Below are 57671 nucleotides of genomic sequence, written 5' to 3'. Positions count from 1 at the left end.
GGCCTCGACGCATTGCTGGTATTGACGGGTGTCAGCACTCTCGAGGAGCTGCGCACCGCTCCTGATGAGCAGCTCCCCACCTATGTTTCTCGCTCGCTGCAGGCGCTCAATCACGCGCCCGTCGCTGCCGAGCCGGACGTCGACCTCGGTGAGATGCTCCGGCGTAACCCTGGGCGAGCGGTACGGGTACGCGCGTCCAGTTCGGCGATCCGATAGCGTTGATATCACGATGACTACTCCTATGTCCCGTCCGAACGGCCCCGGAACGTCTACCGGTACACGCGAGTCCCACTCGGGGATCCCGCTGCCCGGTCAGCATCTGTCGGGGGTACAAGGGCATCCGGAGCCGGCTGATCCGGATCGCATCCGTAGCGAGGTGGCGGCCCTGCTTGCCGAAATGGATAGCCTCCAGAGCGGGGCGGTCTCCGCGGAGTCCGGTGTCGATATCACTCGGCGCGCGCGCGTCCTGGAGCAGGCGCATGAGGTGCTCGTGCAGGCACTGGCCACGGTGGACAAGATCTGACGTGGCCAGACGTGCGCGGGTGGACGCAGAATTGGTTCGCCGCGGATTGGCGAGATCGCGTGAGCACGCGGTCGAGCTGATCGGTGCGGGCCGCGTCCTGATAGCTGGATCGGTCGCGGTGAAGGCGGCGACTGCCGTCGAGGCGGGTACACCGTTGGTGGTGCGCGCGGAACCGGATGAGGTCTCTTGGGCCTCGCGCGGGGCGCATAAACTCTTGGGCGCGCTGGAGCGTTTCGAGGCCGAGGGGTTGTCCGTCGCGGATAAACGTTGTCTGGACGCTGGCGCCTCGACCGGAGGGTTCACCGATGTGCTGCTGGTACGCGGAGCGCGGGAAGTAGTAGCCGTCGATGTCGGTTATGGTCAGCTGGTCTGGCGGCTGCGCAACGACGAACGAGTGCGGGTCTTCGATCGCACCAATGTGCGCGCCCTGACGCCGGAAACGATCGGTGGTGCGGTCGACCTGGTGGTAGGGGACCTGTCCTTCATCTCACTCGGGTTGGTGCTGCCAGCACTGGCGGCATGCGCCGCACCGGGTGCGGACTTGCTGCCGATGGTGAAACCGCAGTTCGAGGTCGGCAAACAGCGGGTAGGCTCTGGAGGAGTGGTACGCGATCCCGCGTTGCGAGCCGAAGCGGTGTGCGCGGTCGCTGCGGCGGCCGCGGATGTGGGTATGCGTACTGTGGGGGTAGTGGCGAGCCCGTTACCCGGCCCGTCCGGCAATGTCGAGTATTTCTTGTGGCTGCGCAATACCGGGCGGTTCGAATACGACGGTGAGCGGGTCGCGGTGCTTGTCGATCGGGCGGTTGAGGAGGGTCCACAGTGAACGCGCCCGCACAGTCCTGTGGCCGGGAGATCCTGCTGGTATCTCATCCGGGGCGGGCGGAGATCATCGAGACCGCGCACCGGGTGGCGAAGATTTTCGCGGATGCGGGTATCGGCCTGCGCGTGCTCGCCGACGAGGCGGGTAGTACTCGATTCGAGGCCGAGCCGGGCGGCTATCCCGTGCGGGTGGTCGAGTACGGTCCGGAGGCCGCGGTCGGCTGCGAGATGGTGCTTGTGCTCGGTGGGGACGGTACCTTCCTGCGCGCCGCCGAATTGGCGCGGCCCGCGGCGGTACCGGTGCTCGGGATCAACCTCGGCCGCATCGGGTTCCTCACCGAAGCCGAGGCCGAAAACCTGGACGAGGCGCTTGCGCAAGTAGTGCGGCACGACTACACGATCGAGCATCGGATGACGATCGACTTCACGGTCAGAACCGAAGACGAGGTGATCGCGCACGAGTGGGCGTTGAACGAGGCGAGCATCGAAAACGCTTCGCGTACGGGAGTGCTGGAAGTAGTGCTCGAGGTCGATGGCAGGCCGGTATCGGCATTCGGATGCGACGGTATTCTGATCTCGACGCCAACCGGATCGACTGCCTATGCCTTTTCCGCGGGTGGCCCGGTAGTATGGCCGGAACTCGAAGCGCTGCTGGTGATTCCGAGCAATGCCCACGCTCTCTTCGCCAGGCCACTTGTGACCAGCCCGAATTCGCGGGTCGCGGTGGAAGCTGTGGCGACCGGACATGATGCGATAGTTTTCCTGGATGGCAGGCGTTCACTCGTGCTGCCCAAAGGTGGCCGGGTGGAGGCGGTCCGGGGCGCTGAACCGGTGCGTTGGGTGCGGTTGGACTCCGCACCGTTCGCCGATCGGATGGTGCGCAAGTTCCAATTGCCCGTGACCGGCTGGCGTGGCCGACGGCGAATGGAGAGCACACGTGCTGACAGAGATCAGGATTGACGGCCTCGGCGTCATCTCTACAGCGACTGCGCAGTTCCACACGGGGCTGACCTGTTTGACCGGTGAAACCGGTGCGGGCAAGACCATGGTGGTCACCAGCCTGCATTTGCTCAGCGGTGCGCGCGCGGACGCGGGCCGGGTTCGGCTCGGTGCCTCTCGCGCTGTGGTGGAGGGCCGGTTCACGGTCGAGGATGCCAATGACATCGCTCGTGCTGAAGTCGACCAGGTGCTGGAAGCCGCCGCGGCCGAACGAGACGATGACGGCAGCATCATCGCGATCCGCACGGTCGGCGGTGACGGACGCTCCCGTGCGCACCTCGGCGGTCGCGGGGTACCGGCTTCGGTGCTCGCCGATTTCACCGCACCATTGTTGACCGTGCACGGGCAGAACGATCAGTTGCGCCTGCAGCGTCCGGAACAGCAGTTGTCCGCATTGGACCGGTTCGCCGCCGATACTGTGCACCCGCTGCTGCGGAGATACCGACAGCAGCGTCGAGCGTGGCTCGACGCCAGGGCGAAACTGCTCGAACGCGCATCGCGCGGCAGGGAACTGGCGTTGGAGGCCGACCGGCTCAAACACTCGCTGAACGAAATCGACGCCATCGCACCGGAACCTGGTGAAGATATCCGCATCGTCGAGGAGGTGCGCAGGCTCAGCGATCTGGATTCGCTACGTGCCGCGGCGGCCACCGCGCACGATGCGCTGGCCGGACCGGCCGATGCCCCGGAAGACAGTTCCGGGGCACTGGAATCGCTCGGTGTCGCGCGCGCCCGTATCGAAGCGGCCGACGACCCTGCCCTGGCCGCCCTCACACCGCGTTTGGCCGACGCCATCGCCGTCGTGGTCGATGTGACCGCGGACTTGAGTAGCTATCTGTCGGACCTGCCTTCGGATCCGGGGGCGTTGGACACATTGCTCACCCGGCAAGCCGAACTGAAGACACTGACCCGTAAGTACGCACCCGATATCGATGGTGTGCTGGCCTGGGCACAGGAAGCGCGTTCCCGGCTCGGTTCGCTCGATGTTTCCGAGGAGGCGCTGGCCGAGCTGGCCGCTGAGGTGGATGCAGCCGCCGAGCGGGTGCGGGGATCGGCGCAGAAGCTGAGTGCCGCGCGGATGAAGGCGGCGGGCAGGTTGGCGGCCGCGGTGAGCGCCGAGCTGAGTGGTCTGGCGATGGGCAAGGCTCGGCTCCAGGTCGAGGTGCGGCAGTTGCGGGCGGGCCCGCAGGATTCGGCGCCGCTCGTTGTCGACGGACAAGAGCTGCACGCGGGTCCCTCGGGGATCGATGAGGTCGAGTTCCGCCTGTCAGCGCATTCGGGCGCGCAGTCGTTGCCTTTGGGCAAGAGTGCTTCCGGTGGTGAGCTGTCACGGGTGATGTTGGCGCTCGAGGTGGTGCTCGCCGGTTCCGATCATGGAGCGACCATGGTGTTCGATGAGGTCGATGCCGGTGTCGGGGGCAGGGCCGCGGTCGAGATCGGCCGCAGGTTGGCCCGGTTGGCCCGCACCCATCAGGTCATCGTGGTGACGCATCTGCCGCAAGTCGCCGCGTTCGCCGATACCCACCTCGTGGTCGACAAGTCCGATGACGGGAAGGGCGCGGTCGACAGTCGTGTCCGGACGCTCACCAACGATGAGCGGGTCGTCGAGCTGGCCCGCATGCTGGCCGGCCTCGATGACACCGAGACCGGCCGGGCGCACGCGGAGGAACTGTTGGCCACAGCGCGGGCGGAGAAAGCGGGCGCCGAGGTGACGGCGCGCTGAGCGTGCCGCTCAGCGCACCGCTTTCCGCACACCTTTGAGGAATTGGCCGATCAGATTCTTCAGGCCGAGCTCGAGCACTTTAGCGGGCACGGGAAGTTTGGGGTCGGATTCCATGGTGTAGGAGACCTGGGTGCCGTTGTCGGCATCGGCGAAGGTGACGATGCCGACATGCCGCTTCACCGGTGCGCCCTTGACGATCTTGTATTCCATCCGTTCGCCCGGTACCAGCTTGGTGATCTCCTCGGTGACGCCGACCGGGCCGATACCGATCAGGTGCTGTGCGCCGACGCCCTCCCGTTCGGTCGTACCGGGCTTGGTCAGCTTGACCTGGAACGACACATAGGGGCTTATGCTCTCGCGGTCGGCGAAAAGCCGGTACACGACCTCGCGAGGGGCCGGGATGACGGTGTCGACGGTGGTGCTGGCCATGAGATCTCCTCTTCGAATTACTGTGACGGGCAGCATATAGGTACCCGTCCCTTTCGATGATCATGTAGTACTCATCACGGTCGCATCGGTTCTGCTGTGCCGGCTCTGCGTGTCGCGTCGGCTCGGCATGTTGTGCCGGCTCCGTGGTGTTCAGGCGAGCTCCTCGGCCAGGGTGGCGACAGCTGTCGATAGCTGCTCGGTTGCTTTATCCGCTACCGACTGCAATGCCAGGTGATCGGCGCCCTGGGTCAGTAGTTGTGGATTCATCGCCTCGATATGGATCGTGGTGGGGTTGTCGGGGTCTGCGCGGACGACCACATTGCAGGGGAGCAGTACGCCGATCTGCTTATCCGCGCCGAGCGCCGCATGGGCCAGCGCGGGATTGCAGGCACCGAGGATGAGATAGTGCTCCATGGTCGCGCCGAGCTTCTGGCGCAGGGTTTCTTGTACGTCTATTTCGGTCAGCACGCCGAAGCCGTGTTCCCGCAGTACTTCCCGGGTGCGCCCGGCGACCGTATCGAAATCGGCGTGTGTCGCGGTGGTGGCGATGGCGATGGGCATATCGGGTCCTCTCGGGGGCGGGGTCGCCTCGGTTCTGGTAACCGTGGCTGTGGGGGTGAGCTGCTCACGAAAGATAGCCGATTATTTGCTATATGGTGAATGGGAACTCGGAATGTCATGGGTGAGGAATGATGAGCGGCTTCCGCTGGGTGCTGCGCCGTTCCCACGCTCCGCTGATTGCGGTTGTGTCGCAGGCCGGACGGTATCCATGCCGGTGCATCGCAATGCTGGTGCCGGGATAACGGCGCGCCTCCACCGATGGTTGAGAGTTTGCGGTCATCATCGGCGCCATGAAGATGTCGGCGCTGTTGTCGAGGAACACCGAAACGCTGCCCGGTTTGGCCGGCACAGCCAGGGTGGATCGCAACACCCGGCGGCTGCTCGGGCGGATCGGCCCTGGCGACATCGTGGTCCTCGACGAGATGGACCTCGACCGGATGACCGCTGATCGTCTGGTAGAAGCCGGGGTGGGTGCGGTGATCAACACCTCACCGTCCATTTCCGGCCGCTATCCGAATCTGGGACCGGAAGCGCTTGTGGCCAATGGAATCCTCTTATTGGACACAGTGAGCTCGGACGCGTTCAGCAAGATCAAGGACGGCGTCAAGGTCCGGATCGACGACGGTGTGGTCTACACCGACAAGCGGATCAAGAAGGGGTCGGAGGTACTGGTCGAAGGCATTGTGCTCACCCGCTCGGCCATCGCGGAGCGGATGCTGGAGGCGCGTAATGGTTTGGCCGATCATCTCGAAGCGTTCGCCGGTAACACCATCGAGTACATCCGCATGGAGAACGCTCTGCTCATCGATGGTTTCGGGGTGCCGGAGCTGGAATTGGCCATGCAGCAAAGGCATGTCGTCGTTGTCGCCGACGGCCCGGATCATGTCGAGGATCTGCAGCGGATCAAGCCGTTCATCAAGGAGTACGCTCCGATCCTCATCGGCGTCGGTCGTGGCGCGGACACCTTGCGGAGGCGGGGTTATCGGCCCGACCTCATCGTCGGTGATCCGGAGGAGATCACCGCGGCGACCATGAAGTGCGGCGCTGAGGTCATCTTGCCCGCCGATACCGATGGTTATGCCAAGGGACTGGAGCGCATCCAAGATCTCGGTATCGGCGCGACGACCTTCCCCTCGTCGGGTTCGGCCGCCGATCTGGCACTACTGCTCGCCGACCATCACGGCGCGGCGCTTATCGTCACCGTCGGCGCGCCTGCCTCGCTCGACGATTTCTTCGACCGTGGCCGTCGCGATAGTAATCCGGCCACTTTTCTCACCCGGCTCAAGGTCGGTACCAAACTGGTGGATGCGAAAGCCGTGGCCACGCTGTATCGCAGCCGGGTATCCGGGATCATCATCGCGCTGGTGGTACTCGCCGCGCTGGCCGCGCTGATCGTCGTGCTGTTGGTATCCAACCGAGGCGGGGATGCCATGGACTGGGCCACGGGCCTCTGGGATCGTTTCGCGCTCTGGGCGCAGCAGCGAACCGCCTCGTGAGCAAGAACGCAGCGAGAACGATGATCCAGGGAGAGCGATGATATCGATGCGTCAGCACGCCATCTCGATCGCCGCGATCTTCCTCGCGCTCGCGCTCGGTGTGGTGCTCGGCTCACAGACACTGGGGGCCGAGCTGACGTCAGGGCTGCGGGCGGACAAGACCGGTCTGCGTCAGCAGGTCGATACGCTCACCGAACGCAACCGGCAGCTCGGAGGTCAGCTCATGGCCGCCGACCAGTTCATCGCTGGGGCGGCGGGTCGCATTCTCGCCGGTGCTCTCACCGAGCGCAGCGTCATCGTGTTCACGACTCCCGACGCCGACCCCGCCGACGCCGAAGCGGTGATCAAGTCGCTCGGGACCGCCGGCGCGGTCGTTACCGGCAGGATCGCGCTCACCGATGCGTTCGCTGATGCCACCGAGGGCGATCGGCTGCGCACCACAGTCACGAATGTGATCCCGGCGGGGGCGCAACTGCGTACCGGTGCGGTCGACCAGGGCAGCATGGCAGGTGATCTGCTCGGTCTGGTCCTGCTGCTCGACCCGGCCGATGGGCAAACTCGGGGCACACCGCAGGAACTCGGGCTGGTGCTGGAGACCCTGCGTGGTGGCGGATTCCTTGCCTACGGTGACACCATGGTGTCACCGGCGCAGCTGGCCGTGGTGGTCACCGGAAATTCCGCTGAAGCGGGTGATCGCGGTGTCGGTGCGAATATCGCCCGTTTCGCCGGGGCCCTGCGTTGGCATGGGGCCGGTGTGGTCCTCGCGGGTCGGACCGGCGCTGCGGAGGAGGGCGGGCCGATCGCCGTCATCCGCACCGACGCCGCCCTTGCCGCCCAGGTCAGCACCGTCGACAATGTAGAACGCGATATCGGTCGTGTCACCGCTGTCCTTGCCCTCGCCGAACAACTCGCCGGCGGCGCGGGCCGTTATGGCACCGGCGCCAAAGCCACCGCGCTCACCTTGGCCGCGTTGCCGGGCTGACCGTGGATCGGTTTTCGGTCACCCGGTCCATATCCGTTCGATCCGTGTTCGCTTCGATCCACGTCCACCCGATCCGTACCTGTCCGATTCGTGTCCGCCCGATCCGTGTATGTCCTGATTCATGTCCGCGTGATCGGCGGGCAAACATCCCGGCATTCGAACGGACGGGCGGATTCGTGTTACCGTGAAGACCCGTGGGTCAAACACGGATTCAGGCGCGAACGGACACGAAGCATATCTTCGTCAGCGGCGGGGTCGCCTCCTCATTGGGTAAAGGTCTCACCGCATCCAGCCTCGGTCAGCTACTGACAGCGCGTGGGCTGCGCGTCACGATGCAGAAACTCGACCCCTACTTGAATGTCGATCCCGGCACCATGAACCCCTTCCAGCACGGTGAGGTATTCGTGACCGAGGATGGCGCGGAGACCGATCTCGACGTCGGCCATTACGAGCGTTTTCTCGACCGGGAGCTGTCTCGGGACGCGAATGTGACTACCGGGCAGGTCTATTCGTCGGTGATCGCCAAGGAGCGCCGCGGCGAGTATCTCGGCGATACGGTGCAGGTGATCCCGCATATCACCGACGAGATCAAGAACCGGATCCTCGCGATGCGTGGTCCGGATCTGCAGGGACAGACACCTGATGTGGTGATCACCGAGATCGGTGGCACCGTCGGTGACATCGAGTCGCAGCCGTTCCTGGAGGCGGCTCGGCAGATCCGTCACGATGTCGGCCGGGACAACGTGTTCTTCCTGCACGTATCGCTGGTGCCCTATCTGGCCCCTTCCGGCGAATTGAAGACCAAGCCGACCCAGCATTCGGTGGCCGCGCTGCGTAACATCGGTATCCAGCCCGACGCGCTGATCCTGCGTTGCGACCGGGAGGTCCCGCAGACGCTGAAGAGCAAGATCGCCCTGATGTGCGATGTCGAGGTCGATGCCTGTATCTCCACTCCGGACGCCCCGTCGATCTACGACATCCCCAAGGTGCTGCACCGGGAGGGCCTTGACGCCTATGTGGTTCGTCGGCTCGGCCTGCCGTTCCGTGATGTGGACTGGACCGTATGGGGCGACCTGCTCGATCGGGTGCACTCACCGCGCGAGACGGTCGAGGTCGCGCTGGTCGGCAAGTATGTCGACCTGCCCGACGCATACCTCTCGGTTACCGAGGCGCTGCGGGCGGGCGGGTTCGCCGCGCGCGCCAAAGTACATATCCGCTGGGTTCCCTCCGACGAGTGCGAGACCCCTTCCGGTGCCCAGCACGCATTGCGTGATGTGGATGCCGTGCTGATTCCCGGTGGATTCGGTATCCGCGGCATCGAGGGCAAAGTCGGCGCGATCCATTACGCCCGTACCCGTGGTATCCCGCTGCTCGGCTTGTGCCTCGGTTTGCAGTGTGTGGTGATCGAGGCCGCGCGCTCGGTGGGCCTGGTAGCGGCCAACTCGGCCGAATTCGAACCCGATACCCCGCATCCGGTCATCTCCACCATGGCCGACCAGGAGCAGGCGGTGGCCGGTGAAGCCGATCTCGGCGGCACGATGCGGCTCGGAGCTTATCCCGCGACGCTGGCGAAGGGTTCGGTCGTGGCCAGGGCATACGGCAGTGAGCATGTCTCCGAGCGGCACCGGCACCGGTACGAGGTGAACAACGCCTATCGCGACAAGATCGCCAAGAGCGGTTTGCGGTTCAGTGGCACCTCGCCCGACGGTCATCTGGTGGAGTTCGTCGAACTGCCTGCCGAGACGCATCCGTTCTTCGTCGCCACCCAGGCCCACCCCGAGTTGAAGAGCCGCCCGACCCGCCCACATCCGCTGTTCGCGGCGCTGATCTCCGCGGCACTGAAATACAAGGCAGCCGAACAACTTCCGGTTGATATCTCCGGTGGTGAACTCGCGGGCACCGCGGAACAGGTATAACTGCGTGAGCGGGTCGGGCCCGGAGGCGGCGGCGTAGCGTGACCACGGAGGGGTCCCGCTCATGCCAGGAATGTCACGGCGTGAGCGGTCGGGCCCGGAGGCGGCAACGCAGTGCGGCTATGGCGGGCCCCGCTCATGCCAGAGAGGTGAGAGCATGACCGACAGGGGCGCTGCCGAGCCGGGCAGCCACGAATTCGGGGTCGTATCCAGCGAAACCGTTTACAGCGGCGCCATTGTGGCGTTGCGGCTGGATCAGGTATCGATGCCGGGCGGGCGAATCGCCGAGCGTGAGGTGATCGAGCATCACGGCGCCGTCGCCGTTGCCGCGGTCGATGCCGACGACAATCTGGTACTGATCAATCAGTACCGCCACCCGATCGGTAGGCGTCTGCTCGAGCTGCCCGCGGGTCTGCTGGATCTACCCGGCGAGGACCCGCTCCTGGCGGCGCAGCGCGAATTGGCCGAAGAAACCGGGTTGGCCGCACGGGAATGGTCGGTGCTGGTGGATGTGGTGCTGTCGCCCGGTTTCACGGACGAGGCACTGCGAGTCTATCTGGCTCGGGAGCTGTCCGAGACCGACCGGCCCGAGCCGGAATTGGAGGAGGCCGATCTCGAAGTGGTCCGGATGCCGGTCGCCGCGGCTGTCCGGGCAGCGCTGTCCGGGGAACTGGTCAATGCCACTGCGGTCGCGGGTGTGCTCGCGGTGGCAGCCGCGCGGGCCGGTGATATCGCGCTGCGGCCACCGCATGCGCCCTGGTCCGGACAGCCAACCGCTTTCCTGAGCCGTAAGGCAGCACGGCAGCCCGAAGGCTGATCGCCGTTGCTCGCCCGTGAGCTCGATGCCTACCTCGACCATCTCGCGGTCGAGCGCGCCGTCGCGGCCAACACCCTCGGTGCCTATCGGCGTGATCTCGGTCGCTACTTCGATTTCCTGACCGGGCGTGGGATCGGTTCGCTCGAACAGGTCGGCGAATCCGATGTGGCGGAGTTCACCGCGGCGCTGCGCACCGGGAGCGACCGGCATCCACCGTTGGCGGCGAGTTCGGCGGCCCGCGCCTTGATCGCGGTGCGCGGATGGCATCGCTTCGCCGCGGCGGAGGGATGGGCGGGCACCGATGTGGCGCACGCTGTCAAGCCGCCTGCGCCTGGGCGCAGGCTGCCCAAGGCGCTGCCCTATGACCAAGTGTTGAAGTTGCTGGCGGCGGCGGGTGGTGAGCCTGTGGATGACCAGGATTGCGTGGCAGCCGGAGACGGGCGACCGCGGGTGCTGCGGGACCGGGCGCTGCTGGAGATGTTGTATTCCACCGGTGCCAGGATCTCGGAAATGGTTGGGGCGGATCTGGACGATATCGATACCGGGGAACGAACCGTCATCCTGCGCGGTAAAGGTGGCGCACAGCGGTTGGTGCCGATCGGACGTCCCGCGCTCGCCGCTGTCGATGCTTATCTGGTGCGGGGTCGTCCCGCGCTCGCGGTACGGGGAAAGGGCAATGCCGGGGCACTGTTCCTCAACGCCCGCGGTACCCGCCTGTCCAGGCAGAGCGGATGGCAGGTGCTGCAGAATGCGGCTGCCCGCGCAGGCATCCCCGCAGTGTCGCCGCATACACTGCGCCATTCTTTCGCCACCCATCTGCTCGATGGTGGTGCCGATATCCGTGTGGTGCAGGAGTTACTCGGCCATGCGTCGGTGACCACTACGCAGGTCTATACCCTCGTCACGGTCAACACACTGCGCGAGGTCTGGGCCACTGCCCACCCGCGAGCCAGGTGAACCGGTCGATATACCATGCTGCGGGAACTCGGCGGGCTCGGTGCCGGATGCCAGGCTCTGAGAGCCGCGGCGCCGCACGTATAGCGCCGTCGACACGGTCGCACTGGCCGATTGTGCTGGCCCGGTCACGGTCCCGCCGGTATCGTGCTTGTTTCGGGGGCGGCGCGCAGCGTGCTCGGCTGAACAGGTACCGGGTATCGTCCGCCCTGGGTATTTCCGGTTCGGTGGATTTCCGGTCACTCGGTCGGATGATGGGAGGAGGACGGGGAGGCAGGGACGATATGTACCGACGGCTCGACCAGCATTTCGACGCGGGCCCGTGGTGGCGGCTGAACGGCGAGCTATGAACACGCCGAGCTATAGCGCGGTATCCGAGTGCCGTCAAGCGGTAGCGTCTATCGGGAGCCGAACCGTACGGAAGTGAGGTCGAGGCTTACCTCGGCTCAGCTACGCTCGGCGAGGCAGCGGGCAGAAACGTATAAGGAGCAGCGGATCGTGACGACAGCCGGTGCGGCAGAGCCACCATCGGGCGCTGGCGCGAAGCCGCCTACGGGTCGGTACTCGGAGGCCGCGGCGGAAGCGCTGTGGGGCGACGTGGAGCCGGTTCCGGAGGACGCGACGCTCGGCCCGACCGGACGACCGTTGCGGTTGGTGCCCGACCCACCGCCGCTCGATCGGCACGGCGATGCCTTGATCATCGCCATGTGCAATCAGAAGGGCGGGGTAGGCAAGACCACCTCCACCATCAACCTCGGTGCCGCACTGGCCGAATACGGTCGCCGGGTACTGCTCGTCGATCTGGATCCGCAGGGGGCGCTGTCGGCGGGCCTCGGCGTAGCCCATCACAGCCTCGAGTTGACGGTGCACAACCTGCTCATCGGCTCCAAGGTCTCCATCGACGATGTGCTGATGCCGACCCGGATCGAGAACTTGGATCTGCTGCCGAGCAATATCGATCTCTCCGCCGCCGAGATCCAGCTCGTCAACGAGGTAGGCCGGGAACAGACGCTCGGCCGGGCGCTGGCGCCGGTGCGCAACCGCTACGACTACATCCTCATCGACTGTCAGCCTTCGCTCGGTTTGCTCACGGTCAATGCCCTGGCCTGCTCGGACGGGGTGATCATCCCGATGGAGTGCGAGTACTTCTCCTTGCGTGGGCTCGCGCTGCTCAATGACACCGTGGAGAAGGTAAGGGACCGGCTCAACCCGCAATTGAGCCTGTACGGAATAGTGGTCACCATGTTCGACGCGCGGTTGCTGCATTCTCGTCAGGTCATGGCGCGAGTCGTCGAGGTATTCGGTGACCTGGTCTACGACACCGCGATCGCGCGGACCGTCCGTTTCCCCGATGCCAGCGTCGCGGGGGAGCCCATTACCACGTGGGCACCGAAATCCGGCGGTGCCGAAGCATATCGGTCGATGGCGCGGGAAGTCATCTACCGGTCGGGCCGGTGATCGGCCGAGACCACTCCGAGGCTGAGCCATCCGGTACCGAGTCATCCGGTACCGAGTCGTCAGGAACCCTGTCCGGCCAAGAGGATTCTCGGTCCGATGCGGCGCTACCGGACGCTCGTCCGCGCGCTGCCGGGGTGCCGGACGACTCGACGCGACCGCAATCCGAAAGTGTCGCGCCCTCGGCCGCTCCTGCCCTCGGCGATATGGCTGCCGCCTATATCGCCGCTGGTAGAGATGCGGTGTCACGGCGTACCTCGATGGTCGCCGCCGAGGGTTTCCCGACCGGCGCCGACCCGAAGACCGGCATCGCCGCCGTGCCGAACCGGGCACCCGCAGTCGACGAAGCAGCCACCCCGCAGCCTGTGGTGCCAGGAGCCCGCACCATCGCGGATCCGGACAATGTCCCTGAGCCCGCACCGGATCCCGCGGAATCCACACCATCGCGGGCGCGGGAACCCGAGCAGGAGACCGAGTCGCAGCAGTCCGGTTTCCGGTTGCGCCTGAGTAACTTCGAGGGCCCTTTCGATCTGCTGCTCACGTTGATCAGCTCACGCAAACTGGATGTCACCGAGGTGGCCCTGCACAAGGTCACCGACGAATTCATTGCCTATACCAGGGCACTGACCGCGAGTATGTCGCGGCAGAACACGATGCGGGCGGACAAGATTCTGGACCAGACCACCGAATTCCTGGTCGTGGCCGCTACCCTGCTGGATCTGAAGGCCGCGCGGCTGTTGCCGTCGGGGGAGATGACCGATGCCGAGGACCTCGAGTTACTCGAGGCGCGTGACCTGCTGTTCGCCCGGTTACTGCAGTACCGAGCATTCAAGCAGGTGGCCGAGTTGCTCGGCGAGCTGGAAGCTGCCGCGCTGCGACGCTATCCTCGCGCAGTCGGCCTGGAGGAGCGTTACGCCGAGCTGCTGCCCGAGGTTACCCTTGGGGTGGGGGCAGCCGAGTTCGCCGAGATAGCCGCTGCCGCCTTCCGGCCGCGCCCGGTGCCGAAGGTCGGGCTCGACCACTTGCACGCGCATCCGATTTCGGTGGCCGAGCAGGCGGCATTGGTACTGGAGTTGCTGGAGCAGCGTGGTGTCGGCGTATGGACCTCCTTCGGTGAGCTGGTCGCCGATTGTGAGGTTGCCATCCAGATCGTCGCCCGCTTCCTGGCTCTGCTCGAGCTGTACCGAGGTAAGACGATCGAGTTCGATCAGCCCGACCCGCTCGGTCCCTTGTCGGTCCGCCTGGTCGGCGCCGAGGCCGCCGGCCAGGCGGACACTCTTGCTATCGAGGAGGACTACGGGTGAGTGAGCCACGGCGAGGGACAGCGGTGAGAGAACTCCCCCCGCAACCACTACAGGACGCCGAATTACGTTCGGCGCTGGAGGCCATGCTGCTGGTCGTCGACACTCCGGCCCCGGCCGATCAGCTCGCGGCCGCACTCGACGACACCGTGGCGCGAGTGGAGAGCACACTGCGTGCGATGTCCGCCGAGTTGTCGGCCAGCTCCAGCGGTATAGACCTGCGTTTCGCAGGTGACGGCTGGCGCTTCTATACTCGCAGCGAGTATGCGCCGTATGTGGAACGGATGCTGCTCGACGGCTCCCGATCGAAACTGACCCGGGCGGCTTTGGAAACATTGGCGGTGGTGGCATACCGTCAGCCGGTGACAAGGACCAGGGTCGCAGCGGTGCGTGGCGTGAATGTCGACGGAGTGATGCGCACGCTGCTGGCCAGGGGACTGATCGCCGAGGCAGGCACCGACCCGGAGACGAACGGGACGCTCTACCGCACGACCGACTTGTTCCTGGAAAGGATCGGGCTCGCGTCGCTGAGCGATCTGCCGCCGCTGGCGCCTTTGCTTCCCGGCGTCGACCTGATCGACGAGATCAATGAGAGCCTGGAGACGGATCCCCGTTACACCAGGTTGAGGAAACCCGCCGAGGCCGATATAGACCTCGGTGCCGAAGAATGACAGGAAATGATGAATACGCCCGCTCGCCGAGATGGCACACCGGATCGTAGGAAACGCGCAGCTCAACCCAGTCGGGCCGGCGCAGGACGCACCGCGAGCACTCGTGACGCGCGCTCGGCGGGCCGGGGGACCGCCGCTCGTGGCACCACGCAGGATGATGCGAGCCGAGGCGCGCCGCAGCGCGGATCGGCCCGAGCTGCGAGTCCGCAGCGGTATGCGGCCCAGGCAGGCAAGAAGAAGGCCAAGCCGCAGCGATCGAGTGCGCAGCCTCCGCTGCTGAGCAATGCCAAACCCGCGCGTCATCAGAACGTGGCATCCGCCGAATCCGGCGGACACACCAAACTCCCCTGGGGGGAGGGGGAGCGGTTGCAGAAGGTTCTCGCCAAAGCGGGTGTCGCTTCGCGCCGCGTCGCCGAGGAATTGATCGCCCGAGGCCGTGTCGAGGTCGACGGCATGATCGTGCGCGAACAAGGGCTGCGTATCGACCCGCAACAGGCGGTGGTGCGGGTCGACGGCACCAGGGTGGTGGTCCGTGAGGAGTTGGTGCACGTCGCGCTCAACAAGCCCAAGGGCTGGCAGTCCACCATGTCCGACGATCTGGGCCGCCCTTGCGTCGGTGACATCGTGGCCGAGCGGGTCGCCGCGGGCCAACGGCTTTTCCACGTCGGAAGGCTCGATGCGGACACCGAGGGCCTGCTACTGCTGACCAACGACGGTGATCTCGCTCACCGGCTCATGCACCCGTCTTTCGAGGTGACCAAGACCTACCTGGCCACAGTGCACGGAGAAGTCCACCGCGGGGTCGGCAAACAGCTGAAGGCGGGCATCGAACTGGAGGACGGGCCTGCGAAGGTCGACAGTTTCCAGGTGCTGGAGCTGGGGGAAGGACGTTCTCTGGTCAAGGTGGTGTTGCACGAAGGGCGCAAACATATCGTGCGCCGCCTGCTGAGCGCGGTGGGGCATCCGGTCATCCGGCTGGTGCGGACGAATATCGGACCGGTCGCCCTCGGCGACCAGCGGCCGGGCACGTTGCGCGTGCTCGGTCGGAATGAAATCGGCAAACTCTACGAGGCGGTGTCGTTGTGAGCGGTGTGGGGATTTCGGTACAGACACCGGAGCGGTTGTCCGGTACCAGTCCGCTGGTAGTCGCGATGGACGGCCCTTCTGGTACCGGGAAGTCGAGCGTTTCCCGGCGCCTGGCCACTCGGCTCGGCGCGCAGTACCTCGATACCGGCGCCATGTACCGGGCGGCGACGCTACGTGTGTTGCGCGCGGACATCGAGCTCACCGATACCGCGGCGATCGCCGCCGCGATCAAGGAGCTGCCGCTGACCGTCGGTACCGATCCCAGTCATGAGGTGATCGAGCTCGACGGTGAGGATGTCGCCGCGGAGATTCGTGGTGATGCCGTCACCAAGGCGGTCTCGGCGGTCTCGGCGGTACCCGAGGTCCGTGAGCTGCTTGTCGCGATGCAGCGCGATATCACGGTAGGCGCACGACGGATCGTGGTGGAAGGCCGTGATATCGGCACCGTGGTGCTGCCCGCGGCGGATGCCAAGATCTACCTGACCGCCTCCGCAGAGGCGCGCGCGCACCGGCGTAACCAGCAGAACATCGCCGAGGGGCGGGGCGACGATTACGCAGGCGTGCTCGCCGATGTGCAGCGTCGCGACAACCTCGACTCCACTCGCACGGTGTCTCCGCTGCGTCCCGCTGTGGACGCGGTGCGGGTCGATACCAGTGACCTGGGTATGGACGAGGTTATCGATGAGCTGTATCACGTTGTCGCACAGCAGGTTTCGGTATTCCACGGGGGAGTCGGCCGGTGAGCGGGGATGTGCTGGCCGGTGATGGCGTCTGGAGTGACGAGACCGACTGGGAGCTCGCCGAGCTAGAGGGCGCTTTCGAAGACGAGGCACACGTCGCCATGCCGACGGTCGCGGTTGTCGGTCGCCCGAACGTCGGTAAGTCGACGTTGGTGAACAGAATCCTCGGTCGTCGGGAGGCGGTGGTGGAGGACATCCCTGGGGTGACCCGTGACCGGGTGTCCTATGAGGCGAACTGGGCAGGGCGTCGTTTCCTGGTCCAAGACACCGGCGGGTGGGAGCCGGACGCGAAAGGGCTGCAGCAAGCGGTGGCCAAGCAGGCCGAACTGGCTATGCGCACCGCCGATGCGATCCTGCTCGTTGTCGACGCCGTCGTCGGCGCCACCGCTACCGACGAAGCGGCGGTGCGGAAGCTGCGGCGCGCCACGGTCCCGGTGATCTTGGTCGCCAACAAGGTCGATGACCAGCGGGTCGAAGCCGAGGCAGCGGCATTGTGGTCACTCGGCCTCGGTGAGCCGCGGATGGTCAGCGCCTCGCACGGTCGCGGTACCGGTGATCTGCTCGATGACATCCTCGAGGTGCTCCCGCAGACCCCGAGGGAGGGAACCGGTGGCAGCGGTCCCCGCCGCGTTGCGCTGGTCGGCAAACCCAACGTCGGTAAGTCGAGTCTGCTGAACAAGCTGTCCGGGGACGAACGATCGGTAGTGCACGATATCGCCGGCACCACGGTCGACCCCGTCGACTCTCTGGTCGACTTGGGTGGCAGAGTCTGGAAATTCGTGGATACCGCCGGATTGCGCCGCAAGGTCGCCAATGCCAGCGGCACCGAGTTCTACGCTTCGCTGCGTACGAAGTCCGCGCTGGAGGCCTCGGAGGTGGCGATCATGCTGATCGATGCCGCCGAGCCGATCACCGAGCAGGACCTACGGGTGATCAGTATGGTCGCTGATTCGGGGCGCGCGTTGGTGCTGGCGTTCAACAAGTGGGATCTGGTGGACGAGGACCGCCGTCTGCAACTGGAGCGTGAGATCGACCGCGATCTGATCCGGGTGCCGTGGGCGCAGCGCGTGAACATCTCCGCGCATACCGGGCGTGCGGTACAGAAGCTGGTCCCTGCCATGGAGACCGCGCTCGAGTCCTGGGACAAGCGTATTTCGACAGGCAGACTGAACACCTGGCTGAAGGAAGTGATCGCCGCGACCCCACCGCCGATGCGGGGCGGCAGACTGCCGCGTGTGCTGTTCGCTACTCAGGCAGCCACCCGACCGCCGACCTTCGTGCTGTTCACCACCGGTTTCTTGGAGGCGGGCTATCGTCGCTTCCTGGAGCGCAGGTTGCGCGAGGAATTCGGCTTCGCGGGCTCACCGGTCCGCATCTCGGTGCGGGTGCGCGAGAAGCGGGATCGTTCGAGGAAGTAGCCCTGCTCGGCTTCGCCTCGGCGGTGAGCGACCGAAATGTAAGCTATGCCCTGGTATGGGTTGCATTTCGGCGTCCACCCGCGCGCGGTCAGCGAATTCCTGGCATTATCTGGTAAATGGTGATTCCCAGCATATTGCCGGAAAGTCCAGTCACCGTGACGCCATTCCAGGCGGAATGGCAAGTACGCCTCGCCGACACTGAGGGGGGGCAACGCCTGCGACTCGACGCTGTCGCCCGTTACCTGCAAGATATCGGCTACGACCATCTCGATATCCTCGAAGACGGCGACGCCCACCGCGGATGGGTGGTGCGCAGGACGGTGATCGACGTCCTCAAACCTATCGGCTTCGGCGAGCGGGTCACCCTGAGCCGCTGGCCTTCGGCGATGTCCACCCGCTGGTGCACCATGCGTGTCCAGGTCTGCGGTAGCGAAGGCGGGCTGGTCGAGACCGAGGGGTTTCTGATCCATTTCGATACCGAAACCGGCGTCCCGGCCCGGATGAGTGACCGCTTCATGGCACCGATGCTGGCCTGTACGACCGAACACCGGGTCCGTTGGAGACCAGCGCTCACCGACCCGATACCACTCGTGGGCGAACCCGGCGTGCGGACCAGGCCGTTCCCACTGCGGTTCACGGACATCGATCTGCTCGATCACGTGAACAACGCGATCTATCTCACCGCACTCGAAGAGGTTCTTGCCGAGTACGCCGAACTGAAGTCGAGCTCGCACCGTGCGGTGATCGAGTACGGTAAGCCGGTGCGGTCCGGCGAAGAGATCCGGCTCATCACTCGCTGTACCGATTCGGGTCTCGACATCTGGTTCGCTGTCGAAGCGGACATTCGCGCGATCGCCCGCGTCACCCCACGCTGATATCGGACCCGTATCGTTCCTGGCTACTGCGGAATCCGGTCGATTTCCTGTTCCCCTTTCGGCCTGGAGGCCGGTGGGTATCCGACCGCCATCGAATTCAGTTGGGAACGAGGAACGTTTGATGACACGTGAGTTCACGACAGTACTCGTGGTGGTTCGTTCCTCGGGTTCGCGATTCCCACGATCATGGGTGAGGTGCGCAGGCATTTCGGGACAACAAAGGAGAACCGGCATCCTCGGACCGGGTATGTCAGTACACCGTGTCCTCCAGTTCGGTCAACGCGGTCTCGAAATGGTCGAGCAGCGTCGACACATCAGGTACGGCGCGGCGGCATGCCACGATGCCGAGGTCGAGATTGTCGGCATTGCTGGTGAGGGTGATGTTCACCGCTTGGCCATCGAGCGGGATCGATAGCGGGTAGGTGGCGTCGAGGCGGGCCCCGTTCCAGTACCGGGGTTCGCGTGGCCCTGGGATATTGGAGATGACGATATTGAATGGTGGGCTTGTCAGCGCGGCGGTGGCGGGTAGCAGCAACGATAGTGCGAGCGGGCTCAGTGCCAGCGCGGAAAGGGCGACCGCCTGCGCCGGAGCGAGCGCACGGTAGATCTCTTTGCTCCGTCGCATCGCGGAACTGATCGCTGTGAGCCGCTCGCCGGGGTCGGCCGAGTCGGTGGCGAGGGGGCACAGTAGTGCCGCTATGGAGTTACCGCCGGAATCGCTGTCCTCGGATTCGGGACGCAGTGAGACCGGCACCATCGCGATCAGTGGCTTGTCCGGCAGTGCGTGATGTCCGACCAGATAGGTGCGCAGTGCGCCCGCTGATATGGCGAGTACGACATCATTGAGCGTGGTGTCGGTCATTTTCTCGATCTGCCGGATGCGGTCGAGCGGCCAGGAGCGGGTGGCGCAGCAGCGGGCCCCGCCGATCGGGACATTGAACACGGTACGTGGTGCGGCGAACGGCAAGGTGAGTTGTTGCTCGACCAGGGCGGTACGAGCCAGACGCAAGGCTGTGGTCGCCGAACCGGCCGCGGTGGCCAGTGCCTGCGCTGTGGCGCCGAATGCGCGCAGGCGCCGCGGGGTACGGTTGGGCCGGGCCGAGGCGGGCAGATGCCAGGGTGCGGGCGTTTGCCTGGAATCGGGGTCGTTGGTGAGCATGCGCTGCAGCAGGTGTTGGGCGGCGACTCCATCGGTGAGAGCGTGGTGCATCTTCGTGTACAAGCCGATCCGGTCGCCCGCGATTCCTTCGATCAGGTGCGCTTCCCACAGCGGCCGATGGCGGTCGAGCAGGGTGCTGTGCAGTCCGGAGGTCATGTGCACCAGGGCGTCCGGATCACCGGATTCCGGTAGCGCCCAGCGTCGCACGTGGTAGTCGAGCTCCACCGTAGGGTCGATCGTCCAGGCCAGCTGCGGGGTACCGAGCAACCGCGCCGGACGTTTACGAAAGAAGGCGCGGACGTTCCGGTTCGCGGTCAGTGTGGCGTATGCCTGGCGGGCGAACTCCGGTCCGGTGCGGTCCATCGGGTCGAAGATCTGCAGCGCGCCCACATGCATCGGATGTTCGCGTGTTTCCGCGATAAGGAACAGGGCATCCACCGGCGAGATGAACTCCACGGGCAGCTCCTTCCTGGCGACATCGCGCCTGGCCACGGTCTGATTCGGATAGTGGAGTGTCGGTACAGGATGTGCTCATGGCGCCGGACGAGGAACTGCGTCGCTCGCACGAAGAATCCACCAACCGATGATTCGATACCGAATACGGCCCGGCTGGGCGGTGCGTTGTACAGATATGCGCGGGAGCGTCAGGAAAGGCGACTCACCGGCCAGTCGTGCGGTAGCCCGAGACATTCGCTGATCATGGTGATCGCGGTATGCAGTGCCTGGATTTCGTCGACGCCACTGGCTATCGCGGCACCACGTTCGCTGATGTGGAACCGGCACAGGTGGCTACGCCGGTCCGCCGACAGGTAGGGCCTGCCGATGATGATCGACAGCGAGCCCTCGTCGTCGTGTAGCGTGCGCGCCGCGATGAGGGCTTGTGGCTCGTGTCCGGCCGCCTTGACCGGGGGCGATGGTCGGAGGGGTGTGGCGGGGAACTGCGGATCGGATGGCTCGACCACCTCGAACCGCGCGCCCTGGTTATTGGCCTCGCGCAACGCCGCGGCGATCGCCTGGAAGGCCCGGTACAGCGCGGCGATGGAATCGACACCGTGCGTCCATCGTTCGCCGATACCTTGGATCCGGAAGCCACACACTACCCCGGTATCACCAGGAGCCATCTGTGGTTTGCCCACCTCGATCGAGACTTCCCGTGCCGCGTCGGTAACGGTGCGGGTGGCGATGACCTCTCTGATGCGTCGCCATTTCGTGCTCGCGATGGTACCGCCGGGTTCGGACGCACGCACTGCGGGCGTGGCCGTGTCACCAGTGACCCGTGCCGATATCGCTCCCATGAAAAGAGGAGTACCCAACTTACCCACGTGTCTACCCTGCGGATACGGTGACCTGGACCGCAGAGCCTGCGGAAGGGCAGCCGACCAGCAGTACCGACAATTCGGTTATTCCAGCTATCCAGTGGTCGACGCGCGTCGAGTTTGGCAGGCTGTCGCCCAGATGTGCTGGTGTGCTTGCGACGAGGAGGGGCGAACGAAGTGATAACGATTGCACAGCTGCAAGCGGTTCTGTCGATTCTGCGTATCGACCCGGACGTGGTCGGTGTGCGGTCGGGTGATCCGGCCCCGCGTGATCCGAATACGGAGCGTATGTTGCTGGCCGGTTTGCTACATCGGGTGGCGGGCAGTGCGCTGCGGCAGATCGTCACTTCGGCGACGGACGACGAAGCTGTCGTTCGCGCCGTCACGATGAGTACGGTGCCTCTGCGCGGCGAAAATCCTACGGAGCAGGTACTTTTCGATGCGCATTGGCTACACGACCGGATCGGTACCTTGGCCGAGTGCGCCACGGTGGACCCGGTACCGGTGCTGCTGGATGCCGCCGCCCGCGCTGTGGCCGCGGCCGAGGCGCTGCTTCTGCTCAGCCGGAATCCGCGTGGTGACGATGCGGATACCCGATGGGAATGGGCGCTCGACGACTTGGGGCACGCTTATCACTTGATCAACGATGAGCGTGTCGGGCGCTCCAACACGGTGACCGCCCCGCTGTAGCGGGGCGGTCCGGGTGAGTGACATCTGCTCGGCCGCACTGTCGGTCCGGTCCGAGCGGATGTCACTCGGATGTTGCCGGTGTTGACTGTGCTGCCTGTGCGGGCTTATCGGCGAAACGTGTGGTGTTCTCGGTCGCCTGCAGCGTGGTGAGCAGGTCGATACCGCCCACGATCAAGGTAGGGCCGCCTGCCGCGATGGTCCCGAGGATGCCGCCGACACTCGCTCCGGTCAGCAGACCGGCCACGCAACCGGCGGCGATGGTGGTGAGACAGCCGATCGTGGCGCCGAGCGCGGTGCCGACGAAACTGCCGATCGCGGTGGCGAGTCCGAACTGTCCGGCGAATTCGTTACGGGCGCGCTGGTTCTCGGTCAACGAAGCGATCGGTGTGGCGACCAGTGGTTCCGTAATCGTGAGGTGCTCGGGTTCAGCAGGTTTCAGCTCCAGGACCGTGCGGTCCTGCTTCAGTTCCGGCTGCACCGGGATCGCGGTGCCCCCCACTCTGAAGTCCAGTGGCAAGGTCATGACGAGGTGGCCGTCGTGGTCACGGACGTCGAGTACATCGACTACCGCGGCGGTATCGACCGGGGTGCCGTCGCGATCGACGAGCACTCCGTCCCGCAGCGCTGGGCGTGCGTCGATATCGTCCATCGGCTGATCCCGCAGCCCTTTGGACAATTCGAAGGTTCCGCCTTCGAGTGAGGTCACCACCGTGTGATCGACGAGTTCGGCCGAATAGGTAATGGTGGGCGCGGGCTCGGCATAGGCAAGGCCTGCACCGATGATCAGCGAGCCGATGGCCGGAATCGTTGTCGCGGTCATGCCGCGCAGTCGCATGATGTATCCAATCCTTCATCAGGTCTGTCACTGCGTTCGGCGCAATCGAATCCGCGTCCCGGCGTCGCGTATGCGGTCGAACACATTCAGGGCAGCCTATCAGTGTGGGTGAAACGGGATGCATGTACAGCTGGATCTCTTTCGGCTCGTACCTGTCGAGCCGGGCCGGTGTCTTTCCCTATGCGGGTTCGGGGCGGGAACTGTCTTGCGGGGATTGTCTCCGAAAAATTGCGGTGGTACTGTCCAGACATATGTCCAGGTATGTGTCTCAAGCAGTGTCCGGCTGATATCGTCCGCCGAGGTCGTGGTACTGCATCCGGATAGCTGGTGCTATCCGGTGCGATGCCCGCCGGTGCTGTGCCGATGGCCTGTGGCTATGACACCGTCACCTCGAAAGGTATGACCGATGCCAGGCTTTGCTCGCGCCGAACTCGATGAGATGGTCCAGCGCTGGATTACCGAGAACCAGCGCTGTGAGGAGAAGGGCGACTGGAAGCCGCTCGCGCAGATGTACACCGAGGAGGCCACGTACGGCTGGAACTACGGCTCTACCCAAGAGTTCATGGCGATCGGCCGGGACGAGATCCGTGAACTGGCCCTCGGTCAGGAAATGACCGGGTTACAGGGCTGGACTTATCCCTACCAAGAGTTCGTCGTCGACGAACGCACCGGCGCTGTTGTCGGGTTCTGGAAACAGATCAGCGAGGCAAGGCGTCCGGATGGGAGCAACTACTCGCCCGCGGGCATCGGCGGCAGCTGGTTCCGGTACGGCGGCAGTTTTCAATGGTCGTGGCAGCGTGATTTCTTCGACTTCGGCAATGTCTCGGCGTTGTTTCTGGAGATGATCACGAACAACGCGCTCTCGCCCGGCATGCAGCAGCGTATCGAACGCTCGGCCTCCGGAACGCCGCTGCCGGGGTGGTATCGCATCGGCGAGTCACCCGCCTCGCTGTGGTAACCGTTATGTCCGCACCGTCCAGCCGGTTCGCCGCTCTCGACCGGGCCACCTTGGCCACCATGATTCCCGAATTGCTCCTGTGCGGGCACCTCATCGACCGTTCCGGTATGCCACAGTGTCTCGCCGCGTTCGGGCGCCAGGGGATGACCGCGGTCGCCATCGAACAGTGGCAGCTGGCCAGCCCGGTCTACACCCGCCGGATGCAGCGGGCGTTCGGTTTCGCCGGTGACGGTGTGGTGACCGTCTTCAAAGGTCTGCAACTGGATATCGGCGCGCCCCCGCAGTTCATGGATTTCCGGTTCCGCGTCGACGATCGCTGTCACGGTGAGTTCTGGCTCGACCATTGCGGCGCGCTGGCCGATGTGGAGCCGATGGGGGAGGAGTTCGTGGTGGCGATGTGCCACGATATCGAGGATCCGACCTTCGACGCATCCGCCGCGGCCACCGATCCACACGCCCGGGTCCGGCCGCTGCATCGGCCGCCGCGCGTACCGGCCGACCGGAAACCGGTGTGCGCCTGGACGGTGACCATCGACCCGGCCACCCCGCCACTTCCGGTACCGCCTGCCGCCGAACTCGTCGCGGGGTCGATGGCGGCCGGATTACGGTTGGCGGCGATCGACCCCGACGACGAGGGACGACCGGATTATTCCGGTCCGTTGCTCAGCGACCTGCGGTTCGCCGACTTCTCTCGCTCGGCGCTGATCCGCCTGGCCGAGGAGGTCTGCCTACAACACCATTTGCTCACTCTCGGTTTCATGATCGCTGTGCGTCTGCGCCTGGAGGCCGAGGCTGCTGCGGATATCGGCCGCAAACAGTTCACCGGGATCGCCGGACTCACCAGTGCGCGCCTACGCACCTGCCTCGGTCTCGGCGATGATGTGGCCGCTCTCGCGATGGTGCTTCGCCTGCATCCAGCTCTGAACCCCTTGCCCTACACCGGGATAACGGTCGCCGAAACCTCCGACAGGGTCCGGCTGACCATACCGGCCCGCAGCGGTGCGCACACCGACCGAACCTGGCCGTCGATGCTCGATCCCGCCCATCTCGGCCCGTTGAACGCACTGGCGCGTGGGGTGAATCCCCGCTTTTCCGCCGCAGTCGTCCGCGCCGATGACCAGGAATGGTGCGTCGACTTCACGCTCGGTGCGCAACCGTTCGAGGAGGCGCCGGAGGTCGCGCTTACCCGTTTCAGCACCGGCGCCACCTTCGGTTTCACCGACCGAGGCATCCCGCTTCCGCTCACCGTGGTGTGATCGACCGGCGTTCGGCCACGCGCTAGGAGTTTTTCGGGTATCGGTCAGTCCGTGTGATCCGGCGCCTGCCTCGCCCCGGCCCGCCGCCGATAGCGGACGGTGCACGGCTGAACGAGTTGTACGACCATTTTGGAGTGGTCGTTGCGGTAGCTGTCCGACGGCTGGGTCATCTCGAATTCCCAATCCCGCAGCAGCAGAGAGAAGATCGCCTTCAGTTGCATCAGTGCGAACGCCGCGCCGACGCAGCGGTGGCGGCCCGCGCCGAAGGGGATCCAGGTCCAGCGGTTGACGATATCCGCTTGATTGGGATCGATATAGCGGCCGGGATCGAAGGTATCCGGATCGGGAAAGTCCTCCGGAATTCGATTCGAGATCGCCGGGGTGGCGGCGACATGGTCTCCGGGAGCGATGCGATGACCGCGCACCTCGAATTCGCCACGAGCCACCCGCAGCAGGATGATCAATGGCGGGTGCAGGCGTAGCGTTTCCTTGAGTACGGCTTCCAGCCAGGGGATTCTGCGTAATGCGCTGAAACTGATATCGGAGCCGTCGGCGTAGAGCTCATCGAGTTCGGCGACGACCTGCCCGAGTACCTCGGGGTGGCGTAGTAGTTCGATGATCGTCCAGGCCGCGGTTCCCGAGGTGGTGTGGTGGCCTGCGAACATCATGGAGATGAAGATGCCGGTGATCTCGTCGGCACTGAACCGAGGTGTGCCGTCCGCGCCGGGGATCGAGATGAGGACGTCGAGCATATCCCGGTCGTCCTTGTGCGCGGGTGGGTCGGCGATCCGGCGGTCCATAATCGCTTGGACCAGGTCGACCAGCTCGGCGCGTGCCTGGTCGCGGCGGCGGAAACTGTCGATCGGGGCGTACGGATCGACGTAGGCCAGTGCGTCGGTGCCGCGTTCGAGGTCGTGGTACAAGTGCGCGAATCGGCTGTCGAGTTCATTGCGGAATTTCTCGCCGATCAAGCAGGCCGAGGAGGTATAGATGGTCAGCTCGGCGAAGAAATCGAGCAAATCTATTTCCCCTTCGTCACCCCAGCGTGCCAGCATCCGCTCCACCTCAGCGGCGATGGTCGCGGCGTGCCCGCGCATCTGCTCAGCGCGTAATGCTTGGTTGTGCAGCATCTCCTTGCGCCGTTCCGGATCGGCGTCGAAGACTACTCCTGCGCCGAAGATGGGTTTCATGAATGGATAGGCGGCGGCCTGATCGAGGTCGGTATCGCTGGAGCGGAAGAAGAATTCGTTGGCCTCCGCGCCGGACAACAGGATGACATTGCGGCCGGCCAGATCGAATGCTCCGATGTCACCGCATTCGTCACGGACCCGGCGCATCAGCCCGATCGGATCGATACGGAACTCCTCCAGGTGACCGTGTGTGTGGTCGCCTCCGGATACTCGTCGTGGCTTCGCCAGAGTCATGGCAGTCCTATCCCATATAAGTGTCCGGGCTTATAGATAGACACCTGTCTGGACGATACTATGGTAAATGAGCGCCGAGCAAGGGGCGTGCCGCCTGCGTGAAGATCTCGATCACGCCGCGCGTGTCTACTTCGATGAAATGTCTGAAATGTCGTGCTATTCCGATTGGGGGGCGGTCTGCTCGCACTCCGGGATTTTTTTGGACGCTCGAGCTGTTCTTTCTCGATGGGTTGCAGAAAGTTCGCTGATCGGAATCACGGATTCGGTGGTATTCGGCCACGCTCGGTGGTGCAGAAGAATGGGCGGGTAACGAAGGAGTGCTCCGTGAGCTGTATCACCTTCGTGTCGGTGACGGCGTCACCAGTGGCATCGTGGCTGAATAGCTGACCGTGCGATTTCGATCGACGGTCTGTGCGGGCAGAGCTATTCATGCTGGTTGTTCGTGCGGCCTTCTCGATAGGCAGCTTCAGTGGCGTGGTAGCCGTTGCTCCGGGTGTGCGCGCCGCAGACCACCTTCGGCGCGCCTTTCAGGCGATCGCCACCGGTGGATCGGTCGATGCGCACAGGCGCTGCGCTCCGCCGTATCGGACCGGAGAACGCAGCCGTACAGCTGATGTGATATAGGCCATAGAGGTGAGTACTCTTGACTTCAGGGACGAGAATCGCCGCGGCGAATGTCCATCGGTCCGACCGCAGGTCGGAGCATGTGGCAGGCGAGAAGAACGTGGAGGAATGGACTACGAGGAGTGGGGTGGCATCTGTGCCTGACTCCGAATCCGGTCTCTCGGTAGCACGGCCGGAGATCGAGCTGTCGTGGAAGCGATCGAAACTCTGTGGTGTCGTGCCCGAGTTCAATGGCTTGGTCGAGCTTCCGGTGGCCGAATTCGATCCGAGCAGCCAGCTGCTCGCCGCCGCGGCACCGGTGCTGGACCAGATGGCCGACCAGCTCGCGGGCACCGCGTTCAGTCTGCTGCTCGTCGACCGTGACTGTCGTCTGGTGTATCGGTGGTTCGACGATCCACGGTTCGAATCCGTGCTCGACGGGCTCGGTATCCGGGACGGAGCGCGCCTGGCCGAGCAGACGATCGGAACCAACGCACTCGGCACGGCGATGGAGACCCGCGCTGGGATCATCGTGAACGGCACTGAGCACTACATCGAACCGTTCAAGATGTTCACCTGCTACGGGCACCCCATCCGGCATCCGGTGACCCGGCGTCTGGAAGGCGTACTCGATATCACCGGAGCATCCGCAGGCGTGAATCCGCTGTTGGCGCCGTTCCTCATGCGGGCAGCGGAAGATATCGAACAGCGGCTGCTCGATCAGGCGAAGGCATCGGAGCGGGCCCTGCTGGCCGCTTTCCAGTCGGTTTCACGGCAGCGCCGCGCGGTCGCCGCCGTCGGTGACGACATCATGCTGACCAATAAATCGGCCCTTGACCTTCTCGGCCCGGCCGATTACGCCGTGATGCGCATGCTGACCGATGAACTGGACCGCAGTGCCCACTCCGTCGAACTCACCCTCGCCTCCGGCTTGGCGGTACACGCGCGTCTGGCGCGTATCGCCGGGGCAGGTAGCGGCACCCTGTTCCATTTCGAACCGATCGAAACGCGCACCGCACGCCCGGTGCGGCACCTAGGGCTCAGCGAGGGTGAGAGCGCGCACACCGGACCGTTCCTGGTGACAGGTGCGCGCGGTACCGGGCGTAGTACCGAGGCGCGCAAGCTCGCAGGCGGGGCGGACGTGGATTTCTTCCACAGCGCCGACGTCGCGGTCGAGGGCGAACAAGAGTGGGCGAAGCGATTGCGGGAGCGGCTCGGCCGAGCTGACGGCGCCGTATGCGTGGAGCATATAGATCTGCTGCCGCATTCGCTGATCGACGTGCTCACCGCCGCGATCTCCGCTGATCGCGGCCCCAAGCTGATCTTCACTGCCCTGCCGCTATCGGAACTGGGCGGTGCGCAGGCCGCACTGGCCGCGGTCTGCCTGCACCGGGTGGAATTGCCACCGTTGCGGGACCGTGGGACCGAGCTCGCCGAGATCGCGAAACGCATCGTCCGGGAACTGGATCCCACCGCTGATATCCGACTGCTGCCGAGTGTGATCGAAGTTCTGGCCGCCCAGCCGTGGCCGGGCAATCTGCACGAACTCAAGGCCGTTTTGGCGCATGTGGTGCGGCATCGGCATAAGGGCGATGTGACCGTCGGCGATCTTCCCGCTCCCTATCGGCTGGCATCACGGGTACGGCGGCTGTCGGGCCGAGAGCGTGCCGAACGCGATGCCATCATCGAGGCCCTGCGCCGCCACGACGGAAACAAACTCAAGGCCGCGCGCGACCTCGGAATCAGTCGCACCACCTTGTACGCGCGACTCAAGGCGCTGCGCATCACCGACGGCGGGCTGTTCATTTCCTGAACACTTCACTGCCGTCCCGCGTGGCTAACTTGGTGTAGTCCCCGGCACCACGCTGGAGCAGCATGGTTACGGAGGCAGTCCAGGAGATATCGGGATGATCGCGGCGATGAGAACCGATCGCGATCCACGGTGCGGGAGCTTCTCTCCGGCACTACGACACTGTGGCAAGGGCGCCCTTCGGCCGATATCGATCTTCCTGTTGAACCCGGAGGCAGGACACACACCCGGCACAAGGGTGCTGCTTCCACCGTTTGATGGCAGAACATCTCACCCAGGAGAGCGAATGACGAAGATCTTTGGTTCCCGGTGCACTCCAGGTGATAGCGCAATCGGAGATTCTCGGCGTGCCCACCTTCCTGCTCGTCCCCAGGGACTGTGCCCTTCTTTTCCCAGGAACTCCCCGATGACCAGCGTGCAGCCGACACGGCGGGTCCGGCGCATCCACATCGAGTCCGGCGCCCTGAAGCTGGATTACCAGGCATCGGCAGAGCAAGCCGAGCATGTGGCCGAGGCGTTGGCCAACGGCCACCGCAAACTGGGCCTGGTGGTCACCATCGACGACGAGGTGAACGAGAATATGCCACCGCTGCCCTGCGGGATGCTGTGGGATTAGTCTCGACTGGAGGCAGTGTCGGCCGGGAGTAGCGATGGACGCGAAGTGCTGGCGGAGCCGGTTCATGGGGGTATCTCATGTTCAGCTGTCCACTCCGCGGCGCCACGCTACTGCCCGGCCTAGGCATACGGTGGCCCAGTGGGCGCCGCCGTCAGTCGGTCGGGCCGCCCGCCACGTAGATCACCTGTCCGGATACGAAGCCTGCGCCCTCACTCACCAGGAACGAAGCGGTATGCGCGATGTCTTCGGGAGCACCCACGCGCTGCACCGGTATCTGTGCGGCGGCGGCCTTCTGGAAATCCTCGAATGGGACACCGACGCGCGCGGCGGTGGCCGCGGTCATATCGGTCACGATGAATCCTGGGGCGATGGCATTGGCTGTGACGCCGAATTTCCCCAGCTCGAATGCCAAGGTCTTGGTGAACCCTTGCATTCCCGCTTTGGCCGCCGAGTAGTTGGCCTGACCGCGATTGCCGAGCGCCGAGGTGCTCGACATATTGACGACACGACCCCATTTCTGCTCGACCATGTGCTTCTGCACCGCGCGCGTGAGCAGGAAGGCGCCGCGCAAGTGCACGTTCAGCACCGCGTCCCAGTCGTCGACGCTCATCTTGAACAGCAGATTGTCGCGCAGAATGCCTGCGTTGTTCACCACGACGGTCGGCGCGCCCAGATCACTTTCCAGCTGCGCGATCGCGGCGGCGACCGACTCCTCGTTCGAGACATCGGCACCGAGCGCGACTGCCTGCCCACCCGCGCCGGTAATCGCCTCGACGGTGTCGGCGCAGGCCGCCGCGTCGAGATCCAGCACTCCGACACGCAGCCCGTCCGCGGCCAATCGCTTGGCGATCGCCGCGCCGATTCCTCGTGCGGCGCCGGACACTACTGCAACTCGCTCGCCCATGAGCGCATCCTTTCGTCGGTCGGAAGGTGATTCAGTCATACCGCACTCGGTCGAGCACTGCGGCACTGCGGCATCGCGGCATGGTGTGTGGTGATAACCCGCCCCTGCTCACAAGCTTTCGTCCATGGGGTATCTGCCGTCGAAGTTCGACCGGTCTCCGAGACCGTAGTTCAGCACCAGATCATCGGCGATCCGGATCAGGACATCGCGTCCTTCCACCGCGCCTGCCCACTCCATCGGCAGTCCGGAGACGCCATGGACAGCGCCGATCAGATTGCCTGTCACCGCGCCGGTGGAATCGGAGTCGCCGGAGTGGTTCACCGAAAGCAGCAGTGCGGAGCGGATGTCTCCGGTTCGGCCTGCGTGCAGCGCGCAGTACACCGCGATAGCCAGGCACTCCTCGGCGATCCATCCCTCGCCGACCTGTTCGACCTGTTCGGCGGTGGCCCCCTGCTCGGATGCTTCGAACAACTCGACAGCCCGGGTCAGCGCCGCCGCTGTCTCCGCCCCGGCGGGCGCGGACAGCAGTTGCGTTATGGTCTGGTGCACCGCGCTCAACAGCTCGATACCACTGACCACCCGGTCGACCAGCGCCGCGAACGCCCCCGCGGCGAGATATCCGGTGGGATGCCCATGGGTCAGCTGCGCCGCTCGCGCCGCGATGATGAATGCCTGTTCGGGGCCGACGCCTGCCAGCCCGAACGGTGCGGACCGTATCACCGTGCCGCACCCTTTCGAATCGGGATTCACCGGTCCGGGTTCGCCGAGGGCGGACGGTGCGAGATAGCCCCGCGCCTGCTGCTGCAACCCGGACATACACGCATTTCCCGGCGCGCGCACCGCGTACAGGAACGGCAGGCTCGCCAGCCAGCCATCGCTCGCCGCCGCTGGTCCTTCCTGTGTCTGCGTCTGTAACCAGCGCAGATACGCCCGTCGCAGTGTCGGTACCGGATCGGTGCCCGGAGTGGATCGCAACAGTCCTTCCGCGGTGAACAGGGTCATCTGGGTGTCATCGGTAATGTGCTGCGGCTCGTTTTCGGCATGCTGCGGGAGAAAACCCGCCACACCTTTCTCGCCGTAGTTCCGGCGGATCTGCGGTAACTGCAGGAATTCGATGGGCCACCCGAGTGCGTCACCGACCGCCCCTCCCAGTAGAGAACCCCTGACTCGATCGAAGACCGCCATGTAATCCATCACAAAACGTCATCATGTCGTATTCGGTCCGGCGGTGTTTCATTCCTGGAGCTCGGCGCCATGACGCGATCCGGCCCTCCTGCGGCCGCTATGGACGGCATTCGGGCTGGATTCGGACGTAGTACGCAGCGGAGCGTCGGGCCGGAAGTTCGCCGTGGAATCTCGGGAAGTTATGCGGGGTATATGCAAAGAGAGGTGAATATCACAAGATGGTAACGAATAGTGCCTGGTTGCGGACAAGCGAGTGACGACTTGCGCGGTACGGCGGATCGGAAGTGTAGCGGGATGAGGGGATCCGTATGCCGCGCGGTCGGTAATTCTCAACGAAAGGTGTCACTGATGCGGTCTTCCCGCACCCGATCCCGAATATCTCTGAGCAGAGTCCACCGCGCGTTGCTCGCCCCGATCCTCGCGATCGTGGTGATCTTCGGGACCGCGGTCGTCGGCCTCGCGCCGACGGCGTCGGCGGCATTCAACCCGGCCGGGATCGATTTCTGGGTCGATTCGAGCATGGGGCCGATCAAGTCGCGCGTATTCCGGGCGGCCGACGGCAATACCGACCGCGTCGTATACGCACTGGACGGTATGCGCGCCAGGGAGGATCTGAACGGATGGGAGATCGAGACCGAGGTCGTCAGGGAACTGACCAAGTGGAACATCAATGTGGTGATGCCGGTCGGCGGTCAGTCGAGTTTCTACGCTGACTGGAACGCGCCGTCGAGCTTCCTCGGCATCAAGTCCGGCTCCGGCTCCAAGTCCGGCTCCGATTCCGGTTCGGCCTCTGGCTCCGCGTCCGGCTCCTCGTCGGGTTCCGGCGGTCTGCAGGTTTTGTCCGGAGGGCCAGGGAAGTCCTACACCTATAAGTGGGAGACGTTCCTGACCAGAGATCTTCGTTACGCCCTGCGGGACCGCCTCGGCTTCAACCCGAACCGGAACGGAATCTTCGGTTTGTCCATGGGCGGTAGCGCCGCGCTCACTCTGGCCGCCTACTATCCCGAGCAGTTCAGCTTCGCGGGCTCGTTCTCCGGATATCTGAACATCTCCGCTCCGGGTATGCGTGAGGCGATCCGCGCCGCCATGATCGACGCTGGCGGCTACAACGTCGACTGCATGGCCGCACCGTGGGATGCCAAATGGCTGCGCATGGACCCGTTCGTCTTCGCGCCGAGGCTGATCGAGAACAACACCCGGCTCTGGGTATCCGCGGGCAGCGGCAGGCCGACGGCTGCCGATCGGCCGAGCTTCAACACCCTGACCGGTATGGGACTAGAGGCACTTGCCCAGGTGAACACGCGCGCCTTCCAAGTTCGTATGGCGACACTCGGCGCGGACAACATCACCTATGACTTCCCGGCCTTCGGTATCCACGCCTGGAACACCTGGCAAGACGAAGTCATCCGAATGATCCCCGATCTGTCGGCATCCATCGGCTGAGCCCGGCGGCGCCGCGCCGCTCGGTCTGCCGTATCCGCCCCGCTGTATCCCGCGTGCCCGCGCGGGATACAGCGGGGCGGTTGCAGTTGATGCCCCGCGCAGTATCGGCTGCTCCCCGGAACTTTTTCGGTTGGATGCGAGGTTGTACTCGGAGCCGATACGCGAAGTTCGTACGGTGGAGGCATGCGGCCGACCGCCCCTGGCGAGCCGGGTGTGCTCGGGCGCATACTCGGCTCTCGTCGTGAAGGAGGAAACGTGACCGATACACGGAAGGCGATTCTGGCCGGTGGATGTTTCTGGGGTGTGCAGGACTTGATCCGCAGGCAGCCCGGGGTGCTCTCCACCAGGGTCGGTTACACCGGTGGGCGCAACGACCATCCCACATATCGCAATCACCCCGGTCATGCGGAGGCTGTGGAGATCGACTACGACCCGACACTCACGGACTACCGGGCACTGCTGGAGTTCTTCTTCCAGATCCACGATCCGACGACGAGTAACCGTCAGGGCAACGACATCGGCACCAGCTATCGATCGGCGATCTTCTATCTCGACGAGGAACAGAAGCGTATCGGGCTGGACACTATCGCCGATGTCGATGCCTCTGGTCTGTGGCCTGGTCCGGTGGTCACCGAGGTGACTCCGGCGAGTGAGTTCTGGGAAGCCGAGCCCGAGCACCAGGATTATCTGCAGCGTTATCCGGACGGCTACACCTGTCACTTCCCGCGGCCGGGGTGGAAGCTGCCGAGAAGGCAGACCACCGCGCAGTGAGGCTCCGGGCCATCCCTGCTCGTTTGCTCCTGTCCCGGGTGGCCGAACGGCAGTCTCGGTAGTCGAGCGGTAGAGCCCGGCGCAGACCCGTGCGGCGGGCCTGTCCTATCGATCGTCGAGTTCGAGGCGGTCGAGGTGTTCCGGATCCAGCGCTCGCAGGATGTCGCGGGCATCGGCGACACGCATGACGTGGTCCACTCGGCAACGACGCCAAATGTCAGCGAACCGCAACGTTCACCCGAGCGGGCGGGCTCGGTACCAACGCTGATCGGCGATCAGGTGCAAGGTGTCGCCTCTACCGTATAGACGGGTGTGATGCCGCCGTTCGAGGCGGGGAAAGCCCAGCTTGTCCACCTGCTGGACGTGGAATCGGCTGTCGTCGAGCCGACCGAGCACCAGTCGTTCCCTATCGTGACCATATCCGCCGTAGAGTGCGACTCTGTCGTCGGCCACAGCCAAGGCATTCGCCCCGTCGGCGCTGCCTGGGTTGTTCCAGATCGTTGTAGTCCCGTTGGTGATCCGAGCGATCGGAAATTTCGTGTAGTAGTAGGCCCAGGCTGTGTCGCCGTCGACATTGAGGGCATAGCAGTCGATTATGGGGGTGTCATCGAACCACCAGACCGGCCGTAGCGAGCGGTCGAAACGGACCAGCCCCGCGCTACCGATCGGCTCAGGTCCCGGCCCACCCCACCCGTTGCTACCGAATACGCCTTGATCGAAGTAACCGACCCAGATATCACCGGAGCTCGACACTGCGACGTGATTGATACCGTCGCCGAGAACACCGGTCCGTATCAGCGCCCCTTCCGGCCCGTATATGGCCGCGTTGTGCTCAGGACCCTCCGGCGACCAACGGCACCGACTCCCGACCACTAGCACTGCACCGTCCGGAAAGGTCTGAACCTTCGGGAAGGTAGACGTCAGCTCCGCGATCGGGACGACGGCACACACATCTGGGGCATAGGTCACCACTCGCGCCGAAACCGGCCGCGTGGCTCGGCTGCGCGCGAACGACACCCCTACCGAATTCTTGTATCGCGCAGTGAGTACATCCGCGCCCTCTGCGGTAGCCCATAGTGTGATCATCGCCCCGTTGGGTCCAGCAGTCGCATCGATCAGACGGTCGTGCTCGTCGATCGGGGTCAACTCGGAATGAAACTCGAACACAAGCAACGATTCTGCTCCCCCTGACGGCAGACAGCCAAAGATTTCACCCCAACGGCCGGGCCCCGGTCCAGCGCTGGAGCGCGTGTCCTCAGCTGATGAGTCGGAAGATATTGCGTGGCGTGTCGGTGACCAGGTGAAGAGAGGTCTCCGGTAGATGGTTCAGCGCCGAAGAAGAACCTGAATACCGGAGACCGCGTGACCAGCGTAACGGCCGCCTGCCGCGCGGATTTGACTGATGGCCAGTTGGCGATACTGAAACCGCTACTACCTGCGGGTATGAAAGCTGTTCGGCCACCTCGGTAGTCGAAACGGCGCCTGATCAACGGGATACGGTGGCGGGTCCGCACCGGCGGCCTTTGGCGCGACATTCCGGCGATATGGGCGGTGGCAGACCGTATACGGGTTGTTTCGCCGCTGGCAGTGTGACCGATGGTTCAGATTGAAAGAGCAATTACTCCAACGTATTTCAGTTATTCGGAATGCTAATTCTGCGGGGTGAGAACGAGAAACCTTTGCGGTACAAGGCAATGACAAGATCTGGCCGATGAGCAACTGATCGAACCGGCGGCTCGAGTGCGCCAATTTACGGGCAGTCTGGTGTCGCCCTCCATGGGATGTCGGCGGAAAGAGCGTTGTGATGCATAGCATCTCGTGCTGGGATCACGCCGATGGAGAGTGCGCATCAATCATCGTTCGCCGAGTCCGTGCCCGCCTCGAGGCATGATGATGGCAAAGCGCTTGAATGGCTCATGAAAGCGGTACCCGTCGTAGCCTATGAGGTGTTGGTGGCGAGAGTCTGGATCGGTCAGTCTGGATCGGTCGATGACTGTTGATCTGTCTACTCCTGGTGGGTACCGCGTTCCAGAAAGCCGAGACCTGGGAAGCGCAACGCGTGCTGATCTATCCAGCGGATGGAGGTGATCGGGGGAGGACCGTCACGCGGTGGCGTATTCCTGGGGTTTCGAGGGGATGGGGTCCGTGTCGATGCTCCACCGGGGCCTTATTTCCGGTCGGGCGCGCGGGGATGTCAGTGGAGACGGCTACATTGCCCAATCGGGGCCAGGACGATGATCTTGCCCCGGCCCTTGGCAACCTGACCCAGTATCGACAGGACGTTCTCGACCATGTACGCCGACCTCGATGGTGCCGCCGCACTCGCCCGCATCGCAGCGGGATTCGATTGGACCTGGACACTCGGGGATGTGCCGCGCTTGTGCGCGATCACAGGCTGGAGAATAGTGATCCGTGACGAACTGGGGATTGATTTCGCCACCGATCTCGACATCAGACGTCCTCGAGCGAATCTGTTCACCGACAATGGGATGGCTCCTGAACTTGCTGCGGCGGGTGAGGAGATCGAAAACATCTCGATAACCGTGGCGGATTTGACTGCGGCTTCGCACTCGCCAACAGCGGCGGAAGTGGCGGAGTACTACGAACTCGTCGGCCGGCGGCTGATCGCAGAGTTGGGTCCACCGAGGTATCTGGTGGACGAAACTGATCAGGAACTCGTTTGGGATCTGTCGAAAGTTTCCATCTGCCTGTATCCGTTGACAGAGTCGGTGATTCTGGGTTTTGTCAATCCCGCTTTCCAGAAGTGGGAGGAAAAGCAGGCGGCGCTAGACGACGAGTGGGAAGGTGAATAGAAGTCGATCGGTCCGGACCGGGCAGGTGGCCGCGTACCATGGACATATCTAGCGCCCGCCGACACGCTCCCGTGGAACGAGGGGTCGGGCCGGTGGGGGTCCGCGTCTGTCGTACATCGTTCGGCTGGACGTAGCCCATGGGAGTGGGAGATGAGCGTAAGCGACGGTCCCGGTTGGGGGCGGTTGCATCGCAGTACTCGGGTGCTGCTGATCGCCGCCACGGTCTTCGTTGTGTTGTCGCTGATCTCGATTCGTCTGATCAATGCCTATGTGGACTGGCTGTGGTTCGGTGAAGTCGGCTTCCGTGGGGTCTGGTTCACCGTGCTGTCCACCCGGCTGGCGCTGTTCGTGGTGTTCGCCTTGTTCATCGGCGGGGCGCTTTTCCTGGCCATGTGGCTTGCGTTCCGGTTCCGCTCGCTGTTCGTGCCGGGCCTCACCGAAGACTATCTCCGACCGTACCGCGAGACGGTACTCCGGCGCCCGTTGTGGTTCGGGGTGGGTATCGCCGCTTCGTTGGGGCTGATCTGCGGCCTGATCGCGCAGTCGAGCTGGAAGATGGTGCAGCTGTTCCTCCGCGGCGGGTCCTTCGGTGTGTCGGATCCCGAGTTCGGGCACGATATCGGGTTCTTCGTTTTCGATCTGCCCTTCTATCGATTTGTGGTGAACTGGCTGTTCGCTGTCACGGTCCTCGCATTTCTGTTGAATCTCGCGACGCACTACCTTCTCGGGAGTGTGCGGCTGTCCGGCCCAACGGCAGGGCCGACCCACGCGGCGCGTATCCAGCTCGCGGTGCTCGCGGGCACCTTCATCGTCTTGAAGGCCGTCGCCTACTGGCTCGACCGCTATGCGCTGCTCTCCAGCCGCCGCAAAGAACCAACCTTCACCGGGGCGGGGTATACCGATATCAACGCGGTTCTGCCCGCCCGGCTCATTCTCTTCGCGATCGCCGCTCTCTGCGCTGCGGCGGTTTTCGCCGCCGTCATCGTGCACGACCTGCGTATTCCGGCGATGGCTGCCGCACTGCTGGTGTTGTCGTCGATCTTGGTGGGTGCGGTCTGGCCGCTGGCTGTCGAGCAGTTCTCGGTCCGCCCGAATGCCGCCGATATGGAACGCGTCTACATCCAGCGCAATATCGCGGCTACCAGGCAGGCGTACGGGATCGGCGGAGATCGAGTCGATTACCAGGACTATCCCGGAGTCGGCACCACCTCGCCGACCGAGGTTCCCGCGGATGCCACCACTATCGCCAATGCCCGCTTGCTCGACCCGAATGTGCTTTCGCAGACCTTCACCCAGCAGCAACAGCTGAAAAACTTCTACAGCTTCCCTGACCGGCTGGACCTGGACCGCTACCGCATCGACGGCGAACTGCGCGACTATGTGGTCGCGGCGCGCGAGCTGACCCCGAGCGCGCTGAGCGGAAACCAGCGGCACTGGGTCAATCGGCATACCGTCTACACCCATGGCGACGGGTTCGTCGCCGCACCGGCCAATCGCGTCAATGCCGCGGTCCGCGAGGCCGCGGGTGATGCCGCCAGCAGTAACAGTGGCTATCCGATCTACGCGGTCGGTGATATCGCCTCGCAGGCATCCGGTCAGCAGGTGATTCCGGTAGAGCAGCCCCGGGTCTACTACGGCGAAGTGATCGCCGCGGCCGATCCGGACTATGCCATCGTCGGTGGTGGCACCGAACCCCGCGAGTACGACACCGATGCCACCAAATACACCTACACCGGCGCCGGGGGCGTCCCGATCGGGAACTGGTTCAACCGTCTGGCCTTCGCGGCAACCTACGGCGAACGCAACATCATCTTCACCAAGGCGATCGGTTCGGGATCGAAGATCATCTTCCATCGGGATCCGAGTCAGCGCGTCGAACTCGTCGCACCGTGGTTGACCACCGACAACAACCCCTATCCCGCGGTTGTCGCGGGCCGGATCGTCTGGATCGTCGACGCGTACACCACGATCGACGGCTACCCCTACGCCCAACGCAGTTCGCTCGAAGCTCTCGCGCCGGACGGCGACAGCAGCGTGAGTACTCCCAGAGAGCTCTCCTACCTGCGGAATTCGATCAAGGCCACCGTCGACGCATATGACGGCACGGTCACCCTCTACCAAGTAGACCGGCAGGACCCGGTACTGGCGGCATGGATGAAGGTGTTCCCCGGCACCGTCGAACCCGAGGAGAAGATCACCCCGGAACTACGCGCCCACTTCCGGTACCCGGAAGACCTGTTCACCATCCAACGCGAGATGCTCGCCAAGTACCATGTGGACGAACCGCGAGAGTTCTTCACCACCAACGCGTTCTGGTCGGTCCCCAGTGACCCGACCGTCGACGCCAACCCGCATCAACCGCCGTTCTATGTCCTGCTCGGCGATCAGGACACCGCCGAGCCGTCGTTCCGGCTTGCCAGCGCGATGGTCGGGTTCAACAGGGAATTCCTGTCCGCCTATGTCTCGGTGTACTCCGACCCGGAGAACTACGGCAAGATCAGCGTCTTGCAGCTGCCCACCGACACCCTCACCCAGGGTCCGCAGCAGATCCAGAACTCGATGATCTCCGATACCAGAGTGGCCTCCGAGCGCACCTTGCTCGAGCGGTCGAACCGGATCCAGTACGGTAACCTGCTCACCTTGCCGATCGCCGCGGGCGGTGTGCTCTATGTCGAACCGCTGTTCACCGAGCGGATCTCCACCACACCGAATGGATCGACCTTCCCGCAGCTGGCACGGGTGCTCGTCAGTTATCGGGAACCGAGTACCGGCGGGGTCCTTGTGGGTTACGCTCCCACCCTCGCCGAAGCGCTCGGCCAGGTGTTCGGTCCAGATACCGGCAGGCTCGCCACCCCGCCAGGCGGTGGCCCCGCTGCGCCGCCACCGCCGGGTAAGCAGCCGGTATCGCCTGCACCGACCGCACCGGGACCGGCGGAATCCCCGTCTGCGGTGGATCAGGCGACGATTGATGAACTCAACGCCCAGATCGATGCGATCCGTGCGGCACTGGACAAGATACAGCAGCAGGTGAACGGCCTCGACGGTCCTGACCGGTGACATTTCCACATGGTGGGCCTGCGGCCATGCCGCTACCGTGTTGTCCCGTCATGGGGGGGTGGGTCATCATCGAACTGCACTTCTGCGGGGTGGAACGGATATGTCCGTGTTTCCTGACTGGTCGACGCAGGAGCGAGGTCGCTATCGCCTGCGGCGTTGCGGTGCGCGCCGGTACCGGATCGGTTGGTGTTGCCCTCTCCCAACGGATCAGCCATTTCGGCCGCGGTCATCGGAACACCTGTGATCGCCGCATGTCTGCGCAATGCCTCGGCAGTCGCGCGATGGATAGCCGGACAAGGCCGGGGCATTGCCGAACGTCCGCTAGCGGTGATCGCCGCAGGTGAGTACTGGCCAGGGCACAACACGCTGCGCCCCGCGCTAGAGGATTGGCTCGGTGCCGCTGCAGTTGTTTCGGAGTCGGTTCGCAACGGGGCCGGACCACTGTCGCCCGAGGCGGCAGCGGCCCGCGCCTGTTACGCCGGAATCGCTGATGTTGCCGCACTGATAGCCGACTGCGCGTCCGGCCGGGAACTGATCGGGATGCGATTCGCCGACGACGTCGCGATCGCGACAGAAATCGACAGCAGCGGTGCCGTGCCCGTGTTGGCGGATGGAGCATCCCTCGGGCACACGATCGAGCGGAGTGTAATGGTGGTGACGTGGCTCGACCAAGCCACCATTACACTCCGCTCGACGAAGTGGTTGGGCGCAGCCTCGATCCGCCGATATCGGTGGCGGCTGCGATGCTGGCGATCTGATGGTCGGGGAGGTCCAGCACAAGGGGCGACAGCACGGATTCCACTGGTGGAATCGGCTGCCCAGCGGTGTGGAACTCGACCTGACGCGCGAGCAGTTCACCGATGGCCGGATTGTCACCGCTGCCCGTGTCATCGAACGCCCCTCAGGGCCGCTGCCGTGGCGCTGGGAGGAGTACCTCCTCTTGTGCGAGCGCGTCCGCGAACACCTCGGTGACCTCCCGGAACCGATCACCCGACCCGCAGATACCGTGCTGCGGCTCGCAGCGTCCGACTGCTCTGGTGCGTCGCGCGGTTGCCGAGGTGTGTCCGGAATCGACGACAAGTCCCTGCCCGTGACAAGGTCGGTGACCGCACAACGGGCGGAGACATCGGAGCGGCGACGTCGAAGATCGGCAACGACCACGAAGGCAGGTCGCAGCTCAGGTCGGGACATGGTGCCCGCCCTGGTGCGGTCGGTTACAGGAGCGGACGAAGCTCAGCAGCGCCTCGTTGACCTCTGCGGCATGCGTCCACAGCAGCCCGTGCGGGGCTCCATCGACCTCGACGTAGGCCGCCCCGGGGAACGCCGCGTGGAATGGCCGTCCGGTCGCGTCGATCGGCAGGATGTTGTCCGCGGTGCCGTGCAGGATGAGTGCGGGCTTGCCCGAGGCGCGGACCGCGGCGACATCGTCGCGGAAGACCTCGATCCAGGAAGATACGACCGCGTAGGCCGCCACGGGCACCGAGCCGGTCGCGGTATTCCAGTTGGCGGTGACAACCTCCTGGTTGATCCTGTTGCCGAGCGTTTCGCTGAGGTTGTAGAAATCCTCGTAGAACTTGGTGAACCAGGCGTACCGATCGGTACGGGCGGCCTCGGCGATGCCGTCGAAGACCTCCCGCGGCACCCAGGTCGGATTGTCCGCACCGTGCACAAGGAAGGGTTCCAGCGAGGCGAGGAAGGCGAACTCGGCGACGCGCTCGTGGCCGTAAACGCCTTCGGTGAACTCGAGCGCGGGCTCGCCGAATGTCGTTCGCACCGTGCGCGAGCAGAAGAACACCTTCCAGCGATACCTCGCCCAGTTGATCCACGACGCGGGCGCCTCACTGTCCGTGGTGGCGCAGATCGCGATTCTCGTCGAAGGCGCCCAGATCACCGCCGCCATCGCGGGCTGCCCGGATGCGGCCGCCCGAGCCCGTGCGGCCGTGGTGGCCCTCCTCGATAGCGCTACGGCCGATGTGTGATTCCGATGCTCTGATTTCCGTGCTTTCTCGTTGTACCCCAACCTTTCCGGCGTATCGGCAACTTACGTTGCCGATACGAGTACTACCAGCAACAGCTCAGCCGGCGGTCGAGCCGGCGCTCAACTCGTGATCCCGGATGCGGCGGTGGGGCTGGTGGCGATCACGGTGGGGGTCGCGGTACCGGTGATCGGCGCCGACACCACCAGACTGGTGCCCTCGTTGGTGATGAACAGGGTGCCACCGGAGACGGTGATCCCCGTAGGGGACAACAGCCCGGTCACCAGCGGGGTCGGGGTGCCACCGGTCACCGGTACCGTCGACACCCGGTCGCCCCCGATCCCGGCTTCGCAGATGTAGAGGAGGTCACCGACCCGGATGAGACCTCGAGGAGAGAGCAGGCCGGTCGCCAGCAGGGTGGGGGTGCCGCCGGTTTGCGGCACCGAATACACATTGCCGGGCGTGATGCCGTCGGTGAAGAACAGCAGGCCGGAGCCGCCGTAGGTGTAGGGCAGTGGATTGCTCGTGCCGTCCAGTGCCGCGGTGACGGTGACATCGACGGTGCCGGTGCCCGGTGGGGCGATGGCGTTGATCTGGGTATCGGAAACGATGGTGAATGTGGTTGCCGTCGCCCCGAATCGCACAGTCAGCGGGCCGGCACCGGCGAACCCGCTTCCGATGATCTCCACCGTATTACCCCCGGACGGCGGACCGGAACTCGGAGTGAGCGAGGTCAGCACCGGCGCCGCCACAGCCGGTACGAACACCGATGACGTCGACGCCCCATCGGTGATCCCGAATACGCCGGTCGGGCTGGTGGCGATCACGGTGGGGGTCGCGGTACCGGTGATCGGCGCCGACACCACCTGACCGGTGCCGAAGTTGGTAATGAACAAGGTGCCACCGGAGGCGGTGATACCGAAAGGGGACGAAAGTCCGGTCACCAGAGGAGTTGGTGTGCCGCCGGTCACCGGTACCGTCGACACCCGGTCGCCCCCGAACCCGGCTTCGCAGATGTAGAGGAGGTCACCGACCCGGATGAGACCTGGGGGAGAGAGCAGGCCGGTCGCCAGCAGGGTGGGGGTGCCGCCGGTCTGTGGCACCGAATACACATTGCCGGGCGTGATGCCGTCGGTGAAGAACAGCAGGCCGGAACCGCCGTAGGTGTAGGGCAGTGGATTACTCGTCCCGTCCAGTGCCGCGGCGACGGTGACATCGACGGTGCCGGTGCCCGGCGGTGCGATGGCGTTGATCTGGGTATCGGAAACAATGGTGAATGTGGTTGCTGTCGAACCGAATCGCACAGTCAGCGGTCCGGCCCCGGCGAACCCACTTCCGCTGAGCACTACCGTGTTGAAACCGCTCGGTGGGCCGAAGCTGGGATCGAGTGAGGTGAGCACAGGTGCCATCGGGAGCCTCCGGACCGGGAAAGAGTTTGTTCCGCAACAGATGTCGACAGAGCGGCGACACCGCTCTCTCCAGTAACCCACTGCAGGTGGCGATTCCGCAACGCATCCCCAATAGCAGTTTCGCAACGAATCCCTGACCGGTCCGAATATTGCCACGTAGCAGTTGAAGAGCTATTCGTCGTCTGTGTCGAAGGCGCCCAGATCACCGCTGCCATCGCGGGCTGCCCGGATGCGGCCGCCCGAGCCTGTGCGGCCGTGGTGGCCCTCCTCGATAGCGCTACGGCCGATGTGTGATTCCGATGCTCTGATTTCCGTGCTTTCTCGTTGTACCCCAACCTTTCCGGCGTATCGGCAACTTACGTTGCCGGTACGAGTACTACCAGCAACAGCTCAGCCGGTGGTCGAGCCGGCGCTCAACTCGTGATCGCATATACGGCGGTGGGGCTGGTGGCGATCACGGTGGGGGTCGCGGTACCGGTGATCGGCGCCGACACCACCTGATCGAGGCCCGAGTTGGTGATGAACAGGGTGCTACCGGAAACAGTGATCCCCGTAGGGAACGATAGCCCGGTCACCAGCGGGGTCGGTGTGCCACCGGTGATCGGCACTGTCACCACCTGGTTGTTGCCGATATCGCAGATGTAGAGGAGTTCACCGACCCGGACGAGAGCGATGGGACTGTTCATGCCGGTCGCCAGCAGGGTGGGTGTGCCACCGGTCTGCGGCACCACCGACACCTGGCCGTTCGGGGAGGCAAAGGCATTGGTGAAGAACAGTCGGTCGGCGCCGCCGTAGGTGTAGGGCAGCGCGTTGCTCGTCCCGTCCAGTGCCGCGGTGACGGTGACATCGACGGTGCCGGTGCCCGGCGGGGCGATGGCGTTGATCTGGGTATCGGAAATAATGGTGAATGTGGTTGCCGTCGCCCCGAATCGCACGGTCAACGGGCCGGCACCGGCGAATCCGCTTCCGGCGATCTCCACCGTATTGCCTCCGGCAGGCGGGCCGAAGCTCGGAGTGAGCGAGGTCAGTACCGGCACCGCCACAGCGGGCGCCAACGGCGCGATCACCGATGGCGTCGATGCCCCATCGGTGATCCCGAACAAGTTGGCAGGGGTGTTGGCGATCACGGTGGGGGTCGCGGTACCGGTGATCGGCGCCGAAAGCACCTGATCGAGGCCCCCGTTGGTGATGAACAGGGTGCTACCGGAGACGGTGATATCCCTCGGGAGCAACAGCCCGGTCACCAGAGGAGTCGCCGCGCCCCCGGTGATCGGCACCGTCACCACCTGGCCTGCCCCGCTCTCGCAGATGTAGAGCAGGTCACCGACCCGGACGAGACCTCGGGGAATGCTCAGGCCGGTCGCCAGCAGGGTTGGTGCGCCCCCGGTTTGCGGCACCGAATACACACGTGCATCGGCATCGGTGAAGAACAGCAGGCCGGAGCCACCGTAGGTGTAGGGCAGTGGATTACTCGTGCCGTCCAGTGCCGCGGCGACGGTGACATCGACGGTGCCGGTGCCCGGCGGGGCGATGGCGTTGATCTGGGTATCGGAAACAATGGTGAATGTGGTTGCTGTCGACCCGAATCGCACGGTCAGCGGGCCGGCGCCGGTGAACCCGCTCCCGCTGAGCACTACCGTGTTCAAACCAGCAGGAGGGCCGAAGCTGGGGTCGAGTGAGGTGAGCGCAGGTGCCATCGTTGGCCTCCGGACCAGGAAAGAGATTGTTCCGCAACGGATGTCGACACAGTGGCGGCATCGCTCTCTCCAGTAACCCACTGCAGGTGGCGATTCCGCAACGCATCCTCAATAGCAGTTTCGCAACGAATCCCTGGTCGGTCCGAATATTGCCACGTAGCAGTTGAAGAGCTATTCGTCGTCCGTTTCGAGATGACTGCTCTCCCTCGGCCGGTGCGGCACCGCTGTCGGGCCCAACGGAGCGAGGAAGACCACCGCGCTCAGAGTGTTCGTCACGCTGCTACGGCCCGACGGTGGTCGGGCCAGGGTATTCGGGCATGACGTCGTGGCCGGCGCCGAGTCGGTGCGCACGCTGGTCAGCCTGACCGGACAGTTCGCTTCCATCGATGAGGACCTCACCGGCAGGCAGAACCTGATCTTGCTGTCGAGACTGCTCGGATACTCGCGCACGGTTTCCCGGCAGAAGACGGACAATCTCCTCGGGGCGTTCGATCTGGCCGGTGCGGCCGACCGCGAGGCCGCCACCTACTCCGGCGGTATGTGACGCATACTGGACATCGCGGCGAGTGTCGTCAGCGCGTTGCGGCTGATCTTCCTGAACGAGCCGACCACCGACCTGGATCCGCGTAGCCGCAACCAGGTCTGGGACCTCGTCCGCGCGGTGGTCGCCGGGGGCGCCCTGCGCGGATGTGGAACTGCCCCCGCCGCGGATCAGCTCAGGCGGGTTCGGATGCCGCAGTAGTTCAGCACGGTCGCGCTCTTGGCCGCCGCGCCGTACCCCACGACCCGTTCGTCGTCCACGGTCAGGCCGCGCAGCAGGCTGATCACGTCGTCTCGCGTCCCCGCTGCACGGATTTCGTGAAACGGTCGAGCGCCGATCGCTCGGCAAGGCCGTTCGTCCGCTCCGCCGCCAGCGCTTCGGCGACAGCCTCGATCGGCGCGCGTTTCAGGGTGGGCGATGGTGTACCGCATTTCGCCGCCGTGCACGGTCAGCCGTTCGACGCCGACCAATTCGAACCCGAAATGGTGTGCCATGGACTGCACCGCACGAGCTGTGAAAGAAGAAATGCTCGTCGTAGATCTGACCGAAGGACGTGTGCTCGACGATGTCCCCGAGATGCGGATCTTCGAAGACGAATACTCCACCCGCGCTCAACAATATGTCCACACCGCGGAAGATCGACTCGATATAGGGGATGTGACATAGTGTGTTCGCGGCGGTAGTACTCCAGCTGAATGTCGTTGCGGTTCAACCGCGTCCGGTGGCTGTGGCGGGTGGGCGACGGCCACCGAGGGTGGCGGTGAGTGTGGCGGCGGTGGATTCGACCTGGGCGGCCAGTTCCGGCCAGGTCCCGCCGCATTCGGTCGATTCGTCGGGGCAGTGGTGGCGGATGGTGACGCCTACCGCGGCGAGTGGGCGGCCGCCGTGGTCGAATACCGCGGCTGCCACGGTCGCGAAGCCGCTTGTGACATAACCGTCTTCGACGCTCCATCCGCGATCGGCCTCCAGCCGGAGTAGGCGTCGTAGCTGGGCGAGGGTGCGTGGGCCGCGTGGTGTGCGCATCGGGAAGGCGGCCGGGCCGGGGAACAGGGCGCCCACATGCGGGCGTGGCAGCTGGGCCAGCATGGCGCGCCCGGTCGCGGTCAGGTGGGCCGGTAGCCGCACGCCGACGTCGGTGACCAGGGTCTGCGGCCGAGGCGGGCGCTGCTCGATCAGGTACAGCGACTCGTTGCCGTGCAGGATGCCCAGATGTGCGGTGTGTCCGACAGTATCGACCAGGTTGCGCAGCAGTGGGGCGGCAACCCGCTCCAGTGGGTCGTGGCGCAGATAGGCCGATCCGAGTTCGAAGGCCGCGATCCCGAGACCGTAGGTGCGTTCGGCGGGGAGATGTGTCACGTAGCCGGCCGCGAGCAACTCGTTGAGCAGGTGGTAGGTCGTCGATCGTGGCAGTCCGAGGTCTCGGGCGATCGCCGCCGCCGGTATCGGGACGGCACGCCGGGCCAGCAGACCGAGCACCTGCAGGCCTCGACGCAGCCCGGGAACGTCGCTGCTTTCGCCCACGGGCACCACCGTAGCAAATGTCTGGGATACCAGACAGAATTCGCCGTAGGGTACTCGATCCTGGCTGCTGAACGGGTTGGAATGTGTCCATGACCGCAACCCGAACCGATCCGGTACCGGTGGGAGCCGCGCCGCTGACCGCTCAGCACGTGCTGGCCGTCGCCCGCGACGGCGCCCCGGTGCTGCTCGACGACAGCGCCATGGCCAGGTTGGCCACGGTGCGCGCGCACATCGATGACCTGGCTCATCACCCGAAACCTGTGTACGGGGTGTCGACCGGATTCGGGGCGCTGGCGTTGCGTCATATTCCGCCGGAGCGGCGGATCGATCTGCAACGTTCGCTGATCCGCTCGCATGCGGCCGGGGCAGGCGCCGCGGTGGAGCCGGAAGTGGTGCGCGCGATGATGCTGTTGCGCTTGCGCACCCTGATGAGTGGGTACACCGGGGTGCGGCCGGAGACGGCGGCCACGCTGGCCCAGCTGCTCAACAGTGGGTTGATCCCGGTGGTGCCCGAGTACGGGTCGCTCGGCTGCTCAGGCGATCTGGCGCCGCTGGCAGCGGTGGCATTGGCGCTGATGGGGGAGGGCGAGGTCTTCGGTCCCGACGGGACCACCATGCCTGCCGGGCCCGCATTGGCCGCGGCGGGCATCGAGCCGTTGGTGCTGGCCGAAAAGGAGGGTTTGGCTTTGACCAACGGCACCGACGGCATGCTCGGCATGTTGGTGCTGGCCGTCGCCGAGCTGAACCGGTTGCTCGATATCGCGGATCTGACCGCGGCGATGAGCGTGGAGGCGCTACTCGGCACTGATCGGGTGTTCGCTTCCGACCTGCAGGCATTGCGGCCGCATCCGGGGCAGGCCGGATCGGCGGCGCGGATGCGCGCGGTGCTGACCGGTTCGGAGATCGTGGCCAGCCATCGCGGTGATGATTGCCCGCGGGTGCAGGACGCGTATTCGTTGCGGTGCGCTCCTCAGGTGCACGGCGCCGCACGTGACACCGTGGCTCATGCCGAGGCCGTTGCGGCTCGCGAATTGGCCGCGGCCATCGATAATCCCGTGGTTCTCGACGACGGGCGGGTGGAGTCCAACGGAAATTTCCACGGTGCGCCGGTCGGCTACGTGCTCGACTTCCTGGCCATCGCGGTAGCTGATGTCGCGAGCATCGCCGAGCGCCGCACCGATCGGATGCTGGATGTGCACCGCTCGCATGGACTCCCGGCCTTCCTGGCCGATGACCCCGGTGTCGATTCCGGCTACATGATCGCCCAGTACACCCAGGCCGGGGTGGTGTCGGAACTGAAACGTCTCGCGGCGCCCGCCTCGGTGGATTCCATTCCTTCCAGCGCCATGCAGGAAGATCACGTGTCCATGGGCTGGGCGGCGGGGCGCAAACTGCTGCGGGCGGTATCCGGGCTCACCACTGTGCTTGCGATCGAACTACTCACCGCGGCGCGGGCGGTGGAGTTGCGTGCTCCGCTGGCTCCGGCGCCGGTGACCGGTGCGGTCCTGGATCTGGTGCGCACCAGGGTGCCCGGTCCTGGGCCGGATCGGCACCTGGCGCCCGATATCGCCGCTGTGGCCGAGTTGATTCGTTCCGGCGCGGTGAATTCCGTACTCGATCGGGAGGTGTCCGACTCATGAGCAGAACCATCCGCGCGGCCCGCGGTGCCACGCTGACCGCCCGCAACTGGCAGACCGAGGCAGCGTTACGCATGCTGCACAACAACCTCGACTCCGAGGTGGCCGAACGACCGCAGGACCTGGTCGTCTACGGCGGCACCGGAAAGGCCGCGCGGGACTGGCTCAGTTTCGATGCGATCACCTGCGCCCTCACCCGACTCGGCCAGGACGAGACGTTGCTGGTGCAGTCCGGTAAGCCGGTGGGGGTGCTGCGCACCAACGAATGGGCGCCACGGGTGCTGATCGCCAACTCCAATCTTGTCCCTGACTGGGCGAACTGGCCGGAGTTCCGGCGGTTGGAGGCGGCTGGGCTCACGATGTACGGGCAGATGACCGCGGGCTCGTGGATCTATATCGGCACCCAAGGCATCCTGCAGGGCACCTACGAGACATTCGCGGCGGTGGCGGCCAAGCGCTTCGGTGGCAGTCTGGCCGGAACACTCACCGTTACAGCGGGTTTGGGTGGTATGGGTGGGGCACAGCCGCTCGCGGTCACTATGAACGGCGGTGTGGCGCTGTGTATCGATTGCAATCCGATGCGTGCCAGGCGGCGGGTGGAGACCCACTACCTGGACGAGATCGCCACCGATCTGGACGATGCGTTGCGGCGGGTGCTGGCCGCGAAACAGCAGCGGCGGGCATTGTCGGTTGGCCTGGTCGGCAATGCCGCCGAGCTGCTGCCCGAGCTGCTGCGCCGCGACGTGCCGGTGGATATCGTCACCGACCAGACCTCGGCGCACGATCCGCTGGCCTATCTGCCGATCGGCGTCGCATTGGCGGACTGGGACGATTACGCGGGTAAGAAACCGGACGAGTTCACCCGGCGTGCCCGCGAATCCATGGCGCAGCACCTCGACGCCATGCTGGGTTTCCTCGACCGTGGCGCGGAGGTGTTCGACTACGGCAATTCCATTCGCGGGGAGGCGAAAGCCGGTGGGTGCGACCGGGCCTTCGATATCCAGGGTTTCGTACCTTCCTATATCCGTCCGCTGTTCTGCGCGGGTAAGGGGCCGTTCCGGTGGGTGGCGCTGTCCGGTGATCCGGCCGATATCGCCGCCACTGACCGCGCGATCCTTGACCTGTTCCCGAACAACGAGTCGCTGGCCCGGTGGATTCGGCTGGCGGGGGAGCGGGTGGCGTTCCAGGGCCTGCCCGCCCGCATCTGCTGGCTCGGTTACGGGGAGCGGCAGCGGGCGGGACTGCGGTTCAATGAGATGGTCGCCGCCGGTGAGCTGGCGGCACCGGTGGTGATCGGCCGTGATCACCTGGACTGCGGGTCGGTCGCTTCGCCTTATCGGGAGACCGAGGCGATGACCGACGGCTCGGACGCGATCGCGGACTGGCCGCTGCTCAACGCCTTGGTGAACACTGCCTCGGGCGCCAGCTGGGTGTCGATCCACCACGGTGGCGGGGTCGGTATCGGGCGGTCCATCCATGCCGGGCAGGTGATCGTCGCCGATGGCACCGAACTGGCGGCGCAGAAGATCGATCGGGTGCTGACCAATGATCCTGGGATGGGTGTGCTGCGGCATGTCGATGCCGGATATCCCGAGGCGGAGAAGGTCGCCCGCGCACACGGGGTGTCGATCCCGATGTGGGGCCATGAGTAGCGCGAATCAGTTACTGGCCGAGATCTGCGGGGTCGGTACCGATCCGGTGCGCGGGGGTTATTCCCGGCATCTGTTCGCGCCCGCCGAGCGTGAGTTACGGGAATGGTTCACCGCCGCCGCCCGCGCCAGGGGGTTGCGGGTCGACACCGACCGCAACGCCAATCTGTGGGCGTGGTTCGGCGCCCCCGGCGCGGATGCGGTGGTAACCGGCAGCCATCTGGATTCGGTACCGGGTGGGGGAGCCTATGACGGACCACTCGGGGTGGTCTGCGCCCTCGCTGCCTTCGAGCTACTGCGCGCGGAAGGATTCTCCCCGCGGCGACCACTGGCGATCGTGGTGTTCGCCGAGGAGGAAGGGGGCCGTTTCGGCGTGCCGTGTCTGGGGTCACGGCTATCGACCGGCACGTTGGCGCCGGAGCGGGCGCTGGCGCTGCGGGATACCGATGGTGTCACTCTCGCCGAGGTGGCCCGTGCGGCAGGCCATGATCCGGCGTGGTTCGGCCGGGACGTCGAGACAATGGGCCGGATCGGCGCATTCGTCGAGCTACATGTGGAACAGGGCAAGGGGTTGATCCACCGGGATGCCCCGATCGCGGTGGGCAGCGGCATCATCGCGCACGGGCGCTGGCGGTTCAGCTTCACCGGCCAGGGCAACCATGCCGGGACCACGCTGCTGCGCGATCGTTGTGATCCGATGCTGCCCGCGGCGGAACTGGTCACCGCCGTGCGCCGGCTGGCGGCGACGGTGCCGCAGGCGCGCGCCACCGTGGGCAGGCTCGTCCCGGTTCCCGGCGGCACCAATGTCATCGCCGCCAGGGTCGATCTCTGGCTGGACGCCAGGGTGCCAGCCCCCGGCAGTACCCGTGCGCTGGTGGCCGAGATCACCGAACGAGCCGAGGCGGTAGCCGAGCAGGAGGGCTGCACGGTCGAGGTGCGGGAGGAATCCTACGAGGGCGCGGCCGATTTCGATCCGGCGCTGCGGGACCGGCTGGCCGGTCTGCTCGGTGACGCCCCGATCCTGGCGACCGGCGCCGGACACGACGCCGCGGTACTCGCGCCCTTCGTTCCGACCGCCATGCTGTTCGTCCGCAATCCGTCCGGCATCAGCCATGCCCCGGAGGAATACGCCGAACCCGACGATATCGACCATGGCACGACCGCATTGGCTCGGGTACTACGAGAGCTTGCCGGATGACGGCGGCAGATCGTCCCCGCGTACCCCGGAGTCGGTCACGCTCGATGGCGTCGCGCACTGTCGCGGTGGGGCATGGCGAGGGTGCGGCGGTTACCGCGCAGAGGCAGTTGCCCGGTGTGCGGACCTATTGGTGCCGTCAGGCTTGGTTGCCTGATGGTGTCGCCGATGCCGTTCGTATCGATATCGACGGGGAGGTCATCGTCGATGTCACGGACGGTGCGGAACAAAGCGGTACCGTGCTCTCCGGAATGGTGGTACCGGGATTCGCCAACACCCACTCGCACGCCTTCCACCGCGCATTGCGTGGGCGCGGCTATACCGACCGGGGCAGTTTCTGGTCGTGGCGGGAACAGATGTACGCGGTGGCGGCTCGGCTGCAGCCGGAGTCGTACTATCGGCTGGCGCGGGCGGTGTACGCGGAGATGGTGCTGGCGGGCTATACCAGCGTCGCCGAGTTCCATTATCTGCACCATCCAGGACCAGGAACCAGATACGCCGACCACAACGCGTTCTCGCACGCGCTGGCCGCGGCTGCGGCCGATGCCGGGATTCGGTTGACGCTGCTCGACGTGTGTTATGTGGCAGGAGGTTTCGGTCGGCCCACCACCGGGGTGCAGGGACGGTTCGACGACGGCGACGCCGATGCCTGGGCAGCGCGGTGGGAGGCCTTCCGGCCGACCGGTGCGCTCGTGCGCACCGGGGCGGCCATCCATTCGGTGCGTGCTGTGCCTGCGGACCAGATTCCGGTGGTGGTACGCGCGGCGGTGGGCGAACCACTGCATGTCCATCTGTCCGAGCAGCCGAGGGAGAACGACGAGTGTCGCGCCGCGCACGGCTGTACTCCGACCGAATTACTTTCCACCGCAGGCGCTTTGACTTCGCGCACGGTCGCCGTGCACGCCACCCACCTCACCGAGGGTGATATCGCGGCCCTGGCAGGCGGCTGGGTGAGTCTGTGTCCGAGTACCGAGGCCGATCTCGGTGACGGCATCGGACCGGCCCGGCGGTTGCTCGACGCAGGCGTCCGGCTGTGCTTGGGCAGTGACGGTCAGACCGTCGTCGATCCTTGGTTCGAGGCTCGCGCCGTGGAGCTGCACGAACGCCTCTCCAGCGGCCGACGCGGCCGGTTCGACGTCGCCGAACTGCGGACCGCCGCCACCGCGCACGCCGCCGCCGGGTGGCCGGATCTCGGTGTTATCGGTCCCGGTTGTGGCGCAGATCTGGTACACGTGCACACCGAATCACCTCGCACCGCGGGCAGTGATGGTCCCGGAATTCTTTATGCGGCAACCACATCCGACGTCATCGATGTGATGGTCGCCGGACGATGGGTGGTTCGCGACGGCGTCCATCGGACTGTTCCCGAGGTAGCGCGCACGCTCGCCCGCGAGATCGGGGTGTTATGGGATTGAGCGGTTCATCGCCGATTCCCGTCGGAGCCGAACACGGCAGAAGCCGAGGGCGGTGTAGCCAGGACACGGAGTACGCATTCGCCGCGGAGTGCGCAACCACTAAGGAAGCCGGAGGCTCTTCCCGATGACCACATCCGCCGCCACCCTGATCACCGGTATCGGTGAACTCACCACCAACACCGCCGAATTCGGCGTAGTGCATGACGCGGCGATAGTGCTGGAAGGTGAACGGGTGGTGTGGATCGGCCCCGGTGCGCATACACCCGACGCCGACCGCCGCGTCGATGTCGGGGGCCGAGCGGTGTTGCCCGGCTGGGTGGACAGCCACACCCATCTGGTGTTCGCCGGAGATCGCACCGCCGAATTCGAAGCACGGATGGCGGGAACGCCCTACTCGGCGGGTGGGATCCGGACCACTGTTACGGCCACTCGCTCGGCTTCGGACGCCGACTTGGCCGCGAATCTGCACCGGCTGCGCCATGAGGCATTGCGGCAGGGCACCACCTGTCTGGAGACCAAAACCGGCTACGGACTGACCGTTACCGACGAACAGCGGTGTGCCGCACTGGCTGCGGCGGTGGCCGACGAGGTCACCTTCCTCGGCGCGCATGTGGTGCCGCCGGAGTTGTCTGCCACGGAGTATGTGGATCTGGTGTGCGGCCCGATGCTGGCCGCGGTCGCCGATTATGTCGGCTGGATCGACGTATTCTGTGAAACCGGGGCCTTCGACGCTGAACAGTCGGCGCGGGTGCTCACGGCAGGACGGGCGCGTGGTCTCGGGCTGCGGGTGCACGGTAATCAGCTGGGGTCGGGGCCGGGCGTGCAGCTGGCGGTGCGGCACGGTGCCACCAGCGTCGACCACTGTACCCACCTGACCGAGGCCGATATCGATGCCTTGGCCGGATCGGCGACGGTGGCCACCCTGCTGCCTGCCTGCGACCTGTCCACCCGCCAGCCACTCGCCCCGGCCCGGCGGCTACTGGACGCGGGCGCCAGCATCGCGCTGGCCACCAATGCGAACCCGGGTAGTTCGTACACCACCTCGATGGCGTTCTGCGTCGCCACGGCCGTGCTGCAGATGAGACTCTCGGTGGCCGAGGCGATCTGGGCGGCCACCGCCGGTGGCGCCCTCGCGCTCGGCCGGGACCTGGCGGCCCCCGGCGCGGTCGGGGTGATCCGGCCCGGCGCCCGCGCGGATCTGCACGTGCTCGACGCCCCGTCGGTCGTGCACTTGGCCTACCGGCCGGGCGTTCCGTCGACCTGGGCGGTATGGCATGCGGGCAGGCACGTGGTGTCACCCGATCGAAGCCGACCAAGTGGGTAGAACTCACCCTGGACACCGACAGTGCGGTCACCGGCAGCCACCAGGGGGCACGGCAAGCATTCGGCGATGGTCGTCATCCGCCGGACGACGCCGAATGCCGTGCTCACCGCCGCGGATCGCCGAGTACGGTACCGAACCGACGAACCCTGTCATCGGTCGAATCCGCATCCCCTTGTGGCACGTTCCGGTTGTCGAGCGGAGTCGAATGGTGGTTCGGTCGAGTTCCGTTGCCGCCATATCACTCCGCTCGATCGCGGACCGGTAGCTCTCCGCCGCTGCCCGAGCACATCGGGTCGGCCGGTGTGCACCTGTATTGCCGTGGACGATGTGGCAGCCCTCTTACGCAAGTGCGCACCGACCGGTCGTCACCTCGCCGGTTCAGTCGATATGGATGACGTTGTCCTTGTTGGGCCGGTCGTGTGGACCGGCTTGGCTGTAGTCGGCGAACAGCAGATCCCGCTGACGGGTCGCAGCGGCGACTCCCTCGGTTTCGGCCTGTTCGATGAACCTGTGGGCGTCGGGGGTATTGCGCATCAACCCGTCGAGGATCGGCCCGAGGGTCTGGGTTGAGGCCAAGCCCATGTTCTCGTAGGCCTGGTTGACGATCATCTTCATCGCCGCCAGTTGCGAGGCCGGAATGGACACCAGCTGCGCGGCGAGTTCGGCGACCTCGGTTTCGAGCCGTTCGAACGGCACCGCTTTGTTGATCAGCCCGGCCTCGGCGGCTTCGATGCCCGACAGCGGCTTTCCGGTGAGCGCGTACTCTTTGGCTTTGGCCAGTGGCAGTCGATAGGTCCACATCCCGGACAGGTGCGCACCCCAGATCCGGGAGTACGGGGTGCCGATCCTGGCGTCCTCGGAGGCCACGATCAAATCGGCGCACAGGGCGGTATCACTGCCTCCGCCCACGCACCAGCCGTGCACCTGCGCGATCACCGGTTTGGGGATGCGCCACATCGACATGAACTTCGCCGTCGGCGCCATCACGGTCCCGGAGAGCAGCTCCTTGCCCGGATCCCATTTCCCGTCGGTGGTGATGCGTTCGTCCCAGTGATGGAAGCCGCCCCCGAAATCGTAACCGGCGCAAAATGCCCGGCCCGCGCCGCGTAACACGACCACCTTCACTTCGGGATCCGCTGCCGCGGCCAGCATCGCGTGCTCGAATTCCTCCGGCATGGGCGGAACGATCGTGTTCAACCGCTCCGGACGGTTCAGGGTCACCGTCGCTACCGCGTCCTGTACCCGCACATGCAGCGTCTGGTATTCCACCACAGCCTCCATAACGTAATTATGTTATGTTAACGTGGCATGTGCGGGCTGGGTATGTCAACCTGTTGTCCGCTTCGAATTCGAGGAAAGAGTGGATGCCGATGGTCTCGCGGGTCGCCCGCGCTGAGTGGCGGGCAGGCTGATGGCGCGGCCTCCCGTCGCGCGCCGGGCACTGCTCGACGCGGCACGTGCCGAGCTGATCGATAACGGCCGTATCGAAGATCTGTCGTCCGTGGTGAAACGAGCGGGGGTGTCCACAGGCGCGGTCTATCACCACTTCGGATCGAAGATCGGGTTGTTGGCCGCGGTCTACAACGAATTCTTCGACGGAGCCGAGGCCGCTCTTCGCGCCGCCGACCACAGCGGCGGCAGCTGGCTCCAGCGCGAGCAGTATCGGACCAGGGCCATGGTCCAGTACTACTTCGGCAACCCACTGGCTCCGGTGCTCATGTACGCGGGCGTCGAACACTCCGCCATCGCCGAGTTGGAAGCCACTCATCTGTCCCGCATCGCGGAAGGCGCTGTCCGCAACCTCAGGGACGGACAACGCGCTAACGCTCTCCCTGTCGATCTCGATGTCGAACTCGCTGCCGCCTATCTCGTCGGCGGCCTCCGGCGCGCTCTCGCCATCCTGCTCCGCCGCACCCCCCGGCCCACGGTCGACACCGCCACCGACCGACTGTGGCATTTCATCACCGCCACCATCCGCACCGGACTGCCCGCTCGACAGCTCGCAGATGAGGGCACGAAACCGGCGATCACCGCCTGATCAGCCTGTGGCGGCGCGCGTCCGGTGTCCTCTTGCCTTTGTTCCGTGCAGTGATAGATTCTTGCTGTGTTCGGCTAGGTCTCGTACTCGCTGCGAATCCAGGGAGATGCCGTGCGTGGAGCCGGAAATATCGCTGTAGCAAGAATGTGTGGGGTAGCTCTCGGTGTCGTCGCGTGCCTGTTCGGGGTGAGCGCCGCGCATGCCGATGATGGAGCCGGTCCGCTGATGATCGGCGACACAGCGTATTTCGCTATGGGTGGCTGGAACTGCTCGATCAGGGCGAACGGTGTGGTGGGTTGTGACCTCGAAACCCCGGCTCCGTCCATGAATGTGCGATATGCCGGAATACAGGTGCCGTTGCCGAATGTGCCTGCCATCATCATCGATTCCGCCATGGTGCCCGCACATCCGCAGTGGAACTCCAACGGCAGCCACACATTGCCGACCGGGAATCCGCCGCTGCCACGCATCGCCTCGGCGAATTACCATGACCCGCGATACTCGTTCACTTATGCCGGTGCGAATTGTCAGATCACCTATCAAGATGCCGCTGTATGCACATCGATGGGGCACGGGTTCAGTCAATGGGGACCAGTGCCGCACGGTTACTGATCCCCACCGCTCACCGGCTACCGGTACCAGACGCCCGAATCCCAGTCGCCGTAGTTCCATACATTGAAATCGTAGCGATTATGCGCACCTCCGAACAGATAGCCCCACCATCCGGCAGAGGTATCGCAGATCTGATCATCGTGATTGCACACCGTCAATACCGGGAAGTTGCCGAACCAGTTGTCGACACCGGCCAGTGGATAACCGACGATCCAGTTCCCCGGAGTCGACGAAAGGCCACCCCAACCGGGTCCGGGAGCTCGCTTGGGATCGGCCAGCAGAATTGCATTGGCATTGCCGACATTCTGATGTGCGGTGACCCAGGCGTGCAGGATACCCGCGCCTTCGCTGTGTCCGATCAATCTGATGTGATCACCAGGGCATCTGCTGCGATGCAACCAGAACAGCCGGTCGAGCTCTCGAAAACCCGACATCGGGTCGAGCGAGTTATAGCCGACAGGCTGATCCACATAGGGAATGAACACCGATGAGGTGTTGTCACCCAGACCGCCGATACCGATAGCCCAGTTGCCGATGCAGTTGGCAGCATGCGCCTTCGGCGCTGTCAGGTGGGTGAGGGAAAGGAATGCCAACAGTACTGCGGCGAAGAGCGCCGTTGCTCTACGCATGGTCTTACTTCTTCGTTTATAGTGCCTCCGGGGCCGGCCCGGCTTGTCTCCGGGGTACCCAAAAAATGCTGGCGCTCTTGTCTTTCGGCGAAATAGTTACGCCGGACAGCGATATTTTGGCCGTAATGCAATGTAGGAGGCCGCGAGGAGGAGCTCGTCGGTAGGTGCGCTCGCTGTGGGTGTGCTCAGCGCTGCCGTCGGGAGCAACAGCGCACCAGGCCGGTGGGCCACGAATTCACCGAGACCGGCTATTGCTGTCGGCTGCGGGCCGCGGTTTCGGGGCCATGTCGTTATGGCGCGGACTTCGGGTGTTCAAGCCATGGTCACACGTGCAGAGTTGGATTGTGTTACGGGGTAGCTGGAAAGGGGCTGCCGGAGGGGTGATTGGGGCCCGACGATGGACAGTCACACTCAGCTGGGTGATCG

53 protein-coding genes and 3 pseudogenes (2 of these 56 only partly in view) are annotated in these 57671 nt (G+C 65.0%); 39 read left to right on the top strand and 17 right to left on the bottom strand.

The window, feature by feature from the left end; all coding sequences use genetic code 11:
• The 5 genes in view from ACL02S_RS16115 to recN are tightly spaced (at most 13 nt apart) and all read left to right on the top strand, a layout consistent with a single transcriptional unit that may run on beyond the window.
• Positions 1-216 carry the end of an HAD-IIA family hydrolase gene (locus tag ACL02S_RS16115; protein ID WP_412803226.1) on the top strand. Its footprint begins 675 nt before the window's first position, so only the last 216 of its 891 coding nucleotides appear in the window; its start codon lies off the left edge, out of view; it ends in the stop codon at positions 214-216.
• A gap of 13 nt (positions 217-229) precedes the next feature.
• On the top strand, positions 230-523 hold the full coding sequence (locus ACL02S_RS16110; protein ID WP_412803225.1) for a hypothetical protein: 294 nt from the start codon (positions 230-232) through the stop codon (positions 521-523).
• 1 nt (position 524) lies between these two features.
• On the top strand, positions 525-1346 hold the full coding sequence (locus tag ACL02S_RS16105) for a TlyA family RNA methyltransferase (RefSeq protein WP_412803224.1): 822 nt from the start codon (positions 525-527) through the stop codon (positions 1344-1346).
• A complete protein-coding gene (locus ACL02S_RS16100; protein ID WP_412803223.1) occupies positions 1343-2302 on the top strand; it encodes an NAD kinase in 960 nt (319 codons plus the stop codon). The genes ACL02S_RS16105 and ACL02S_RS16100 overlap by 4 nt, the downstream gene beginning before the upstream one ends.
• On the top strand, positions 2280-4064 hold the full coding sequence (gene recN, locus ACL02S_RS16095) for a DNA repair protein RecN (RefSeq protein WP_412803222.1): 1785 nt from the start codon (positions 2280-2282) through the stop codon (positions 4062-4064). Before ACL02S_RS16100 ends, recN begins: the two co-directional genes overlap by 23 nt.
• A gap of 9 nt (positions 4065-4073) precedes the next feature.
• Here recN and ACL02S_RS16090 read toward each other — a convergent pair whose 3' ends face one another.
• A complete protein-coding gene (locus ACL02S_RS16090) occupies positions 4074-4493 on the bottom strand; it encodes an SRPBCC family protein (RefSeq protein ID WP_412803221.1) in 420 nt (139 codons plus the stop codon).
• Positions 4494-4643: 150 nt separating this feature from the next.
• Complete coding sequence (locus ACL02S_RS16085; protein WP_412803220.1) at positions 4644-5054, bottom strand: DUF302 domain-containing protein; 411 nt, start codon at positions 5052-5054, stop codon at positions 4644-4646.
• Positions 5055-5344: 290 nt separating this feature from the next.
• Between ACL02S_RS16085 and steA the strand changes: the two genes are divergently transcribed.
• From steA to ACL02S_RS16025, 12 genes are all read left to right on the top strand, one after another.
• The gene (steA, locus tag ACL02S_RS16080; protein ID WP_412803219.1) at positions 5345-6550 is read left to right on the top strand and encodes a putative cytokinetic ring protein SteA; all 1206 of its coding nucleotides are present in this window, start codon (positions 5345-5347) and stop codon (positions 6548-6550) included.
• Between the two features lie 37 nt (positions 6551-6587).
• Positions 6588-7532, top strand: coding sequence for a copper transporter (locus tag ACL02S_RS16075; RefSeq protein WP_412803218.1), 945 nt, complete (start codon positions 6588-6590; stop codon positions 7530-7532).
• Positions 7533-7726: 194 nt separating this feature from the next.
• Positions 7727-9448, top strand: coding sequence for a CTP synthase (gene pyrG, locus ACL02S_RS16070; RefSeq protein WP_412803217.1), 1722 nt, complete (start codon positions 7727-7729; stop codon positions 9446-9448).
• A 154-nt stretch (positions 9449-9602) separates the two neighbouring features.
• A complete protein-coding gene (locus tag ACL02S_RS16065; RefSeq protein WP_412803216.1) occupies positions 9603-10262 on the top strand; it encodes an NUDIX domain-containing protein in 660 nt (219 codons plus the stop codon).
• 6 nt (positions 10263-10268) lie between these two features.
• A complete protein-coding gene (locus ACL02S_RS16060; RefSeq protein WP_412803215.1) occupies positions 10269-11219 on the top strand; it encodes a site-specific tyrosine recombinase XerD in 951 nt (316 codons plus the stop codon).
• A 495-nt stretch (positions 11220-11714) separates the two neighbouring features.
• Positions 11715-12674 carry a ParA family protein gene (locus tag ACL02S_RS16055; protein ID WP_412803214.1) on the top strand — a complete coding sequence of 320 codons (960 nt, stop codon included), beginning with the start codon at positions 11715-11717 and terminating at the stop codon, positions 12672-12674.
• Positions 12675-13057: 383 nt separating this feature from the next.
• Complete coding sequence (locus ACL02S_RS16050) at positions 13058-13975, top strand: segregation and condensation protein A (protein ID WP_412803244.1); 918 nt, start codon at positions 13058-13060, stop codon at positions 13973-13975.
• Entirely contained in the window at positions 13972-14643 is a 672-nt protein-coding gene (scpB, locus tag ACL02S_RS16045) for an SMC-Scp complex subunit ScpB (protein WP_412803213.1), read from the top strand. The genes ACL02S_RS16050 and scpB overlap by 4 nt, the downstream gene beginning before the upstream one ends.
• Before the next feature lie 9 nt (positions 14644-14652).
• On the top strand, positions 14653-15729 hold the full coding sequence (locus ACL02S_RS16040; protein WP_412803243.1) for a pseudouridine synthase: 1077 nt from the start codon (positions 14653-14655) through the stop codon (positions 15727-15729).
• Between the two features lie 65 nt (positions 15730-15794).
• The gene (cmk, locus tag ACL02S_RS16035; RefSeq protein WP_412803242.1) at positions 15795-16472 is read left to right on the top strand and encodes a (d)CMP kinase; all 678 of its coding nucleotides are present in this window, start codon (positions 15795-15797) and stop codon (positions 16470-16472) included.
• Positions 16469-17887 carry a ribosome biogenesis GTPase Der gene (der, locus tag ACL02S_RS16030; protein ID WP_412803212.1) on the top strand — a complete coding sequence of 473 codons (1419 nt, stop codon included), beginning with the start codon at positions 16469-16471 and terminating at the stop codon, positions 17885-17887. Before cmk ends, der begins: the two co-directional genes overlap by 4 nt.
• Positions 17888-18003: 116 nt before the next feature.
• Positions 18004-18762 (top strand): acyl-[acyl-carrier-protein] thioesterase, encoded by a 759-nt coding sequence (locus tag ACL02S_RS16025; protein ID WP_412803211.1) that lies wholly within the window; start codon positions 18004-18006, stop codon positions 18760-18762.
• A 250-nt stretch (positions 18763-19012) separates the two neighbouring features.
• On the opposite strand, the gene ACL02S_RS16020 is transcribed toward ACL02S_RS16025, so the two are convergent.
• Together ACL02S_RS16020 and ACL02S_RS16015 are read right to left on the bottom strand one after the other, a co-directional pair.
• Positions 19013-20377 carry a WS/DGAT/MGAT family O-acyltransferase gene (locus ACL02S_RS16020; protein ID WP_412803210.1) on the bottom strand — a complete coding sequence of 455 codons (1365 nt, stop codon included), beginning with the start codon at positions 20375-20377 and terminating at the stop codon, positions 19013-19015.
• A 188-nt stretch (positions 20378-20565) separates the two neighbouring features.
• A complete protein-coding gene (locus ACL02S_RS16015) occupies positions 20566-21216 on the bottom strand; it encodes a DUF6968 family protein (RefSeq protein ID WP_412803209.1) in 651 nt (216 codons plus the stop codon).
• Between the two features lie 198 nt (positions 21217-21414).
• Here ACL02S_RS16015 and ACL02S_RS16010 point away from each other — a divergent pair, with 198 nt between their 5' ends.
• Entirely contained in the window at positions 21415-21927 is a 513-nt protein-coding gene (locus ACL02S_RS16010; RefSeq protein ID WP_412803208.1) for a hypothetical protein, read from the top strand.
• A gap of 61 nt (positions 21928-21988) precedes the next feature.
• Here ACL02S_RS16010 and ACL02S_RS16005 read toward each other — a convergent pair whose 3' ends face one another.
• On the bottom strand, positions 21989-22762 hold the full coding sequence (locus tag ACL02S_RS16005; protein WP_412803207.1) for a DUF8020 domain-containing protein: 774 nt from the start codon (positions 22760-22762) through the stop codon (positions 21989-21991).
• A gap of 406 nt (positions 22763-23168) precedes the next feature.
• Between ACL02S_RS16005 and ACL02S_RS16000 the strand changes: the two genes are divergently transcribed.
• Together ACL02S_RS16000 and ACL02S_RS15995 are read left to right on the top strand one after the other, a co-directional pair.
• Positions 23169-23720, top strand: a complete 552-nt coding sequence (locus ACL02S_RS16000; protein WP_412803206.1) for a nuclear transport factor 2 family protein — start codon at positions 23169-23171, stop codon at positions 23718-23720.
• Between the two features lie 5 nt (positions 23721-23725).
• A complete protein-coding gene (locus tag ACL02S_RS15995) occupies positions 23726-24976 on the top strand; it encodes a hypothetical protein (protein ID WP_412803205.1) in 1251 nt (416 codons plus the stop codon).
• Positions 24977-25020: 44 nt separating this feature from the next.
• On the opposite strand, the gene cyp51 is transcribed toward ACL02S_RS15995, so the two are convergent.
• On the bottom strand, positions 25021-26400 hold the full coding sequence (gene cyp51 / locus ACL02S_RS15990) for a lanosterol 14-alpha demethylase (RefSeq protein ID WP_412803204.1): 1380 nt from the start codon (positions 26398-26400) through the stop codon (positions 25021-25023).
• Positions 26401-27160: 760 nt separating this feature from the next.
• Between cyp51 and ACL02S_RS15985 the strand changes: the two genes are divergently transcribed.
• Both ACL02S_RS15985 and ACL02S_RS15980 read left to right on the top strand, forming a co-directional pair.
• Entirely contained in the window at positions 27161-28816 is a 1656-nt protein-coding gene (locus ACL02S_RS15985) for a sigma-54-dependent Fis family transcriptional regulator (protein WP_412803203.1), read from the top strand.
• A gap of 403 nt (positions 28817-29219) precedes the next feature.
• A complete protein-coding gene (locus ACL02S_RS15980) occupies positions 29220-29429 on the top strand; it encodes a hypothetical protein (protein ID WP_412803202.1) in 210 nt (69 codons plus the stop codon).
• Positions 29430-29580: 151 nt separating this feature from the next.
• On the opposite strand, the gene fabG is transcribed toward ACL02S_RS15980, so the two are convergent.
• The gene (fabG, locus tag ACL02S_RS15975; protein ID WP_412803201.1) at positions 29581-30333 is read right to left on the bottom strand and encodes a 3-oxoacyl-ACP reductase FabG; all 753 of its coding nucleotides are present in this window, start codon (positions 30331-30333) and stop codon (positions 29581-29583) included.
• 108 nt (positions 30334-30441) lie between these two features.
• The gene (locus ACL02S_RS15970) at positions 30442-31527 is read right to left on the bottom strand and encodes an ADP-ribosylglycohydrolase family protein (protein WP_412803241.1); all 1086 of its coding nucleotides are present in this window, start codon (positions 31525-31527) and stop codon (positions 30442-30444) included.
• A 339-nt stretch (positions 31528-31866) separates the two neighbouring features.
• Here ACL02S_RS15970 and ACL02S_RS15965 point away from each other — a divergent pair, with 339 nt between their 5' ends.
• The gene (locus tag ACL02S_RS15965; protein WP_412803200.1) at positions 31867-32961 is read left to right on the top strand and encodes an alpha/beta hydrolase; all 1095 of its coding nucleotides are present in this window, start codon (positions 31867-31869) and stop codon (positions 32959-32961) included.
• 255 nt (positions 32962-33216) lie between these two features.
• On the top strand, positions 33217-33732 hold the full coding sequence (gene msrA, locus ACL02S_RS15960) for a peptide-methionine (S)-S-oxide reductase MsrA (RefSeq protein ID WP_412803199.1): 516 nt from the start codon (positions 33217-33219) through the stop codon (positions 33730-33732).
• 234 nt (positions 33733-33966) lie between these two features.
• Here msrA and ACL02S_RS15955 read toward each other — a convergent pair whose 3' ends face one another.
• A complete protein-coding gene (locus ACL02S_RS15955) occupies positions 33967-34899 on the bottom strand; it encodes a YxiH-YxzG fusion protein (RefSeq protein WP_503129064.1) in 933 nt (310 codons plus the stop codon).
• A gap of 1124 nt (positions 34900-36023) precedes the next feature.
• Between ACL02S_RS15955 and ACL02S_RS15950 the strand changes: the two genes are divergently transcribed.
• Together ACL02S_RS15950 and ACL02S_RS15945 are read left to right on the top strand one after the other, a co-directional pair.
• Positions 36024-36545, top strand: coding sequence for a DUF6301 family protein (locus ACL02S_RS15950; RefSeq protein ID WP_412803197.1), 522 nt, complete (start codon positions 36024-36026; stop codon positions 36543-36545).
• 150 nt (positions 36546-36695) lie between these two features.
• The gene (locus ACL02S_RS15945) at positions 36696-39602 is read left to right on the top strand and encodes a UPF0182 family protein (protein ID WP_412803196.1); all 2907 of its coding nucleotides are present in this window, start codon (positions 36696-36698) and stop codon (positions 39600-39602) included.
• A gap of 32 nt (positions 39603-39634) precedes the next feature.
• Here the strand turns inward: ACL02S_RS15945 and ACL02S_RS15940 are convergent, their stop codons facing one another.
• Entirely contained in the window at positions 39635-39832 is a 198-nt protein-coding gene (locus tag ACL02S_RS15940; RefSeq protein WP_412803247.1) for a hypothetical protein, read from the bottom strand.
• Here ACL02S_RS15940 and ACL02S_RS24400 point away from each other — a divergent pair.
• A pseudogene (locus tag ACL02S_RS24400) lies at positions 39789-40154 on the top strand (2-phosphosulfolactate phosphatase); the annotation flags it as partial. The gene ACL02S_RS15940 and the pseudogene ACL02S_RS24400 overlap by 44 nt on opposite strands.
• A 205-nt stretch (positions 40155-40359) precedes the next feature.
• Positions 40360-40557: pseudogene (locus tag ACL02S_RS24395) on the top strand (YunG family protein); the annotation flags it as partial.
• Positions 40558-40779: 222 nt separating this feature from the next.
• On the opposite strand, the pseudogene ACL02S_RS15930 reads toward ACL02S_RS24395, so the two are convergent.
• A pseudogene (locus ACL02S_RS15930) lies at positions 40780-41328 on the bottom strand (alpha/beta hydrolase); the annotation flags it as partial.
• Positions 41329-41377: 49 nt separating this feature from the next.
• Here ACL02S_RS15930 and ACL02S_RS15925 point away from each other — a divergent pair.
• Entirely contained in the window at positions 41378-41581 is a 204-nt protein-coding gene (locus tag ACL02S_RS15925) for a hypothetical protein (RefSeq protein WP_412803194.1), read from the top strand.
• Between the two features lie 119 nt (positions 41582-41700).
• Here the strand turns inward: ACL02S_RS15925 and ACL02S_RS15920 are convergent, their stop codons facing one another.
• Both ACL02S_RS15920 and ACL02S_RS15915 read right to left on the bottom strand, forming a co-directional pair.
• Positions 41701-42987, bottom strand: a complete 1287-nt coding sequence (locus ACL02S_RS15920; protein WP_412803193.1) for an IPT/TIG domain-containing protein — start codon at positions 42985-42987, stop codon at positions 41701-41703.
• Positions 42988-43400: 413 nt separating this feature from the next.
• Positions 43401-44684: an IPT/TIG domain-containing protein gene (locus tag ACL02S_RS15915; RefSeq protein WP_412803192.1), complete on the bottom strand. Its 1284-nt coding sequence runs from the start codon at positions 44682-44684 to the stop codon at positions 43401-43403.
• Positions 44685-44880: 196 nt separating this feature from the next.
• Between ACL02S_RS15915 and ACL02S_RS15910 the strand changes: the two genes are divergently transcribed.
• Positions 44881-45228 carry an ATP-binding cassette domain-containing protein gene (locus tag ACL02S_RS15910; RefSeq protein ID WP_412803240.1) on the top strand — a complete coding sequence of 116 codons (348 nt, stop codon included), beginning with the start codon at positions 44881-44883 and terminating at the stop codon, positions 45226-45228.
• A gap of 167 nt (positions 45229-45395) precedes the next feature.
• On the opposite strand, the gene ACL02S_RS15905 is transcribed toward ACL02S_RS15910, so the two are convergent.
• Positions 45396-45719 (bottom strand): Rossmann-fold NAD(P)-binding domain-containing protein, encoded by a 324-nt coding sequence (locus ACL02S_RS15905; RefSeq protein WP_412803191.1) that lies wholly within the window; start codon positions 45717-45719, stop codon positions 45396-45398.
• A gap of 19 nt (positions 45720-45738) precedes the next feature.
• Here ACL02S_RS15905 and ACL02S_RS15900 point away from each other — a divergent pair, with 19 nt between their 5' ends.
• Positions 45739-45891 carry a hypothetical protein gene (locus tag ACL02S_RS15900; protein ID WP_412803190.1) on the top strand — a complete coding sequence of 51 codons (153 nt, stop codon included), beginning with the start codon at positions 45739-45741 and terminating at the stop codon, positions 45889-45891.
• A gap of 42 nt (positions 45892-45933) precedes the next feature.
• Here ACL02S_RS15900 and ACL02S_RS15895 read toward each other — a convergent pair whose 3' ends face one another.
• Complete coding sequence (locus ACL02S_RS15895; protein WP_412803189.1) at positions 45934-46746, bottom strand: IclR family transcriptional regulator; 813 nt, start codon at positions 46744-46746, stop codon at positions 45934-45936.
• 89 nt (positions 46747-46835) lie between these two features.
• Here ACL02S_RS15895 and hutH point away from each other — a divergent pair, with 89 nt between their 5' ends.
• From hutH to hutI, 5 genes are all read left to right on the top strand, one after another.
• On the top strand, positions 46836-48386 hold the full coding sequence (hutH, locus tag ACL02S_RS15890; RefSeq protein ID WP_412803188.1) for a histidine ammonia-lyase: 1551 nt from the start codon (positions 46836-46838) through the stop codon (positions 48384-48386).
• Positions 48383-50035 carry a urocanate hydratase gene (gene hutU / locus ACL02S_RS15885; protein WP_412803187.1) on the top strand — a complete coding sequence of 551 codons (1653 nt, stop codon included), beginning with the start codon at positions 48383-48385 and terminating at the stop codon, positions 50033-50035. The genes hutH and hutU overlap by 4 nt, the downstream gene beginning before the upstream one ends.
• Positions 50028-51230 carry an allantoate amidohydrolase gene (locus tag ACL02S_RS15880; RefSeq protein WP_412803186.1) on the top strand — a complete coding sequence of 401 codons (1203 nt, stop codon included), beginning with the start codon at positions 50028-50030 and terminating at the stop codon, positions 51228-51230. The genes hutU and ACL02S_RS15880 overlap by 8 nt, the downstream gene beginning before the upstream one ends.
• A gap of 44 nt (positions 51231-51274) precedes the next feature.
• Entirely contained in the window at positions 51275-52642 is a 1368-nt protein-coding gene (locus tag ACL02S_RS15875; protein ID WP_412803185.1) for a formimidoylglutamate deiminase, read from the top strand.
• 124 nt (positions 52643-52766) lie between these two features.
• Entirely contained in the window at positions 52767-53966 is a 1200-nt protein-coding gene (gene hutI / locus ACL02S_RS15870; RefSeq protein ID WP_412803184.1) for an imidazolonepropionase, read from the top strand.
• Positions 53967-54344: 378 nt separating this feature from the next.
• On the opposite strand, the gene ACL02S_RS15865 is transcribed toward hutI, so the two are convergent.
• Positions 54345-55247, bottom strand: a complete 903-nt coding sequence (locus tag ACL02S_RS15865) for a crotonase/enoyl-CoA hydratase family protein (RefSeq protein WP_412803183.1) — start codon at positions 55245-55247, stop codon at positions 54345-54347.
• 130 nt (positions 55248-55377) lie between these two features.
• Here ACL02S_RS15865 and ACL02S_RS15860 point away from each other — a divergent pair, with 130 nt between their 5' ends.
• Together ACL02S_RS15860 and ACL02S_RS15855 are read left to right on the top strand one after the other, a co-directional pair.
• Positions 55378-56004: a TetR/AcrR family transcriptional regulator gene (locus ACL02S_RS15860; protein ID WP_412803182.1), complete on the top strand. Its 627-nt coding sequence runs from the start codon at positions 55378-55380 to the stop codon at positions 56002-56004.
• A 111-nt stretch (positions 56005-56115) separates the two neighbouring features.
• Entirely contained in the window at positions 56116-56616 is a 501-nt protein-coding gene (locus ACL02S_RS15855) for a hypothetical protein (protein ID WP_412803181.1), read from the top strand.
• A gap of 17 nt (positions 56617-56633) precedes the next feature.
• Here ACL02S_RS15855 and ACL02S_RS15850 read toward each other — a convergent pair whose 3' ends face one another.
• Entirely contained in the window at positions 56634-57245 is a 612-nt protein-coding gene (locus tag ACL02S_RS15850; protein WP_412803180.1) for a hypothetical protein, read from the bottom strand.
• 397 nt (positions 57246-57642) lie between these two features.
• Between ACL02S_RS15850 and ACL02S_RS15845 the strand changes: the two genes are divergently transcribed.
• Positions 57643-57671 carry the 5' portion of an ATP-binding protein gene (locus tag ACL02S_RS15845; RefSeq protein WP_412803179.1) on the top strand. 658 nt of this gene lie beyond the right edge of the window, so 29 of the gene's 687 nt are visible here — the first part of the coding sequence; the start codon lies at positions 57643-57645; the stop codon falls past the right edge of the window.

The organism is Nocardia spongicola, from assembly GCF_047200775.1.
Classification (GTDB): domain Bacteria; phylum Actinomycetota; class Actinomycetes; order Mycobacteriales; family Mycobacteriaceae; genus Nocardia.
Note: the sequence above shows the minus strand (reverse complement) of the source record. Positions and strands in the feature narration are given on the sequence as shown.

What these genes read in the sequence shown, in the direction of transcription:
- ACL02S_RS16110 (WP_412803225.1), top strand. Translation starts at nt 230, where the DNA reads ATGACTACTCCTATGTCCCGTCCGAACGGCCCCGGAACGTCTACCGGT.
- ACL02S_RS16090 (WP_412803221.1), bottom strand. Translation starts at nt 4,493, where the DNA reads ATGGCCAGCACCACCGTCGACACCGTCATCCCGGCCCCTCGCGAGGTC.
- ACL02S_RS16085 (WP_412803220.1), bottom strand. Translation starts at nt 5,054, where the DNA reads ATGCCCATCGCCATCGCCACCACCGCGACACACGCCGATTTCGATACG.
- steA (WP_412803219.1), top strand. Translation starts at nt 5,345, where the DNA reads ATGAAGATGTCGGCGCTGTTGTCGAGGAACACCGAAACGCTGCCCGGT.
- ACL02S_RS16075 (WP_412803218.1), top strand. Translation starts at nt 6,588, where the DNA reads ATGATATCGATGCGTCAGCACGCCATCTCGATCGCCGCGATCTTCCTC.
- ACL02S_RS16065 (WP_412803216.1), top strand. Translation starts at nt 9,603, where the DNA reads ATGACCGACAGGGGCGCTGCCGAGCCGGGCAGCCACGAATTCGGGGTC.
- ACL02S_RS16040 (WP_412803243.1), top strand. Translation starts at nt 14,653, where the DNA reads ATGAATACGCCCGCTCGCCGAGATGGCACACCGGATCGTAGGAAACGC.
- cmk (WP_412803242.1), top strand. Translation starts at nt 15,795, where the DNA reads ATGGACGGCCCTTCTGGTACCGGGAAGTCGAGCGTTTCCCGGCGCCTG.
- ACL02S_RS16025 (WP_412803211.1), top strand. Translation starts at nt 18,004, where the DNA reads ATGGTGATTCCCAGCATATTGCCGGAAAGTCCAGTCACCGTGACGCCA.
- ACL02S_RS16015 (WP_412803209.1), bottom strand. Translation starts at nt 21,216, where the DNA reads ATGGGAGCGATATCGGCACGGGTCACTGGTGACACGGCCACGCCCGCA.
- ACL02S_RS16005 (WP_412803207.1), bottom strand. Translation starts at nt 22,762, where the DNA reads ATGCGACTGCGCGGCATGACCGCGACAACGATTCCGGCCATCGGCTCG.
- ACL02S_RS16000 (WP_412803206.1), top strand. Translation starts at nt 23,169, where the DNA reads ATGCCAGGCTTTGCTCGCGCCGAACTCGATGAGATGGTCCAGCGCTGG.
- ACL02S_RS15995 (WP_412803205.1), top strand. Translation starts at nt 23,726, where the DNA reads ATGTCCGCACCGTCCAGCCGGTTCGCCGCTCTCGACCGGGCCACCTTG.
- cyp51 (WP_412803204.1), bottom strand. Translation starts at nt 26,400, where the DNA reads ATGACTCTGGCGAAGCCACGACGAGTATCCGGAGGCGACCACACACAC.
- ACL02S_RS15980 (WP_412803202.1), top strand. Translation starts at nt 29,220, where the DNA reads ATGACCAGCGTGCAGCCGACACGGCGGGTCCGGCGCATCCACATCGAG.
- fabG (WP_412803201.1), bottom strand. Translation starts at nt 30,333, where the DNA reads ATGGGCGAGCGAGTTGCAGTAGTGTCCGGCGCCGCACGAGGAATCGGC.
- ACL02S_RS15970 (WP_412803241.1), bottom strand. Translation starts at nt 31,527, where the DNA reads ATGGATTACATGGCGGTCTTCGATCGAGTCAGGGGTTCTCTACTGGGA.
- ACL02S_RS15965 (WP_412803200.1), top strand. Translation starts at nt 31,867, where the DNA reads ATGCGGTCTTCCCGCACCCGATCCCGAATATCTCTGAGCAGAGTCCAC.
- ACL02S_RS15950 (WP_412803197.1), top strand. Translation starts at nt 36,024, where the DNA reads ATGTACGCCGACCTCGATGGTGCCGCCGCACTCGCCCGCATCGCAGCG.
- ACL02S_RS15945 (WP_412803196.1), top strand. Translation starts at nt 36,696, where the DNA reads ATGAGCGTAAGCGACGGTCCCGGTTGGGGGCGGTTGCATCGCAGTACT.
- ACL02S_RS15940 (WP_412803247.1), bottom strand. Translation starts at nt 39,832, where the DNA reads ATGACCGCGGCCGAAATGGCTGATCCGTTGGGAGAGGGCAACACCAAC.
- ACL02S_RS15920 (WP_412803193.1), bottom strand. Translation starts at nt 42,987, where the DNA reads ATGGCACCTGTGCTCACCTCACTCGATCCCAGCTTCGGCCCACCGAGC.
- ACL02S_RS15915 (WP_412803192.1), bottom strand. Translation starts at nt 44,684, where the DNA reads ATGGCACCTGCGCTCACCTCACTCGACCCCAGCTTCGGCCCTCCTGCT.
- ACL02S_RS15905 (WP_412803191.1), bottom strand. Translation starts at nt 45,719, where the DNA reads ATGGCACACCATTTCGGGTTCGAATTGGTCGGCGTCGAACGGCTGACC.
- hutH (WP_412803188.1), top strand. Translation starts at nt 46,836, where the DNA reads ATGACCGCAACCCGAACCGATCCGGTACCGGTGGGAGCCGCGCCGCTG.
- hutU (WP_412803187.1), top strand. Translation starts at nt 48,383, where the DNA reads ATGAGCAGAACCATCCGCGCGGCCCGCGGTGCCACGCTGACCGCCCGC.
- ACL02S_RS15880 (WP_412803186.1), top strand. Translation starts at nt 50,028, where the DNA reads ATGAGTAGCGCGAATCAGTTACTGGCCGAGATCTGCGGGGTCGGTACC.
- ACL02S_RS15875 (WP_412803185.1), top strand. Translation starts at nt 51,275, where the DNA reads ATGGCGTCGCGCACTGTCGCGGTGGGGCATGGCGAGGGTGCGGCGGTT.
- hutI (WP_412803184.1), top strand. Translation starts at nt 52,767, where the DNA reads ATGACCACATCCGCCGCCACCCTGATCACCGGTATCGGTGAACTCACC.
- ACL02S_RS15865 (WP_412803183.1), bottom strand. Translation starts at nt 55,247, where the DNA reads ATGGAGGCTGTGGTGGAATACCAGACGCTGCATGTGCGGGTACAGGAC.
- ACL02S_RS15860 (WP_412803182.1), top strand. Translation starts at nt 55,378, where the DNA reads ATGGCGCGGCCTCCCGTCGCGCGCCGGGCACTGCTCGACGCGGCACGT.
- ACL02S_RS15850 (WP_412803180.1), bottom strand. Translation starts at nt 57,245, where the DNA reads ATGCGTAGAGCAACGGCGCTCTTCGCCGCAGTACTGTTGGCATTCCTT.